Source organism: Streptomyces sp. CY-1, assembly GCF_047218265.1.
Lineage (GTDB): Bacteria > Actinomycetota > Actinomycetes > Streptomycetales > Streptomycetaceae > Streptomyces > Streptomyces niphimycinicus.
In genome coordinates this window covers 8,569,316-8,626,172 of the sequence record NZ_CP178393.1, presented here as the reverse complement: position 1 = coordinate 8,626,172, position 56,857 = coordinate 8,569,316, and the positions used below count along the sequence as shown (strand labels likewise).

General features: G+C 66.0%; 60 protein-coding genes and 2 tRNA genes (1 of these 62 only partly in view). 55 read left to right on the top strand and 7 right to left on the bottom strand.

Annotated elements, in window-relative coordinates; all coding sequences use genetic code 11:
* The 3 genes in view from ACK1X7_RS37180 to ACK1X7_RS37170 are tightly spaced (at most 37 nt apart) and all read left to right on the top strand, a layout consistent with a single transcriptional unit that may run on beyond the window.
* On the top strand, positions 1-199 hold the 3' portion of the coding sequence (locus ACK1X7_RS37180; protein ID WP_413116259.1) for a DUF2797 domain-containing protein. Its footprint begins 725 nt before the window's first position; 199 of the gene's 924 nt are visible here — the last part of the coding sequence; its start codon lies beyond the left edge, outside the window; it ends in the stop codon at positions 197-199.
* 37 nt (positions 200-236) lie between these two features.
* Positions 237-1,079 carry a class I SAM-dependent methyltransferase gene (locus ACK1X7_RS37175; protein WP_413116258.1) on the top strand — a complete coding sequence of 281 codons (843 nt, stop codon included), beginning with the start codon at positions 237-239 and terminating at the stop codon, positions 1,077-1,079.
* The gene (locus tag ACK1X7_RS37170) at positions 1,076-1,618 is read left to right on the top strand and encodes an NUDIX hydrolase (RefSeq protein ID WP_413116257.1); all 543 of its coding nucleotides are present in this window, start codon (positions 1,076-1,078) and stop codon (positions 1,616-1,618) included. The genes ACK1X7_RS37175 and ACK1X7_RS37170 overlap by 4 nt, the downstream gene beginning before the upstream one ends.
* 20 nt (positions 1,619-1,638) lie before the next feature.
* Here ACK1X7_RS37170 and ACK1X7_RS37165 read toward each other — a convergent pair whose 3' ends face one another.
* On the bottom strand, positions 1,639-2,052 hold the full coding sequence (locus ACK1X7_RS37165; RefSeq protein ID WP_413116256.1) for an NUDIX domain-containing protein: 414 nt from the start codon (positions 2,050-2,052) through the stop codon (positions 1,639-1,641).
* Between the two features lie 277 nt (positions 2,053-2,329).
* Between ACK1X7_RS37165 and ACK1X7_RS37160 the strand changes: the two genes are divergently transcribed.
* The 17 genes from ACK1X7_RS37160 (at position 2,330) to ACK1X7_RS37080 (ending at position 24,278) form a co-directional block, all read left to right on the top strand.
* Positions 2,330-3,631, top strand: a complete 1,302-nt coding sequence (locus ACK1X7_RS37160) for a hypothetical protein (RefSeq protein ID WP_413116255.1) — start codon at positions 2,330-2,332, stop codon at positions 3,629-3,631.
* 833 nt (positions 3,632-4,464) lie between these two features.
* Complete coding sequence (locus ACK1X7_RS37155; RefSeq protein WP_413116254.1) at positions 4,465-5,571, top strand: dsDNA nuclease domain-containing protein; 1,107 nt, start codon at positions 4,465-4,467, stop codon at positions 5,569-5,571.
* Positions 5,561-6,139 carry a hypothetical protein gene (locus ACK1X7_RS37150; protein WP_413116253.1) on the top strand — a complete coding sequence of 193 codons (579 nt, stop codon included), beginning with the start codon at positions 5,561-5,563 and terminating at the stop codon, positions 6,137-6,139. The genes ACK1X7_RS37155 and ACK1X7_RS37150 overlap by 11 nt, the downstream gene beginning before the upstream one ends.
* Entirely contained in the window at positions 6,136-8,070 is a 1,935-nt protein-coding gene (locus ACK1X7_RS37145) for a hypothetical protein (protein ID WP_413116252.1), read from the top strand. Before ACK1X7_RS37150 ends, ACK1X7_RS37145 begins: the two co-directional genes overlap by 4 nt.
* Positions 8,071-8,962: 892 nt before the next feature.
* A complete protein-coding gene (locus ACK1X7_RS37140; RefSeq protein WP_413116251.1) occupies positions 8,963-9,166 on the top strand; it encodes a hypothetical protein in 204 nt (67 codons plus the stop codon).
* A 554-nt stretch (positions 9,167-9,720) separates the two neighbouring features.
* The gene (locus ACK1X7_RS37135; RefSeq protein WP_413116250.1) at positions 9,721-10,206 is read left to right on the top strand and encodes a hypothetical protein; all 486 of its coding nucleotides are present in this window, start codon (positions 9,721-9,723) and stop codon (positions 10,204-10,206) included.
* A gap of 233 nt (positions 10,207-10,439) precedes the next feature.
* The gene (locus tag ACK1X7_RS37130; protein ID WP_413116249.1) at positions 10,440-11,030 is read left to right on the top strand and encodes a hypothetical protein; all 591 of its coding nucleotides are present in this window, start codon (positions 10,440-10,442) and stop codon (positions 11,028-11,030) included.
* 59 nt (positions 11,031-11,089) lie between these two features.
* Complete coding sequence (locus ACK1X7_RS37125; protein WP_413116248.1) at positions 11,090-11,881, top strand: hypothetical protein; 792 nt, start codon at positions 11,090-11,092, stop codon at positions 11,879-11,881.
* A 73-nt stretch (positions 11,882-11,954) separates the two neighbouring features.
* On the top strand, positions 11,955-13,316 hold the full coding sequence (locus ACK1X7_RS37120; protein ID WP_413116247.1) for a CpaF family protein: 1,362 nt from the start codon (positions 11,955-11,957) through the stop codon (positions 13,314-13,316).
* Entirely contained in the window at positions 13,313-14,194 is an 882-nt protein-coding gene (locus tag ACK1X7_RS37115) for a type II secretion system F family protein (protein WP_413116246.1), read from the top strand. Before ACK1X7_RS37120 ends, ACK1X7_RS37115 begins: the two co-directional genes overlap by 4 nt.
* Positions 14,195-14,400: 206 nt before the next feature.
* A complete protein-coding gene (locus ACK1X7_RS37110; protein ID WP_413116245.1) occupies positions 14,401-15,087 on the top strand; it encodes a type II secretion system F family protein in 687 nt (228 codons plus the stop codon).
* Positions 15,088-15,113: 26 nt separating this feature from the next.
* Positions 15,114-15,302: a hypothetical protein gene (locus ACK1X7_RS37105; protein WP_413116244.1), complete on the top strand. Its 189-nt coding sequence runs from the start codon at positions 15,114-15,116 to the stop codon at positions 15,300-15,302.
* Between the two features lie 9 nt (positions 15,303-15,311).
* Complete coding sequence (locus tag ACK1X7_RS37100) at positions 15,312-15,788, top strand: TadE/TadG family type IV pilus assembly protein (protein ID WP_413116243.1); 477 nt, start codon at positions 15,312-15,314, stop codon at positions 15,786-15,788.
* Positions 15,785-16,297: a TadE/TadG family type IV pilus assembly protein gene (locus tag ACK1X7_RS37095; RefSeq protein ID WP_413116242.1), complete on the top strand. Its 513-nt coding sequence runs from the start codon at positions 15,785-15,787 to the stop codon at positions 16,295-16,297. Before ACK1X7_RS37100 ends, ACK1X7_RS37095 begins: the two co-directional genes overlap by 4 nt.
* A complete protein-coding gene (locus ACK1X7_RS37090) occupies positions 16,294-16,743 on the top strand; it encodes a pilus assembly protein TadG-related protein (protein WP_413116241.1) in 450 nt (149 codons plus the stop codon). The genes ACK1X7_RS37095 and ACK1X7_RS37090 overlap by 4 nt, the downstream gene beginning before the upstream one ends.
* Positions 16,744-16,754: 11 nt before the next feature.
* Positions 16,755-19,700, top strand: coding sequence for a hypothetical protein (locus ACK1X7_RS37085; RefSeq protein WP_413116240.1), 2,946 nt, complete (start codon positions 16,755-16,757; stop codon positions 19,698-19,700).
* Positions 19,701-20,237: 537 nt separating this feature from the next.
* On the top strand, positions 20,238-24,278 hold the full coding sequence (locus ACK1X7_RS37080; protein ID WP_413116239.1) for a hypothetical protein: 4,041 nt from the start codon (positions 20,238-20,240) through the stop codon (positions 24,276-24,278).
* Between the two features lie 28 nt (positions 24,279-24,306).
* Here ACK1X7_RS37080 and ACK1X7_RS48310 read toward each other — a convergent pair.
* From ACK1X7_RS48310 to ACK1X7_RS37060, 3 genes are all read right to left on the bottom strand, one after another.
* Positions 24,307-25,373 (bottom strand): IS630 family transposase gene (locus tag ACK1X7_RS48310; RefSeq protein ID WP_423247799.1). Its coding sequence is split into 2 segments (ribosomal slippage): positions 24,307-24,927 and positions 24,930-25,373, totalling 1,065 coding nucleotides; the frame shifts between segments, so codons are not numbered across the junction.
* 270 nt (positions 25,374-25,643) lie between these two features.
* Positions 25,644-25,991, bottom strand: a complete 348-nt coding sequence (locus ACK1X7_RS37065; RefSeq protein WP_413116237.1) for a winged helix-turn-helix transcriptional regulator — start codon at positions 25,989-25,991, stop codon at positions 25,644-25,646.
* A gap of 566 nt (positions 25,992-26,557) precedes the next feature.
* Positions 26,558-27,283: a GGDEF domain-containing protein gene (locus tag ACK1X7_RS37060; protein WP_413116236.1), complete on the bottom strand. Its 726-nt coding sequence runs from the start codon at positions 27,281-27,283 to the stop codon at positions 26,558-26,560.
* 490 nt (positions 27,284-27,773) lie between these two features.
* On the opposite strand from ACK1X7_RS37060, the gene ACK1X7_RS37055 reads away from it, so the two are divergent.
* From ACK1X7_RS37055 to ACK1X7_RS36885, 35 genes are all read left to right on the top strand, one after another.
* A complete protein-coding gene (locus ACK1X7_RS37055; RefSeq protein ID WP_413116235.1) occupies positions 27,774-28,220 on the top strand; it encodes an XRE family transcriptional regulator in 447 nt (148 codons plus the stop codon).
* A gap of 32 nt (positions 28,221-28,252) precedes the next feature.
* Positions 28,253-28,858: a hypothetical protein gene (locus tag ACK1X7_RS37050; RefSeq protein WP_413116234.1), complete on the top strand. Its 606-nt coding sequence runs from the start codon at positions 28,253-28,255 to the stop codon at positions 28,856-28,858.
* A complete protein-coding gene (locus tag ACK1X7_RS37045; protein ID WP_413116233.1) occupies positions 28,855-30,081 on the top strand; it encodes an MAB_1171c family putative transporter in 1,227 nt (408 codons plus the stop codon). Before ACK1X7_RS37050 ends, ACK1X7_RS37045 begins: the two co-directional genes overlap by 4 nt.
* A gap of 34 nt (positions 30,082-30,115) precedes the next feature.
* On the top strand, positions 30,116-31,516 hold the full coding sequence (locus ACK1X7_RS37040) for an NAD(P)/FAD-dependent oxidoreductase (protein WP_413116232.1): 1,401 nt from the start codon (positions 30,116-30,118) through the stop codon (positions 31,514-31,516).
* Between the two features lie 563 nt (positions 31,517-32,079).
* On the top strand, positions 32,080-32,901 hold the full coding sequence (locus tag ACK1X7_RS37035; protein ID WP_413116231.1) for a hypothetical protein: 822 nt from the start codon (positions 32,080-32,082) through the stop codon (positions 32,899-32,901).
* 725 nt (positions 32,902-33,626) lie between these two features.
* A complete protein-coding gene (locus tag ACK1X7_RS37030; RefSeq protein ID WP_413116230.1) occupies positions 33,627-33,845 on the top strand; it encodes a hypothetical protein in 219 nt (72 codons plus the stop codon).
* A 189-nt stretch (positions 33,846-34,034) separates the two neighbouring features.
* Positions 34,035-34,442 carry a hypothetical protein gene (locus ACK1X7_RS37025; RefSeq protein ID WP_413116229.1) on the top strand — a complete coding sequence of 136 codons (408 nt, stop codon included), beginning with the start codon at positions 34,035-34,037 and terminating at the stop codon, positions 34,440-34,442.
* A 177-nt stretch (positions 34,443-34,619) separates the two neighbouring features.
* Positions 34,620-35,006, top strand: a complete 387-nt coding sequence (locus ACK1X7_RS37020; protein WP_413116228.1) for a hypothetical protein — start codon at positions 34,620-34,622, stop codon at positions 35,004-35,006.
* Between the two features lie 115 nt (positions 35,007-35,121).
* A complete protein-coding gene (locus ACK1X7_RS37015) occupies positions 35,122-35,490 on the top strand; it encodes a hypothetical protein (protein ID WP_413116227.1) in 369 nt (122 codons plus the stop codon).
* Positions 35,491-35,951: 461 nt separating this feature from the next.
* Positions 35,952-36,560: a hypothetical protein gene (locus ACK1X7_RS37010; protein WP_413116226.1), complete on the top strand. Its 609-nt coding sequence runs from the start codon at positions 35,952-35,954 to the stop codon at positions 36,558-36,560.
* A gap of 2 nt (positions 36,561-36,562) precedes the next feature.
* Complete coding sequence (locus ACK1X7_RS37005; protein ID WP_413116225.1) at positions 36,563-36,961, top strand: hypothetical protein; 399 nt, start codon at positions 36,563-36,565, stop codon at positions 36,959-36,961.
* A gap of 438 nt (positions 36,962-37,399) precedes the next feature.
* Positions 37,400-37,669 (top strand): hypothetical protein, encoded by a 270-nt coding sequence (locus ACK1X7_RS37000; protein ID WP_413116224.1) that lies wholly within the window; start codon positions 37,400-37,402, stop codon positions 37,667-37,669.
* A 276-nt stretch (positions 37,670-37,945) separates the two neighbouring features.
* Positions 37,946-38,164, top strand: a complete 219-nt coding sequence (locus ACK1X7_RS36995) for a hypothetical protein (protein ID WP_413116223.1) — start codon at positions 37,946-37,948, stop codon at positions 38,162-38,164.
* A 70-nt stretch (positions 38,165-38,234) separates the two neighbouring features.
* Positions 38,235-38,597 carry a hypothetical protein gene (locus tag ACK1X7_RS36990; RefSeq protein ID WP_413116222.1) on the top strand — a complete coding sequence of 121 codons (363 nt, stop codon included), beginning with the start codon at positions 38,235-38,237 and terminating at the stop codon, positions 38,595-38,597.
* A gap of 307 nt (positions 38,598-38,904) precedes the next feature.
* Positions 38,905-39,384 carry a hypothetical protein gene (locus ACK1X7_RS36985; RefSeq protein ID WP_413116221.1) on the top strand — a complete coding sequence of 160 codons (480 nt, stop codon included), beginning with the start codon at positions 38,905-38,907 and terminating at the stop codon, positions 39,382-39,384.
* A gap of 156 nt (positions 39,385-39,540) precedes the next feature.
* Positions 39,541-40,149, top strand: coding sequence for a DUF7178 family protein (locus tag ACK1X7_RS36980; RefSeq protein WP_413116220.1), 609 nt, complete (start codon positions 39,541-39,543; stop codon positions 40,147-40,149).
* A gap of 26 nt (positions 40,150-40,175) precedes the next feature.
* A tRNA-Leu gene (locus ACK1X7_RS36975) sits at positions 40,176-40,249 on the top strand.
* Between the two features lie 237 nt (positions 40,250-40,486).
* Positions 40,487-41,029 carry a hypothetical protein gene (locus ACK1X7_RS36970; RefSeq protein WP_413116219.1) on the top strand — a complete coding sequence of 181 codons (543 nt, stop codon included), beginning with the start codon at positions 40,487-40,489 and terminating at the stop codon, positions 41,027-41,029.
* 183 nt (positions 41,030-41,212) lie between these two features.
* A tRNA-Ile gene (locus ACK1X7_RS36965) sits at positions 41,213-41,287 on the top strand.
* A 170-nt stretch (positions 41,288-41,457) separates the two neighbouring features.
* A complete protein-coding gene (locus ACK1X7_RS36960; RefSeq protein WP_413116218.1) occupies positions 41,458-42,195 on the top strand; it encodes a hypothetical protein in 738 nt (245 codons plus the stop codon).
* A 343-nt stretch (positions 42,196-42,538) separates the two neighbouring features.
* A complete protein-coding gene (locus ACK1X7_RS36955) occupies positions 42,539-43,030 on the top strand; it encodes a hypothetical protein (RefSeq protein ID WP_413116217.1) in 492 nt (163 codons plus the stop codon).
* Entirely contained in the window at positions 43,027-44,085 is a 1,059-nt protein-coding gene (locus ACK1X7_RS36950) for a hypothetical protein (protein ID WP_413116216.1), read from the top strand. The genes ACK1X7_RS36955 and ACK1X7_RS36950 overlap by 4 nt, the downstream gene beginning before the upstream one ends.
* A 137-nt stretch (positions 44,086-44,222) precedes the next feature.
* Positions 44,223-44,999, top strand: coding sequence for a hypothetical protein (locus tag ACK1X7_RS36945; protein ID WP_413116215.1), 777 nt, complete (start codon positions 44,223-44,225; stop codon positions 44,997-44,999).
* Positions 45,000-45,018: 19 nt separating this feature from the next.
* Positions 45,019-45,234, top strand: a complete 216-nt coding sequence (locus ACK1X7_RS36940; protein WP_413116214.1) for a hypothetical protein — start codon at positions 45,019-45,021, stop codon at positions 45,232-45,234.
* A gap of 21 nt (positions 45,235-45,255) precedes the next feature.
* Complete coding sequence (locus tag ACK1X7_RS36935; RefSeq protein ID WP_413116213.1) at positions 45,256-45,552, top strand: hypothetical protein; 297 nt, start codon at positions 45,256-45,258, stop codon at positions 45,550-45,552.
* Between the two features lie 99 nt (positions 45,553-45,651).
* The gene (locus ACK1X7_RS36930; RefSeq protein WP_413116212.1) at positions 45,652-46,131 is read left to right on the top strand and encodes a hypothetical protein; all 480 of its coding nucleotides are present in this window, start codon (positions 45,652-45,654) and stop codon (positions 46,129-46,131) included.
* Positions 46,121-46,501, top strand: a complete 381-nt coding sequence (locus ACK1X7_RS36925) for a hypothetical protein (RefSeq protein WP_413116211.1) — start codon at positions 46,121-46,123, stop codon at positions 46,499-46,501. Before ACK1X7_RS36930 ends, ACK1X7_RS36925 begins: the two co-directional genes overlap by 11 nt.
* Before the next feature lie 75 nt (positions 46,502-46,576).
* Positions 46,577-46,873: a hypothetical protein gene (locus ACK1X7_RS36920; RefSeq protein WP_413116210.1), complete on the top strand. Its 297-nt coding sequence runs from the start codon at positions 46,577-46,579 to the stop codon at positions 46,871-46,873.
* 563 nt (positions 46,874-47,436) lie between these two features.
* Positions 47,437-48,621, top strand: coding sequence for a DUF932 domain-containing protein (locus tag ACK1X7_RS36915; RefSeq protein ID WP_413116209.1), 1,185 nt, complete (start codon positions 47,437-47,439; stop codon positions 48,619-48,621).
* Positions 48,622-48,649: 28 nt separating this feature from the next.
* Positions 48,650-49,096: a DUF4262 domain-containing protein gene (locus ACK1X7_RS36910; protein WP_413116208.1), complete on the top strand. Its 447-nt coding sequence runs from the start codon at positions 48,650-48,652 to the stop codon at positions 49,094-49,096.
* 95 nt (positions 49,097-49,191) lie between these two features.
* Positions 49,192-49,533 (top strand): hypothetical protein, encoded by a 342-nt coding sequence (locus ACK1X7_RS36905; protein WP_413116207.1) that lies wholly within the window; start codon positions 49,192-49,194, stop codon positions 49,531-49,533.
* 109 nt (positions 49,534-49,642) lie between these two features.
* Positions 49,643-50,272 carry a cell envelope biogenesis protein OmpA gene (locus tag ACK1X7_RS36900; protein WP_413116206.1) on the top strand — a complete coding sequence of 210 codons (630 nt, stop codon included), beginning with the start codon at positions 49,643-49,645 and terminating at the stop codon, positions 50,270-50,272.
* A 92-nt stretch (positions 50,273-50,364) separates the two neighbouring features.
* Positions 50,365-50,841 (top strand): hypothetical protein, encoded by a 477-nt coding sequence (locus tag ACK1X7_RS36895; RefSeq protein WP_413116205.1) that lies wholly within the window; start codon positions 50,365-50,367, stop codon positions 50,839-50,841.
* Between the two features lie 69 nt (positions 50,842-50,910).
* Positions 50,911-51,141, top strand: a complete 231-nt coding sequence (locus ACK1X7_RS36890; RefSeq protein ID WP_413116204.1) for a hypothetical protein — start codon at positions 50,911-50,913, stop codon at positions 51,139-51,141.
* An 8-nt stretch (positions 51,142-51,149) separates the two neighbouring features.
* A complete protein-coding gene (locus ACK1X7_RS36885) occupies positions 51,150-51,650 on the top strand; it encodes a hypothetical protein (protein WP_413116203.1) in 501 nt (166 codons plus the stop codon).
* A 168-nt stretch (positions 51,651-51,818) separates the two neighbouring features.
* Here the strand turns inward: ACK1X7_RS36885 and ACK1X7_RS36880 are convergent, their stop codons facing one another.
* The 3 genes from ACK1X7_RS36880 to ACK1X7_RS36870 form a co-directional block, all read right to left on the bottom strand.
* Positions 51,819-52,862: a replication-relaxation family protein gene (locus ACK1X7_RS36880; protein ID WP_413116202.1), complete on the bottom strand. Its 1,044-nt coding sequence runs from the start codon at positions 52,860-52,862 to the stop codon at positions 51,819-51,821.
* Positions 52,863-53,062: 200 nt separating this feature from the next.
* The gene (locus ACK1X7_RS36875; protein WP_413116201.1) at positions 53,063-54,028 is read right to left on the bottom strand and encodes an NlpC/P60 family protein; all 966 of its coding nucleotides are present in this window, start codon (positions 54,026-54,028) and stop codon (positions 53,063-53,065) included.
* A 297-nt stretch (positions 54,029-54,325) separates the two neighbouring features.
* A complete protein-coding gene (locus ACK1X7_RS36870) occupies positions 54,326-56,800 on the bottom strand; it encodes a helicase HerA domain-containing protein (protein WP_413116200.1) in 2,475 nt (824 codons plus the stop codon).
* Between the last annotated feature and the right edge of the window lie 57 nt (positions 56,801-56,857).

Sequence of the window (56,857 nt, the reverse complement as noted above, 5' to 3'; positions counted from 1 at the left end):
AGCGCTCTACCCGCACGACCCGCGCGAGGGAGAGCACGGCCTCGTCCCCCTCTCCTGCGCCGGTTCTCACGTCCTGGCCGTCCTCGACGGCGACGACGATCTGCCCTACCTGCTCGACCTCGGCACCCTCAAAGGCCGCCGCATCACCCTCGGCCCGTTTACCTCTCCGGGCACCGCCGTGCAGTCCGCGCTCTTCTGACCCTTCCCCGACGTTCCGTGAAGCGAGGCACTCCACGATGGCACCCCAGGACGCCGTCCTCGGCTGGGACGAACACACCACCGCCGAGGCATACGCCGCCTTCACCCGCGAGTTCCCCATGTACGGGGCCACCAGCCGCCACCTGGCCCACCGTGCGAGCCCGGCCGACGCCCACCTCGTGGTCGACCTGTGCGGCGGCACCGGCGTGACCGCCCGCGCGATCCTCGAACTGGTCCCTAACCAGGCCCGGGTCGTCTCCCTGGACAGCGCCGCCGCAATGCAACGTGTCGGCCGACGCACCCTTAACGACCCGCGCCTGTCCTGGATCACCGCCCCAGCAGAACGGCTAGCCGATCACGTCCCTACCGGCGGCGTCGACGCCGTGGTGTGCAACTCGGCGATATGGAAGACCGACACCACCGCGGTATTCACCACGGTCGTCCGGGTCCTGCGCCCAGGCGGGCGATTCGTCTTCAACATCGGCGGCGGCTTCGCCGGCGTCCGCCACCCCGACGAGCAGACCGCACGCACCGGGCCGTCGATGAACACCCTCATCCGCCAGATCGCCGCCCGCGAGCACGGATACACTCCGTCCCCCGTCGCTGACGCTGCCCCGAAGCTGCCGCTGCAGAAGGTCACCGAGCAACTGGCCGCCACCGGGCTGAACGTCCTCGACACCGAGGTCACCGCCCAGCACAGCACCATGGCGGAGAAGAAGGCGTGGCTGTCCATCCCGGTGTTCGCCCGGCCCGACGGGGACTTCACCCATACCCAGCGCATGAAGATCCTGGACGCGGCCTACGCTCTGACCACCCCCGATACCCCGACCGTGACAAGCTGGCTCGTCGTCGTAGCCCAGCGGCCGGGCGGCACGCCGTGACCACCCCGGCCACGTCCTCCTCCACAGAGGACTTCTGCGCCCACACCAGCGTCGGGGTGCTCATCCGCTCCCCGGACGGTCTCCTGATGTTCGAGCGGAGGACTCCGCCAGCCGGGATCGCCCCGGTCGCCGGCCACCTCGACCAGCACGGCGGCCCCGAGGCGGCGGCTCACGCGGAGGTCACCGAGGAAGTCGGCCTCACCGTTACCCACCTGCACCTACTGCTGGAGCAGTGGCGGCCGAACCAGTGCCGTCGCACACCCACCGGGCCTGTCGGCCACCACTGGTGGATCTTCGAAGCCCAGGTATCCGGCTCCCTCTGCCCCTCCGCCCGAGAGGTACGTACCCCCCGATGGATACATCCCGACCAGCTCCAGCAGTACGCGCTGCGCACCGCCGCTTACGCCGAAGGGCGCCTGAGCAGGGAGAAGTTCGAGCAGGAGCCCGGCCTGGAGCCGGTGTGGGTCCGCTTCCTGCACGACCTCCAGCTACTCACCGTGCCCGCACGCACCCTCGACCGGATCGACACCGTCCTTTGAGCGGCAGCCGGAAGCGCCTCTCAGCAGGTGCCGACCGCGTGGTCCGCCGCCAGGCGCCGTACGTATGTGCGGATACGGTCGCGGTCCTCGGGGAAGACGCTCTCCCACTCCTCGTCGAGGCCGATCCACGCCGCCGGCTGGCCCTTCTCCCCGCCGAGCGGCGCCTCGTGATCGACGATCGCGGCGTAGGACAACCCCAGGGTCGGGGACCAGCCAGCCCGATAGGAACGGACCGCCACGGCTGCGGGCTCGGGCAGCAGGTCCGCATGCAGGCCGGTCTCCTCCAGCAGTTCACGCGCTGCCGCTTCCCGCGGTGTCTCGTCCGGCTCGACCTTGCCTCCGGGCGGAACCCATCCGCGAACGCGGTGTTTGACCAGCAGGACGTATCCGAAGCCGGGGTCGGTGACCCAGACCTCGGCTGCAAAGGGCTCCATCGGATGTTGCCGGGCCTCATCCAGCCAGGCTCGGGCGCCATCGAACTCCAGCGCAGCGAGGCGGGCGTCGGAGACCGCGTCCAAGATCGTTTGCCCAAGTTCACCATGACTCACTCGGCACACCCTAGGCGGTCGCCGCGCACACGCGGCGCAGACGGCCCACAGGCCATGCGGTCCTGTTCCGCCAGTGCCCCGGGCCACACGGTGGCCGACCGAGCCGAAGCGGTCAGCGGCGAGAGCCCCTCCTTACCGGCTGCTTCAAAAAGGAACTCCGGCCATGAGCGGTGACAACGGAACGGAGCGAGGCGCTTGGGTGGTCCTTGGCGGAATCCACCTCCTCAACCAGACGGCTCCGCGCCGGCCGGACGAGCCGATCGTGCTCGTCTGGGTGCCCCCTCAAGAGGTCTGCCTGCCAAGCACCACGGTGGCCATCCGGTGGAACGCGCTCGGTGTCTGCCCGGTCGACGCCCTGAGCACGGGCGGCACCCGGCTCGGCGCGGCCCTGATCGACGGCGGCGCTCTCTTCCCCGACGCCATAGCCGGTGCCCCACTGCGCCGACTCGTCGGAGCAGACACGGCACCGAGGCTCGTGCCACTGTGCTACCTGGCCGAACACCCCGGCGGTGGCTACCACGCATACGCGCAGATCCGGTTCTACCCCGAGGACGCCTGCTTTGTACGCACTACCCGCAAACCGGTCGGCCACGGCCCGGTCGAGGCCCTGCGCTGGCTGGACCCTGTGCTATCCGCGCACGCCGAGTCGAACATGGCGCTCAACAACCACCTGCGGTACTTCCGTACCCACTTCGCCGGAACGGAGCTGGAGTACAAGTACACCCTCGATCCGGCGCCCGACATCTGGGCAGCGTCTCTGGAGCTGCTGAAGGCCCTGCGTGACGGCGAGCTGGAGGGCTGCCGGCCGGAGTACCGGGAGGAGTTCCAGATCCACCACACCGAGAATCACCTGTTCGACGTCGTCCGGCCCGAGCAGGAGATCGGCTACGCCTCGTTCATCCCGACGGTCTCCGCCGGGTACGTGCTCAAGCGGAAATGGTTCGCGGAGGACACCTTCGCCCGCCGCGAGGAGCTGACCTCCGACATCGACGTCGCCCCCGACGGCTTCGAGGAATACCTGCGCACGGAACTGGGTCTCCAGGTCCGTGCCATGCCGCCCTTCCAGCGTGTCCGCTACGACGTCCAGTGCGAGTCGATGCGCACCGGCCACGTCTACGGCATCTTCTTCGACCGCTGCTCCCTCCTGGCGGCGCCCGAGGTGGTGCTGTCCCAGTGCGAGCTGGAGTACCGGCGCTCACGCAGCATCCTGGACCACGACGAGAACGAGGTGCTGCGCGAGATGGAGCACATCGACAGATGGCTTCGGAGCTACCTCGCCGCCCACGGCTGGGCGAAGCAGCGCACCTTCTACTCCAAGCGCAGCTTCCTGCGCGACGCCCTCACGGCCAGGCCGGAACTAGCCCCGCCACACCCCGCTGCCCCCGACGGTCAGCCGCTGCAATCAACTCGACAGTGCCGACGGCTTCGCACGCCGTCGCAAGGGGCAGCGCATGGTGGTCTTTGACGACGAGAGCCTGAAGGGAGGAAGGGAACTGGCTGATGTCTGCCTGAAGCTGGCCGTCGGACTTGAAGTGGTCGAGCCGTCGCTGCTCCGCGGCCAACCTGCGGCCTACCCGCTCAAGGGTGAGGGGCGCGCAGTGGCCGACGTGGAGCTGGGGGGTCGAGGGCCAGCATGCCGGGCTCGAGCCGCGGATGAGCGATTGCACCAGTGGAACCGACCTCGGTGCTGTACGGAGCCGCGGCAGCCCCGGCAACCACACACCGTGACACGTTCAATGCCCTCGGCCGCGGGGCGCCAGGCAGCCTCAGCACGACTCCTCGCGCTCAGAGAATGCCCTGGTCGCTGCCGGGGCCAAGACGACGGTGACGATGCGGCCGGGTGAGTATCTCCAAACCCCGTTGCGGTCTAAGACGTGACCGAGAAGTACACCGCGCTCGCTAGGATCAACGCGTGGCTGGAGGCCCCCGGGCCCCGGGGACGACAGCAGCTAATAGCCGGAGGCGAACGCCATCATGTGGCCAGTCACGTGAGTTATCTGGATCCGTGCTTTGTCAATCCGAACTCCACCATGGTGATGAAGCAGATCGTCACCACGCACCCCTCCCCACCCGGCGAAGAGCGGGACTTCGTTGTCCCGCCACGCCACACACCTGATCAGGTCCGGAACGACGATCCGCACGTCGGCACGATGAGTCTGCAAGACGCGATGCCGCTCCGTTGCCATCCCCGTACTTTCGGTGATCTACTGCGCTCAGTCGATCGCTGTCGGGGGGCAGTATGCGTGCAGGTGACCAGTGTTCAGCGGGCGGGGCGCTTGAGGTTTGCGGGCTGAAGCTATGGTGACGCTCGCGCCTGCAGACGGAGGTCGGCGCAGTCGCCGCGGTTTCCTCTACCAGGACGCCGTTACTCTGCTGGACTGCCTGGACATGCTGGACGGGCGCTGGACGGAGGTCTCCTGGGAGGACCTGGAGGACATCCTCTGCCTTCAAGGGGATGCGCCAGCCTATAGGCAGGTCAAGACGGTCGAAGGACCCAGCAAGGCTCATAGCATCGCTGACGTATGCCGGGCAGACCAGGCGAAAAAGCCTGAATACCGGACTGCCGCCACCAGCTACCTCGGCAAACTCTTCCTAGGGAAGCCGCTGCCTGACGGCGCTCGCTTCACCTTGATCGTCAACGAGACACCGGCAGCCGACCTGTATCAATTTGTCTGCGGGCGAGGAGCACAACCGCAGCCCGTGACGGGCGCCAGCCGTCACAAGGTCATCGAGAAGCTCGCAGACCTCGAACTACCAGACGGTCGGGATATCGCATGGTGCGTTGACCGCCTAGACGTCCTCCTCACAGCGCGTACCGCCGACCAGGTGGAGCAGGAAGCCTTCCAGCGTCTGTATCCACATGTACGGGACTACCTCGGCCAGGAACCGATGATCCCGGAGGTGGACAACGTCCTCAAGCAACTCGTCTCCGTGCACATCGCGCGTAGCGCAGCAGAACAGGCCCCGAGACGGCACACTGCGGACGACTTCCGTCGGATACTTGAGGACTGCATCCGACAGGCCACTGGTCAGCGTCAGGACGGCACCACAGAACGTCTCATGACACTCACCCAGAAGCTCCGACCAGCAGGGATCCCCGATGCAGAGGCTGAGCGTCAGCATGAATCACTGCTGGCGTTTCGTCAGGCGCGCCGTCAAAGCGTCGGGTTGGGCCGTCGGCGCCTCGACGCCTTGTCGGACAAGGTGTTCGCGATCTGCCAGGTCACTTCCGCACGCTGGCGAGGCGGGGTGATCCAGGCAGGACAAGCCGCCTACATGGCTACGGTGCAAGCCATCCTCGACATACCCGAAGTACAGTCCGGGGAGGTCGCACTCAGCGACGCACTAGCGGTCTTGAGTGACATCACCGCACGCTGCCAGAACAGGTACGAAGATGCCTCATAAGATCGGCAGTCAAGTCACGCCGCCTCTCCATCGAGTCTGGGATCCGGACGACGCCGTCGACTTCCATGCCTCCCGGCTGCTGCTGCTCCTCAATCTCTGTGGCACGAATCCCGGACCCGGCATCGAAGGGCGAACGAAATTCGCAAAGCTAGACTTCTTCCTGCGCTACCCCGGCTTCCTAGAGCGGGCACACGCAGCTCTGGACGGCGTCGTTGAACGCACCGACGCCTTCACTACCGCAGACACCTCTGAGATCGAAGCGCCGATGATCCGGTACCGCTACGGGCCTTGGGATCATCGCTACCGGCAGTTCCTATCCTTTCTCACGGCGCGAAACCTGGTCACGATCACTCGCGGCACCCCCGAGCGCGTCAAGCTGAGGCCGGCAGGCAAAACGGCTGCCCGACGCTTAGCCGAACTGGAGCACTTCCAGCCGCTGGTCCAGCGCTGCCAGGCCATGCAAGGCAACCTGGCGCAGATGTCAGGCACCGACCTCAAGAACCTGATCTACGACCTGTTCCCGGATGAAGTCGGCAACGCTCCCTTCCAGCAGGAGATCCGGCCATGACCCAAGCGCCCCACACGACCAAGCGCGGAATCCGCATAGCCAGCGTCAGGCTCATCCACTACAGCGGCGAGATCGACGAATACACCTTCGAGCCCAGCAAGCTCAACATCCTGATGGGCGTGCGCAATAGTTCGAAGACAACAACGCTGCGCGTCATCGACTACTGCCTGGGAGACCGAGGCAGCGCCACCAACGCGCTGAAAGCTGCCGTCGTTGACGAGTACCGCGAAGTGTCCACAGAGATCAGAATCGACGGCCGGTCGTTCACCATCACCAGGCTGCTTGTACGCGGCCTCCTCAACAAAGTCTACGTCAACGATATCGAGCTGACAGCGGACAGCTTCAGCGACTGGATCCTGACCGAGTTGGGCTGGCCCACGCTCGCCATCCCTCTCGGACTCAACCCGTCCACCGCACCTCAACTTACACCCTTGTCGTTTCGGAACACCCTGCGGCACTTCTACCGTGACGAAGGCTCGTGGATCACCTTCGCAAGCAAGGAACATGAGTACATGCGCCAGGCTGTCGTGAGCCAATTACTGGGCTATGCACCCACACGCTATGACGGCAAGAGGCGGGAGTACGACCTCGCCCACGCCCATCGCCGACTGGACGAAGCAAACTCGGCCGACAGGCAAGCCAACATGAGCACCCTACAAGCCATCACAGCAATCTCCGAGAGCCTCGAACTACCGATGGCCCGCTCAATCGAACAGGTCGCATCAGCCCGAAGCCAGGTCGAGGCAGAGCTGGCGGACGTTCGCCGCCGCCGCGAGCAACTGACCGCCGAAATTGCCAGCATCGAAGCAGGGAACGCGACCAGCGACAGCGCGCCAGTTGGATTGGACACGTCCCTGACGGCCGCTTACCAAGACGTCAGCAGCCGACTCAAGCGCGCCAGCGACGATGTCGCCTCCCTCCGAGATGTCAGCGCCGAACACCAGCGGTCAGCGCGTATGGTCGAAGCAGAGATCGGCCGTATGGAACGGCTCAGCACCTCCATCGAGGTCTTCGACGCACTGCCCGTCCGGATGTGTCCCGCTTGCGAACAAGATGTCGACCCCCATCGCGAGCACCCAGAAGGCTCGTGTCATCTGTGCTTTCAACCTGTCGACGATGACAAACGCCTACGGCGAGCACAGATCGAGGTTCGATCTCTCAAGTCTGAACTGGAAGACCTGAACGAGGTTATCCAACGCAACACCAACGATCTCACCGCAGCCGAGACCTACCAACGCGAGCTGCAGGCGCAACAAGCCCACCTTGCTCAGCGCTTGAACGCCGAGCGCGTCGCTCAGCTGGCCCCGTTCATGGCCGAGCTGGAGGAAATCGCAGCCGCCGTGGCACGACTGGAACAAAAGCTGTCCGCGTTCCCAGCTATCGGGGAGATCCTCCAGAGACGCGACGCAGCGCGCCAGGTGCTGCAGACGGCCGAACAGCGCGTACAAGAGATCAGGAACCGACCTAATGCAGTCCAGCCGCCAAGCCTCGCATCCACTGAACGATGTGCGCGCTTCGCTAAGCGAATGAACGAATTTCTCGCCCCATACCGATCTAGCTTGTGGGTCAGCGGCGATGTGTCCATCCGCGACACCGACCTGACCTTCTACGTCGGCAGCCGCCCATGGCACGACGCGCTGGGGGCCGCAGCAAAGGTCCTGTTCTTTCTGGCATACAGCTACGCCACTCTCTATCTTGCCAGGGACCTCGACGAGGAATGTGCCTTTCCTGGCCTACTGCTCTTGGACAACCCGTATCAACAGGGAATCGACGAGCACATCGTCATGGACGTCCTCACAAAGGTGGCGCAAGCAGCGGAGGACACAGGCACCCAGGTCATCAGTACACAACAGCTCGTGCAGCCGAGACCACCGCGCGGCATCAACACCATCCGCGAACTGTTGATGCCTAACGTCTATGCTACCCCGTAGGCGACAGCAGCCGCCTCGGCGCAGCACCGTCCAGGCACCTGCCTGTAGCCCTGCGCTCCGGGGAGTCGTCGGGCACACCAGCTCAGAGTTGGGTTGAACGCCTCGCAGGCGGGATTAAATTCGGGTGAGGCCGCAAGGACGCCTTCGAGTCGTTCCTGGGGTGAACGGTGCTCTCGTGTCATTTGATCGAGGCGGCGCCTGAGTGATGTGTTCTCTGTTCGGCGGGCTGAGACAGAGTCCGCAGGACTCGACCAGTTCCCGGCCACTTGAACCGTCGTGCAGCCGACGAGAATCGGAAGATCCCGACCTGCCCCGGCGTCCGCTCTCATTGGTTGGAGTGCTGGCCAATTCGGGCAAATCACCTGTATCGCCGTTCAGACTTTGAAGTCAGGTTACAAGGCGGCTCGTGTGCACCTTGCAGTTGGAACGAGAACGCGCGATAGACGTGGATCTGTTCGTCTGCCGTGGCGAGATCTGTTCCTGAGGTGGTGTGGCTATGCGAATACAAGGACCCTGGTCGCGCGGACATCGGGCCATATGGGTGGTTCTTGGGGCTTCGGCAGTGTTGAGCGTGGCGGCCTGCAACGCAGATGAACCAGCTGACCGTGGGGGCTCCGCTACGGATGCGGGTGGCGGGTCGAGCTCAAGGACGGCAGCTTCGCCGTCCTCCCTGTCTGCGGCAGGGGCGGCGCGTCGGCAAGCAATAGCCGTGTATGTAGGCATGTGGCAGGACATGGCTGAGGCGGGAGAGACGTCGGACTGGCGGTCTCCGAGGCTGTCAAGGTATGCCACCGGTGATGCATTGTCGACGATATCGCGGGGCATGTATGCGGATCACCTCAATGGATTCGTGTACAAGGGAAGGCCGAAGAACTACCCGAAGGTGACATCGATGGATCCGCCTGCGGATCCGAATACGGTGCTGATCTCCGACTGCGGAGACTCCACACACTGGCTGAAGTATCGGGCTGATAGCGGCAAGCTAGCTGACGATGAGCCCGGTGGCCGCCGGTCGATTACGGCCGAGGTCAAGCAGCAGTCCGACGGTAAGTGGAAGGTCACGCGCTTCGCCGTCGAGGAGATCGGCTCATGTTAAGGCGAGCGTCGGCTGCGATGTGTCTGTCGCTGGCGGTAGTTATGACGGGCGCGGTTCCCGCTTTGTCGGATGATTCGTGGGGTTCCGTCGACTGCACGCAAACCCCTTATCCAGGATGCGACTTGGGTGCGGGAAGGAGCCCGCAAAAGGGAAACCCGGGCAACGGAGAAGGCGGTGAGTCGCCTGGGCGGGGAGGCGGCGGCGATGGTGGCAGTGGCCGTGACCGGGAGGATCCGGATGCCTCCAATCCCGACTTCAAGCGGTCTGATTGCTCCTATCGACGCAGTGACTACAAGCCGCCCTCGGACGCCCAATCGGTCTCCCACCACGGTCCCCTTGTTGGCAGCATCCCTACGGCTGAGCCAGCGGTGTTCCACGCTCAGGCCCAGTCAGCGATAGCCAGACCCATTGCCGAACCGAAGCCTGGCGAAGACGGGGCCTGGTACGTGTACAAGTGCGATGCGGGCGGTACACGGGATGCGCTCTACCGGCCTCCGGTGTGGATTCGCGACGGGCCAGAGGGTGATGGCGGCCCCCCGATTTCTCCCGCCGCGTTGGCAGAGCAGGCCCGCAGCCAGCTCCGGCTGCCCTCGCCGAAGATCAAAGCGAGCCCGGCGGACGAGCAGTTGGTGACCCTGCCGACGTGGCTGTGGCTGGAGCGCGGCGCGTGGCAGAGGGCGTCGGCTACGGCGTCGTTGCCAGGGGTGTCGGTGACCGCGGTGGCGCGGCCGATATCGGTGGACTGGTCGATGGGCGATGGCGGGTCGAAAGTCTGCCATGGCCCTGGTACGCCCTACCGCCCGAGCCAGGCGTCCCGACGGAGTTCTAATTCGAGGAAGTCGTCGCCGGATTGCGGCTACACCTACCGCTCGTCGTCGGCTGGGCAGCCAGGTGATGCCTATCCGGTGTCGGCGACAGTGCACTGGTCAGTGGCCTGGTCCGGAGCCGGTCAGTCGGGCACCTTCCCTGGTTTGACGACGACTTCGGCCGCCTCGTTCCGCGTTGCGGAGAGCCAGGCAGTCAACACCGACAACGAATGAGCCCGCCCCCCTGTGGCGGGGGCAGGCGACAACACCCACATCGATTTGCGATCGCCGGGCTGTGCGGCCCGGTGCCGGATAGTCCATGCCCATGCCAGGAGGCGGTTGTGATGAGTACACGAACGTATCTTCCTCCCCAAGCCCCGTTCCCAGAGGGCAGCGACTCTGGACGGCGGCGCCCCGGAGCGGACGAGGAGCCGTCTCGGCTGGTCGGTGGTCGGTGGCGACGCCGGGTGTCGTATCTGCCGCTGGGAGCGCTCTTGGTGCTCGGCTGCTCTGCGGGCGGCGTAGTGGTGGCATTGAACCTGGGGCACCGGCAAGCGGTGCTGGCTTTGGCGCACCCGGTCACGGTGGGGCAGACGCTGATGGAGCGAGACCTGCGGGAAGTGAGCTTGGCCCGTGGCAGTGGGCTCGCAGCGATCTCCGCCGGGTCGACCGACCGGATCGTCGGGCGTCCGGCGGCCTACACCATGCCCAAGGGGACGTTGCTGACGGAGTCGGTGCTGGGCGAGCCGCAGATCCCACCGCGGGGAAAGGCTGTGGTTGCCGTGGGATTGAAGGAAGGACGATTCCCTGCGGGGTTGGAGCGCGGGAGCCGGGTTGCCGTGGTGAAGGTGCCTGAGCCCGAGGGAGGCGCTGCGGAGCCTCAGCTTCCGGACCCGTCGTCCCCCGTGTGGTACGCGACGGTGGTCGCGGTGTGGGGCAAGGAGCGTGGGGAGACGGCGGTGGTGTCCTTGCAACTGGGCGAGGACGAGGCGCGCGAGGTGGCGGCTTCCCCCACGGACAGCATCAGCGTGCTGCTGGTGCGCAAGGAAGTGCTGTGACCCTGGTGGCCCTGTGCAGTGTGAAGGGTTCACCGGGCGTGACGACTACGTGCGTAGCGATGGGGGCCCGATGGCCGGCCGGGGAGCGGCCGGTGGTGGTGGAGTGCGATCCGGCCGGAGGCGATCTGCTGGCCCGATTCCGTCTGGAGCTCTTGCCGGGGCTGGTGAGTCTGGCCGTCGCGGCCCGCCGCTCTGCGCAGCCGGGTCTGGTGTGGCAGCACACCCAATGGCTCCCCGGTGGGCTCTCGGTGGTGGCCGGGCCCGCGGGCGCCGCACAGGCACGGGCGGCGATGGGCGAGATCAGTGATGCCCAGGCATCGGTACTGCGGCTGTCAGCCGACCAGTCTGACACCGTGGTGATCGCCGACTGTGGACGCCTTGATCCAGGCTCCCCGGCCATGGCCGTCGTGCAGGCGGCGGACGTGATGCTGCTCCTGACTCGTGCACATGACGACGCTCTGTCTCATGTCGCGGTGAGACTTGAGGAGGCCGCGCACTGGTCCCGGCGCCCGTGTCTGGTGCTCGTCGGCGACGGCTGCTCGACGGGGGAAGTCTCCAGAGCGCTAGGGATCGAGGTCCTGGCGCGTATCCCGGAGGACCCGAAGGGCGCTGCGGCCTGCGAGGGGCTGCCCGGCCGGCGGGCGACGCCGACCCGTTCTGCTCTGGGCCAGGCGATCGTCGACATCGCCGCGTTGGTCTCCTCCCACGCCCGTTCCGAGCCCACCGCCTGGGGCGGACGCCGCCTGCCCCGGTTCGCCGCAGTAGCACGATTCGCTCCGCCCACGCGGCGGGTGAGGGCACCAGTGCCCTCTCCGGAGGAGGTGCGCCCCGATGATGCGGCCGGGCGATGAGCAGCCTGCCTGGCCCACCCCCACAGAGGCAGGCCAGCAGGATCAGAGGAGAGAATGGCGGCGAGAGCCGGGGGTGAGGCTTCCAGGGCCGGCTGATCTGGTCGGTGCCGGAGTGCCGGTCGACTCTCCTGCGGAGCAGCTGCGGCGCAAGCTGCGCCGAGAGCTGTCCGCGCGCCTGTCCGAGCGCATCCGAGCTGACGAGGAAGCGGGCCGTCGGGAGGTTCCGGCGAGCGAGCGTCGCAGGCAGGCGGAGGCGATCCTGGCCGCGGCCGCCGAGGAGCACACGCGCATCCAGTTGAGCCGCGGTGGCAGCGTCGTACCGCCGGAGACCGAACAGCGGATCCTGATGCAAGTACTGGACGAGGTCTTCGGCCTGGCCGGGCTGGAGCCGCTGCTGCGCAACCCGGAGATCGAGAACATCAACGTCACCGGCGACCGGGTCTTCGTCCGCTACGCCGACGGCCGCCGCGAGCAACTGCCTGCCGTGACGAGGTCGGACACCGAGCTGATTGAGCTCATCCGCGATCTGGCCGCACGATCCGGAGTGGAAGAACGACGCTTCGACCGGGGGACGCCTGGGGTCAGTTTCCATTTGCCCGGTGGGGAGCGTGCCTTCGCCGTGATGGCGGTCACCGCTCGCCCGTCCCTGTCGATTCGGCGACACCGCTTTGAGAAGGTCACGCTCGCGGAGCTGCGTGAGCTGGGGACGGTCCACCATGCCTTGGTGTCGTTCCTCCGTGCCATGGTCCGCGCGCGGAAGAACGTGCTGATCACCGGTGGGACGGTGATGGGGAAGACCACCATGCTGCGCGCCCTGGCCGGGGAAATCCCTCCGTGGGAGCGGCTGATCACGATCGAGGACACCTTCGAGCTCGGGCTGGACGCCGACAGCGAGCGGCATCCGGATGTGGTGGCGATGCAGGCGCGCGAGGCCAACGTCGAGGGCCAAGGAGCGGTCACCCAGGCGGAACTGGTGCGATGGGCGCTGCGGATGTCCCCCGACCGCGTCATCGTCGGAGAGGTTCGCGGACCTGAGGTCATCCCGATGTGCAACGCCATGAGCCAGGGAAACGACGGCTCCATGGGCACCCTTCATGCTTCCACCAGTCGCGGAGCCTTCACCAAACTGGCCGCCTACGCGGTCCAGGGTCCGGAGAAACTCCCGCTGGAGGCCACGAACCTCCTGCTCGCCTCGGCCCTGCACTTCGTGGTCCACCTGAATACCGGGCGAGGCGGAGGCCGGGTGGTCGCCTCGATCCGGGAAGTGGTCGATGCCGACGACAAGCAGGTGGTGTCCAACGAAGTCTTCCGGCCCGGCTCGGACGGTCGAGCGGTGCCCGGGGCCCCGCTGCGCGCCGAGACGGAAGAAGACCTTGCCGCCGCCGGTTTCGACGCAGGGCTGCTCAAGCGCCCGGAATGGGTGTGGCGATCATGAACGGCTACGCAGCCCTGCTCGGCCTGTGCGGACTTGGGGCGGCCACCGGCCTCATCGTGCTCATCAGTGCCTGGCGCGGCAGTCTTCCGACGGGTGCCCGTACGTGGCGTCGGCGCCTGCGCCACTCGGCGCGTCAGCCATCGCGTCCGCGGTGGTGGATGGCCGCGGCCGGCGTGGCTGGCGTACTGATGGGGAGCGTCACCGGCTGGGTGGCCGGTGCGCTGCTGGCGGCGATGGCCACCTGGAGCGTCCCGTACATCCTCGAGGCGACGAGGGCTGATCAGCAGCAGACAGCTCGGCTCGAGGGCATCGCCGGGTGGACCGAAATGCTCCGCGACACCCTCGCCGCTGCTGCAGGTCTGGAGCAGACCATCATGGCCACCGCACACACCGCGCCCAAGGCCATCCGCCCCCACGTGCTGGGCCTGTCAGCCCGACTAGCTGGCGGAGAACGCCTGACCGCGGGGCTGCGGCGGTTGCAGGCCGACCTGGACGACCCCACTGCCGATTTGGTGATCGCCGCCCTCATACTGGCCTCACAGCACCAGGCACGGCAGCTCACGCCCCTGCTGGGCGAGCTGGCCTCCACCGCCCGCGCGCAGGTCCAGATGCGCCAGCGAGTCGACGCCAGCCGCACCCGGATGCGTACCACCGTCCGCGTGGTGGTGGCCACCACTTTGGCCTTCGCCGGGGGACTGATCCTGCTCAACCCGGAATTCCTGAGCCCGTACGACTCCGCCACTGGGCAGATGATGCTGCTGCTGATCGGGGCGATCTTCACCGTCGGGTTCGCCTGGCTGCGCCGGATGGCCCGGATTGAAGAGCCTGAACGATTCCTCACCGATGACGCCATCGAGCACCAGGGGGCGAGCCGATGACTGTGCTGATCTTGTTGTCGGCCGGTGTGGGCGCGGGGCTATGGGCGCTTTGGGTGTGGCTCATCCCGCCCCGCCCGCCTCTGGACGCACTTCTCACTCGCCTGCGCGCCGACCCCGCCCCGCCGCCGATTGTCGTCCGTACGGGTGCCGGAGGGTGGGCACAGCACCTGGGACGGCCCTTCGTTGAGGTCATACGACACCTGGGATTGCCCCATAGCTCCCTCAACAAGGACCTGGCGATCACCGAGCGCTCGGTCGAGGTCCACCTGGCCGAAAAGGCGGCGCTGGCCCTGACCGGTCTGCTGCTCCCCGCGGCGGTTGAGCTCCTGTTGACCCTCGGCGGCCGTCCCCTCCCGTGGGCCATGCCCCTGGCCGGGTCGCTGGCGTTGGCGGTGGGTGGTTTTCTCCTGCCGGACATCATGGTGCGCTCCGAAGCAGCCAAGCGCAGGGCTGCCTTCCGCCACGCGCTTGGCGCCTTCCTGAACCTCGTCCACCTCCTGCTGGCCGGAGGCGCCGGGGTCGAGGGAGCGCTCGCGGACGCGGCCAGGGTCGGGCACGGCTGGGCCTTTCAACAACTGGACCGTGCACTGGATATCGCCCGGCTCACCCGCACCTCTCCCTGGCGGACTCTGGGACAGCTCGGCGATGAGCTGGAGATCAATGAGCTGTCCGAGCTCGCCGCCGCACTCTCCCTGGCGGGAACCGAAGGCGCAAAAGTCCGCGCCTCGCTGGCCGCCAAGGCCGCCGCGCTGCGCCATCAAGGAGGCAGCGAGGCCGAGGCCGAGGCAAACGCGGCGACCGAATGGATGACCCTTCCGGCGGCGCTCATGGCGGTCGGCTTCATCGTCTTCGTCTTCTACCCCGCCCTGGCCCACGTCACCACCTCGCTGTAAACCCCACGCTGAGAAGGAGTTCCGCTGTGCCCTCGCTGCCAAACTCGATCATGACGCGCACCGCCGCCCTGCTACGCAGGCTGGCTCACGATGACCGGGGATACACCTCGGAGGCCGTGATCTGGATCGCGATCCTCTCCACGCTCGCCGTGTCCGTCGGCGCGCTGATCGGCCCGGACATCATCGACGCGGCCCGCAACATACGGTTCAAGTAGGCCACCCGCATGGCAGCCATCACGGACCTCCACCGGCCCCATCCCGGCGACTTCGTGCCGAGCCGCCGTCTCTCGGACAGACGGCGGCTGTTGGAACGAGCTCGGGATGACCGCGGGGCGGTCACCACCGAGATCGTGCTCGTCCTGCCGCTGCTGTTCACCCTGGTCCTGGTGATCGCGCAGGTCACCGTGTGGGCGCACGCCACCCACATGGCGCAGGCCACCGCCTCACACGCCCTGTCCGCCACCCGCGTGGAAGACGGCACCACCCAGTCCGGCAGATCCGACGCCCAGCAGGTCCTGGACCAACTCGGCCACGGACCATTGCGCGGCGTGCACATCAGCGTGACCCGCGACGCGGAGAGTGCCTCGGTGCGCGTGGAGGGAACCGCCACCAGCGTCGTGCCGTTCCTGCATCTGCCGGTCCACGCAGAAGCGGCCGGCCCGGTGGAGAAGTTCCACCCTGCCGACCAGGCCGCGCGATGAGCCACCCCACTGCACGTGCCTCCTCGTCAAACCACCGGAGCGGGCTGCTGCGTGCTCTCCGTGGTGACCAGGGATCAGCGACAGCCGAGCTCGTCCTGCTCATCCCGGTCCTGCTCCTGGCGGTGTGGTTCCTCGTCTACTGTTCGCGACTGCCCGATGCGCGATTGCGCCTTGAGGACGCCGCGCACCAAGCCACCCGCGCCGCAAGCCAGGCGCGCAGCCCATCCACCGCCGCCCGCCAGGCCCGCTCCACAGCCACCGCAGCACTGGACCAGGCGGGGATCGCCTGCCAGTCCCTCACCGTGGACACCCGCGGCAGCCTGCAACCCGGCTCGACGGTCACCGTCGCCGTCTCTTGCACGGTCGGCTTGCACGATCTCGCGCTGCTCCAACTCCCCGGCACCACGGTGCTCCAAGCCCGTTTCGCCGCGCCGGTTGATGTCTACCGCGGCAGAGCTCCCGGCGGCACCACGGCGACGTCCATCGACTCCCCGCAGGAGGGGCCGTGAGTGAAGAGGGCGGGTTCATTCCCCTTGGGCGTGGCCTGACCGATGACCAGGGGCAGATCACTGTGTTCGTCGTCGTCACCACGGCGCTGGTCGTGCTGTTCGCCGGGCTAGCTGTCGACGGCGGCTTGGCCCTCGCCGCGAAGATCCGCGCTCTCGGTGAGGCGCAGGAAGCCGCCCGCGCGGGTGCCCAGGCAATTGACCTGGATGCCTACCGGGCCGACGGCACGGTACGCCTCGAACCTGATCAGGCCCGTGCTTTGGCCTACCGCTACCTCGCTACCACCGGCGACACCGGCACAGTGACGGCTACAGAACGGACAGTGACAGTCGCCGTCACCGTGCAACAGTCCACCCAGCTACTGCAAGTGGCACGCCTCGACACGCTGACCGTGACCGGGTCCGGCACCGCCCGCCCCCGCCACGGGGTCAGCGCACCCGAACGGTGAGAGGTGCGGATATGGCCCAACGGGTTCACCACCAGCAGTTGCGCCAGTTCTGTCGAGCGGCCCGTGCGCTGCTGGCCGCCTTCCTTCTCCTGACCTTGGCGGTCGGTATCCCTTGGGGACTGGTGCGCTTCGTCGGCTGGCCGCTGCCAGACCACCTGACGAGCTGGACCGAGATCCAGGATCTCCTGCTCGCCCCGGTGAGCACCTCCTTCCTGCTCAACGCCCTGGCCTGCCTGCTGTGGCCGACATGGGTAGTCTTCGTCCTCGATGTCGTCCGTACCGCGCTCGATATGGTGCGCACAACCGCGTGGCCCGAGATCCGTCCGGCAGGTCTGGTGCATGCCCTGGCCACGGCGCTCGTAGGAACCGTCGTCCTGGCCCTGACCACGAGCCGATCCGCCCCTCAGAGCGTTCCCACCCAGGCCATCACCGTGGTCGACCGCACCGCGACCCCCGCCAGCTCATCCGTCCTCGCGCAACCGGTGTTGAGTCACGCAGAGAAGACGTCGCGGACAGCGCCGTTGAGGGTCGTGGTACGCCCACCGCACGATGGTGTTTACGACAGCCTGTGGCGCATCGCGGAACGGGAACTGGGCGATGGGCACCTGTGGCCCAAGATCTATGCCCGCAACGAGGGCCGCCCCCAGCCAGACGGTCGAACCCTGACCACCCCAGGTCTCATCCGACCCGGCTGGATTCTCCATCTCCCCGCCACACCCCGGCACCCTCGCCCCGGTCATGGCGATCGCCCCATCCCTGGCAGCCCGAAATCTCCTCCAGCCCCTCACTCCACCGCGCCGGGGTCACCGAGCACCCAGCCTGCTCCGTCCACGCCGCAGACTTCCTCACACGCCCCCGACCCCGCGCACCCCACCGGTCGCGGCACACGCATTTCCTTGCCCACGGGGGCGTTCGTGAGCCTGGGCCTGGCTGCCGTGATCTCCGCCGCCTGGTTGTCAGTTCGGTGGCGCCGCCGTGTGTGCTACCGCCCCGGCAGCGGCGAGCGCGAGGACCTCACCGTCGCGCCCGTCGTTCGCGCACTCCGCCTCGCCAACGACCAGGCCCACCTCTCCTCCGGCACCGATACCGACACCTCTGACGTCACGTCGGGGGCGCTCACTGGCCAAAGCTATGGGACGGCCCCGGCTGGAAGTTCTGCCGTGGCGGCGCTGCCGAGGCCGGAACGGCTCATCGCTGTGAAAGAGGGCCGAGCGCTCGTCCTGGACCTGGCCCGTACTCAAGGCCTCGGCCTGGTTGGCCCCGGCGCACTCGACGCCCTCCGCGCGCTAGTCGTCACGCTGCTCGCTGAACGACGCGATCCTCAGCCGGCCCCGGACATCCTCATCCCCTTCCACGACGTCCACCTCCTGGTCGGCGAGAATGGCAACAACCCGCCGCGACTCAGCCGACTGCACATCGTCGACGACCTGGACACGGCCCTCGACAAACTGGAATCCGAACTTCTCACCCGCGCCCGCCAAGAGGCCGACACAGCGACGAGCACTCCAAACGCGAAGGAACTCATACTGGTCGCCACACCCGCCTCACATGCCCACAGGCGGATGCAAGCCATCCTCGACAACGGCTCAAGCCTCGGCCTGTCCGGCGTGCTCATCGGACAGTGGCGCCCCGGAGCAACCGCTCACGTACGGCCGGACGGCACGGTCAGTGCCACAAGCGCATCTCTGGCCAACACCCTCGCAGAAGCCAAGCTGTTCACCCTCCCACCTCCCGACAGCCAAGCCCTCCTGAACCTGCTCAGCGAAGCCGACCCTTCGCCCCGCGAACCGCCTTCCATAGCCGCACCGCCTACCCGCGACTCACCCCCCGACGGGACAAGCAGTGCCTCGCCAGCGGAACACGGCCCGTCGAGTCCGGAGTCAACTGACAGCCGTACTTCATCGTCGGCAAGCGACCCGCCGAGCATCGGCAGCGTCGAGCCCCTCGATACCCCGCCATCGGCACCGTCAACGTCCGCGCCTGCATCCAGCAGCGACGCGTGCTCGACACCCGACACACATGCTCGACAGCCACCGGCCGCCACGCCCGCACCGCCAGAGAGCGCTGCGGGCACGAGCGATCCTTCAGGTAGCGGACCGCCGCCGGTGAACTCGCGAAGCACTGCTAAGGGGGAACTACGCCGCACCCAGCCTGCCCGTGGCATCACACCGGCCCACAGCGCACTGACGATCAACCTCCTCGGCAACCTCCAAGTGGTCCATCACCTTGGCGACGAGCACCAAGACATCACCAGCGCTCTTGCACCCCGCCAGCGCGAAGTCCTGGCCTTCCTCGCCCTGCACCCCAACGGAGCACGCCGCGAGACACTCACAGCGGCCCTGTGGCCGAACGCCCCCGCCGACCGCCCCTACAACGCTCTCCACGCCACCCTGAGCCAACTACGCCGGGCGCTCCGCACCGCGACCCATCAGGCACTGGCCGAGGTGATACTCCGCCAGGACGGTCCCTACACCCTGGATCGTGACCAAGTCAGCGTCGACCTGTGGGAGCTGCATGACGTTCTCGACGCCACCCGCCCTGGCCACAGCAACGAGCACCGCCTGGCCGCGGTGGAGCGCCTCGGCGATCTCTACCGAGGCGACCTCGCCGAAGACCTGACCGATGAATGGGTCGAGACCCCTCGTGAAGCTCTGCGCCGCGACGTGCTCGACGCCTTCGGCGCCATGGCCCACGCCCTCGACGACACCGACCCGCAGCAGGCACTCATCCTGCTGGAGCGTGCTCGCACGCTCGACCGCTACAACGAGGCCCTCTACGAGGGCATCGCCCGCCTCCAGGCCTGCCTCGGTCAGCATGACGCTGTGGCACGGACGCTTGCTCTGCTCACCAAGACACTCGGTGAACTGGACGAAGCTCCCAGTCAAGAGACAGTGTCCCTGTGCGAGTTCCTCCGACGTTCTGATTCTGCCGATAGCTCCCGGGGAAGGGCTGGCTGAGGTCCACCGTTCCGAAGACCAGCAGCGAGAAGCGCGCAAGTTCGTAGATTCATCGAGGCGACGGTTGCTGCACCCACTGCCCAGGGCTGGCTCGCATCACAGATCAGGTGGAGTCAGCAGCCGGTAACTCTGCGGCATTGGCCTTGGAACACGACTGGTTTGGGCGGCGTCGGTGGTCATGTACATCGACCTGGACCGGACGTCGATGAGGCATGGGAACGGTGCGGGCCAGCCGCTGAAATCCACCGAGCCGGGGCCGGAACCAGCTCCCGCCGCAAGACGCATGTGGCGGCCTTCGGCCAGGCAGAGCAACTGCCCCCACCGCACCCCATCCGCGCTCCGACCACCCCACACGAGCTGAAAGCCCGCATCGGTCCGCCACCTGGCGCCCAGGTCGAGCGGCCCGACACCTGGGCTGCGGGGACCCGCACGGCACCCTGAGGCGAGCACCACCCCCCAAGGGTCGGTGGAGCACGCGAGGCTGAATGTGTCCGAATATCCCGGCGCGGATCGGTGGCCGATGGAATTATCCGGCGTATGGGGGACGACGGTCTCACGGTGAACATCGTGTCAGGCGAGGTGCACGGATCCGTGGTGCAGGCGGGTTCGATCACCGGCGGCATCCACTTCCACGGCGCGCGCACCCGGCCAGTGACAATCGTGAACAGGCTGGCGGAGCGGCCACCCTGGCTTGCCGCCTTCGGGGACACCGCGGGCGTGCTGATCGACGCCGAGCACGTTCTGACGTGCGGGGCGGCGCCCGAAGGTGAGGTGCTGATCACCTTCCCGTACGCCGATCAACCTGATGTGGTGGCCAGCCCCGTGCACCGGCTGCCGGAAGCGACAGTGTTGCGGCTGGCGGAGCCGGTTGAGTGTGTACCGGCGCCGCTGGCCGCGCCCGATGCGGTGCTCGACCACACGCTGCGGGCGGAGGCGACAGTGCCGGGGACACCGGTGTTCGACCTCGATGCCGACGCCGTGGTGGGCGTGGTGGCCCCTGGCACGGGCCTGCCGATGCTGCCCATCGCCGCACTCATCGAGCACTGGCCGTGGCTGCGTGAGCGGATGGGCTGGCGGCTGGACCTGGACCCGAGCCTGAGGACGCACTGGCTGCCGCGGGCGCGCGGGTCGGAGGTCGAATCCGACTCGGGCGCCTGGTACTTCACCGGCCGCGTCGCGGCCCGGCGGGCGGTGTGCGACTGGCTCACCGGGGCGGAGCCGTTGCTGGTGGTGACCGGTGGCCCGGGCACGGGCAAGTCCGCGGTGCTGGCCCACCTGCTGGTCGCGGCCGATCCGGGTTGGGAGGCCCGGATGCGGCCGTCTCAGGCAGGGCCCCGTCCTCCTGTGGGAGCGTTCGACGCCGCATTGCATGTCAAGGGCAGGACACGAGGTGAGGTGGTCGAACGGCTCGCGATGCTGGCCGGTGTGACCGCGGCCGACCAGGAGGAGCTCGTGGTCGCGCTGCGGGAGCGCTGGCAGGTCACGGGGCATGCGTTCGTGGTGCTGGCCGACGCCGTCGAGGAGGCCGCCGGGCTGGAGGAAGCCCATCGGATCGCGCGCCTGTTGTGGGAGCTCGCGTGCACTGGCAGCACACGCGTGGTGGCCGGTGTGCGGACCGCGCCGCCGGGCACGGCCCGTGCTCGCGTGCTCGCCGCTTTTGGACGCTCGGTGCGGACCGTCGACCTTGACGCCGAGCCCTACCGGCAGGCTGACGACGTCACCGCATACGTTCTGCGCCGCCTCGAAGGCGAGGACGCCGACGGCCGCTACCGCGGCCTGCCCCAGGAGCGGCTGCGTGCGCTCGCCGCCGCGATCGCCACCAAGGCGCGCGGCAACTTCCTGATCGCCCAGGTCACCAGCCGATGGTTGCTGCTGCCCACCACCCCGCCGGTCACCGACCCCGCTCTGGACGGGGTGTTGCCGGAGACCATCGGCGAAGCGATGGAGAAGTACCTCGACGCGTTCGGCCAGGAGAAGCCGCTCGTCCAACGGCTTCTGACCGCGTTGGCGTTCGCGCGCGGCGACGGCCTGCCGCGCGACGACACCTGGCTCGCGGTCGCGGACGCGCTGCAACCCGGGTACGCCCCGACCAGTGCAGAGCTCACGCGGGTGTTCCACAGCGCCGCCAACTACTTGGTCGAACGCGCCACCGGTCCCGACGGCGAACCCGCCTACCGGCTCTACCACGAGGCATTGGACGAGCATTTGCGCTCCCGGTGCGACGAGCGCCACCCGGACCGCGCCATCGCCGACGCCCTCTACGATTGGGTCCCTGTTGCCGGGGGCCGACGCCGATGGGAACAGGCTGCTCCCTACACTCGCGCCCACCTCGCCGAGCACGCCGCGGTCGCGGGAGGGCTGGACCGGCTGGTGACCGATGCCGGCTTCCTCCTCCACGCCGACCCCAGCCCGCTGCTCGCCGTGCTCTCAACGGCACGCACCGAACCGGGCCGGTTGGCGGCGGTCTGCTACCGCGCGTCCAGCAGCCGGCACCGCCACGCCGATCACCAGGCCCGCTGCCGCATCCTCGCGCTCGACGCGGCCCGCTTCGGCGCCCACGACCTGCACGAGCAGTTCAACGCCCGCACCACCGGGTGGCCGGTCAGGTTCGCCACGGGGACACAGGTCCACCCGGCGAATATCGCCACCCTCGACGCGCACAAAGGCACCATCGTCGAGGTGGCGACGGGGACTATGGACGGTCGTGCCATTGCAGTGAGCAGCAGCTACCGGGGCACGATCCAGGTGTGGGACCTGGCCAAACAGTGCCCGATCGGCCCCACGATAGAGACCGTACCGCGCGGGGAGCACGACGGTATCAGCGCGCTCGCGCTCGGCACGCTGGATGGGTGCCCCATTGCGGTCACCGGTGACTTCGTCGGTCGGCTGCGCCTTTGGGACCTGAGGGAGCTCCGGCAGATCGGCTGGCCGTTCACCGGACATACCAACCCGGTGGAGGCGGTGACCGTGGCCGACATCGGCGGCAGGCCGATCGCCGTGTCCGCGGGTTTCGATGGCGTGCGGGTCTGGGATCTGCGAAGCCGCCGCCAGGACGGTGCGCCACTGCCCGTCCGGACTGCCATCGCGGTCGCCGTCGCCGAGCTCGATGGCCGCGCGGTGATCGTGACCGGCGCGATGGAGAACACCGTCGACGTCTGGGACCTGACGGAACGCCGCCGGATCCGCCCCACGATCACTACGCCGGAGCCAGTCCACCGTATGACGGTGACGACGCTGGGAGGCGTGCCGATAGCGCTGATAGGCAGTCACGCCGTTGAGGGCACGGTGCGAGGCTGGAATCTCCACACAGGTTCCGAGATCGGTCCACCGCTCGTCACACAAAGCCGGTATGTCTCCAGCATGTCCGTCATCGAGCGCGCGCGCCGCCCGGTCATGGTGACCTGCGGGAGCAACGACCGCGACGACCGCGGCAGCGCCAACAACAGCCTTGCTATGTGGGACCTGCTGGACTGGCGTCCGACCGGCAATACCCTGACCGGGCACATCCGGGAGACATCGGGCATCGCCACCGCCACAGTCGACGGCAGACCACTCGCGGTGACCGCTGGTGGCAAGGACGGAACGGTGCGCTTGTGGGACCTTACCGAGTCCACGCACCGCCGCATCGGTGACCCGCTCACCGGGCACAGCAGTGCCGTGACCAAGGTCGCAATCTTGGAACGGGCCGGGCATCGGATCGCGGTCACTGGCGGCGTGGACGGCACCGTCCATGCGTGGGATCTGCTGACCAAGCAGCCGCTCCTCCAGCCTTTTCGAACCGGGTGGAGGACCTCCTCACCACTCGCCCTTGCACTGGCCGATGTGCAAGGGCAACCGCTCGCGGTGGTCTGCGACATCAGCACACCAGTGGCCTGGTCGCCCGGCAGCGGACGGACCACGCGACTGCCGATCCCGTTCGCAGATCGACGCGAATCTGGGTATGCGGTAGCCGTCGCCCACCGCGCCAATCGGCCGACCCTGGTCGTCGCAGGCCACGACCATCGGATCTACCTTTGGGACCTGGTCACCGGGGAGTTGGCGGGTGAACCGATAGAGCTAGCGGCATCGATGAGCCAGCTGGCCCTGTTCAGACTGCAAGGACGCATGCACACCGCAGTGACCAGCCAGTCGGACGTCTGGGGGCCAGCCACCGTGTGGATCGTCGACCTGGATCGGCAGCAGGTGACCGCCAAGCTCGAATTTGCACCCACCGCCGCGGTCGCGGCCTGCGATCTCGCAGGCCGTCCTGTAGTGATCACGACATGCCGGGGGGCGCTGCACGTCTGGGACCCGGCCCACGGTGACCTCGTGCGCACCCTGGACGCGGGTACCTGCCTCACGCGCAGCATCGTCACCGGAATGCAGGACAGACGGCGCATGCTCATCGCCGCCGGCGATGACCAGCGTCTGCGCACCTGGGACCTCGCCACCGGCCATCTAGTCGACGAACTTCCGCTGCCTGGCCACTGCTGGCAACTCGCGCTCGGCGAGGAAGGCACACTGGTGGCCGCAGCAGAGGACGACGTCATGGCGTTCGACACCGGAATCTGCGCTACTGCCGTCGAATTCGACTACTGAGGTTGAACTTGTGATGTCGTGCGGTTGCTCAGGCGGGTCTGATGGTCAGGCCGGTCTCGGTGAGGCATCCGTCTATGAGGTGGCTGCGGTACTGGAGGTGCCGCAGGCCGCGTCGGATGCGCTGCATGAGGTGTTCCGGTGTGCTGAAGGCGACGTTGGAGAGCCAGCCGCGTCGCAGCAGGGACCAGATGCCCTCGACGGGGTTGAGGTCAGGTGCGTACGGCGGCAGGTAGTAGATGGTCAGCCAGTCCTGCGTCGCGGCGAACTCGCGCAGGTCAGCGGCCTTGTGGACGTTGAGGTTGTCCCAGACGAGGACGATCGGGCCGCCGAGTTGCTGGTGGGCTGCGATCAGCAGGTCGCGGTAGTCGCGCCATGAGAAGCTCTTGCGTCCGTCACGGTTGCCGTCGTCGCGGCGGGGGCGGTATATCAGCCGTGACCGGTGGCCGGGCTTGTAGCAGGTCAGCGCGGCGATCGATATCCGTCTGCGGGAGCGGCCGCGTACCCGCACCACCGGGGTGCGGCCTCGCTGTGACCAGGTCCTCGCCTGCGGCGGCGTCATGGAGAATCCGGCTTCGTCCTCGAAGACCAGCCATGCCCCACGGGCCGCCGCGAGCCTTCCGCGCAGGGCCACACCTCCTTGACCCACCCGGCCACGGCGTCGTCGTCCCGTTCCATGGCCCGGCGGGCGGGCACCTGGCAGGTCCAGCCATTGCGTACCAGCAGCTTCCGCACGCCCTGGATCGTGTAGGTCAGGTGAAAACGTCGGCCGATCACCGTCTTGACTCGTTCCAGCGTCCACCGCTGGTCCTCCCAGCCGTGCGCGGCCGGCCCCTTGGCCAGCAACGCCTCCAGCTGGACGAACTGTTCCTCGTTCAGCCGCGGCAACGAGGCCGGGCCGCTGGAGCACAGGGCCCGTGGACCGCCCTCGGCCCAGGCCCGCCGCCACCGCTGCACCGACCGGACACTGACACGCAGGTCCTTGGCGATCACGGCGTTCGTCTCACCCCGGGCGAACCGCTCGGCCGCCTGAAGTCGTAACTCCTCGCGGCGCTGCTGCCGTTCGGAGGTCAGGCCCCCGCCTTGTGGATACCGCATCCTTCGGTGATACCGCACAGACCAGCAGCCGTCAGCCCTCACGACACCACGAGTTCAACCTCAGTAACTGAGCGTCGCTGGACACAGCGAGTGGACGAGTTAGGCGTCAGCGGCTACGGTCCGGGCATCGGTGCCAGTTACAGCATCGTCGCCACAATGAGGGTGGTCGGCGAATACTTCGCGCCCACCCCAATTCGTTTCGCTGATAACAAAGGTGTCATCGGTGAAGCCACCATCGCGAGGGCCAGGGTGAGGTAGATAGCGCCCCGGCTATTGTCCCTTGAGCCCTGCCTGCTGAGCGCGGTGCACAAGGTCCGCGTGCTGTTTGGGCCACTCCGCCAGTGGTGTGAGAGCTGTCAGCAGCTCGTCGGCAGCTGACGTCAGTTTGTAGCGGGCACGGTAGGGAAATGTGGGCTCGCGGTGACGCTCGATGAGCTCCTCACGCTCCAGGCGCCTCAGGGTCCGGTTCAATACACTTTCTTGAAGATAGAGGTGCCGAGTTTCCGACCAGCCATCTTCATGGGTCTTTGCTCGGATTGTGCCCAGTAATCCGGTGTACTGTTTGGGGCCTTCTGCCAGTGCGACCAGGATGTCGGGTATCCATTCTCCGTTGATCATGTGGAGGGCATGACGCAGGTTCAAGGTGAAGACGTGGTCTCTGGGCGCCTCGCCGGCGCCTGAGGTGTCCTCTGCGCTATTCGTTGCTGGGAGTCGGTGATGCTCGCTGCGGGGCATTTGTGCCTTCCACGCTAATGGTTGCTGTCGGGGTGTCCTGGACGACTGCCTCTCCATGTCCACCAGGTGGAAGGCGAGGCAGAGGAACTTGGGACTGATGAGAAGCGGTTCATCAGGACAGGGCGGGACAGCCCAGTACGGACCCGGAGGGGCAGTGTGGGATGGGCTGGGCACGACGAGGAACCAGCCCTTGCCGAGTGCGCGACTGCCTGGTGCGCTCCAATGGTCGGCTGTGGAACGCCGGACCAGAAAGTAGAGGTGTGGTTCCCTGCCTTCCAGGTCTGCGATAACTGCGCCCGGTGTACATCGGATCTGGTGACGGAGGATGCCAAGCACTTGGTACCCGATTTCCGCCGGCGTGCGGATCGCGTCCCACCACAGGCCTGTCGCAATGGCCTCGCGTTTTCCTCGCGTCGGAATCCATGCGGGCAACCACTGGCGGAGCCCGTTCATCGTTCTGCGCGGGCGAGTTGGCTGAGCACGTCGGTGAGGTCGGCGTGAAGCCGCTGGGCCGACTCGGGCGACAGCACGAGTGATCGGGAAGTGCGGGGGGTGGCCCGCAGGTAGCGGGCGAGCGGAATGCACACTTCACCGTCGGCCAGCTGGTGCACCTCTTCGACCGCCGGATTGCGCCCGCCGCGGGACCTCGGGGCTTGCGAGCCTGCGATGCAGATCTGATTGCCTCCGCTGCGCTTGGCATCGCGCAATGCCACGTCACACTCCAGCAACAGCTCGGACAGGTCGCCGGGGATCAAGTCCGTGCAGGCGGCCACACCCATCGAAACGGTCCATCCAGCGATGGTCACGGCCGAATCACAGCTGGCCATGGCGTGTACGGACAGGCTGCCTATGTGGACCTGGATGTTCTGAGCGACCGCGAGGGCGCCTTCCAGGTTGGTGTCGGGCAGCAGGATGAGGAACTCGTCCCCGGTGTGTCCGCCGTAGCGGCCGACGATGCCTCGTTCGCCGCTGTGTTGGCGTAGCGCCGTTGCCGCGGCGCGGAGTACGGCGTCTCCTGCGGGGTGACCGTACAGGTCGTTGATGTCCTTGAAGCGGTCCAGATCGACCAGGATCAAGGCCAGGGGCCAGGGCCTGCGGCGGGCTTGGAGTAGTGCTTGCGAGGCGTCGTGGTTCCATCTGCGCCGGTCCAGGACGCCGGTGAGCTCGTCGGTCAAAGGGGTCTGGCATGCCGGGCAGCGGGAACCGCTTCCGTGCGGAGGTTCTTCCTGCTGCATGTCCCCTCTGGGTAAGCCGTCAGTCGGCGGAGGGGGTTGTGGCAGCGGGCGGGGGGTGGCAGTCATCGGTTTCTCCCTGCGCTGGAGCGCTAGGACACACGGACGGCCGCTCACTCTGGATTTCAGCGGCAACGCCCTGGGCGGGTCGGCCGTCTGGCATTGCGCGCTGGCTGGTCCCCCGTGCTCAGGCAGAGCGCAAGCGGCTGACTCGGTCATCGACTGGTGACCGATTGCCCCACTGTGGTCCTCGGCGCTCCTGCGCATGACGTAGATCAATTGCAGGTTGACTGGTCGAATGCTTCGTTCAACCAGTAGTTGATGAATGGCGGTGCGTGAGTCTAGACTTGGATCCGCCAGGGCTGTCAACCGGTGGTTGAAAACTGGGAGTTCATGACAGCGCCTGGGCCAAACGGGGTGGAGGTGAGGGCCCATGTCCGATGCCGAGCCGAGTGCGACTCTGGCCGAACGACTGAACCGCCTGTTCGACAACATCCGCCCGGATGGTCCGAAGGGGCGCGCATACACCAATGGCGAGGTAGCCGAAGCCGTCAAGCAGGCGAACCCCAGCATCCGGGTCGGAGGCGCGTACCTCTCGGCGTTGAGGACCGGAGCGAAGAAGAAGCCTTCCACCGAACTGCTCACGGCCCTGGCGCGGTTCTTCGGGGTCCCGACGGCTTACCTGCTCGAGGAAGCCACCGCCGCACAAACCGACGCCGAGATCGAACTCGCCAAGGTCGCCCACAACCTGGGAGTCCGCCAACTCGCCCTTCGGGCCTTGGAGCTGACCCCCGAAGGCCTTGCGGCGGTGACGAAGATCGTCGAGCACGTGCTGGAGACCGACAGGACACCACCAAAGCCACCTGAAACGAAGGACTGAGCATGTGAACCAGGCGGGGCCGGGGGGCGTGGATGCTCGTCATGGTCTGGAACACGACCAACCAACAGCGGCACGGTGATCCGATGGACCTGAAGGCAATGCGCCGTAGTTGCAAGGCGCTCGTCCGGGACCTCGACCTCCCTGTCCCCGCCGAGCCTGATCAAGTGGTGGCCGCTTTGTGTGAGCGCATGAGGCAGCGGCTCAACCGAGACGTACAGCACCGCCTCGTCTCTTTTCCTCCCGACACGGTCAGCGGCTTATGGGTGGCCACGGACAGCACGCACTACATACTGTGCGAGAAAGACACCAGCCCCTGGCACCAACTCCTCATCACATGCCACGAGTTCTGGCATATGGAAGCGGATCACGAGGCCACGCTGGCTGCGGGTGAAGCCTCTACTCGCTTGGTGTTCCCTTCGCTGGACCCCGACACAGTGGCCCGCATCGTTGCCTCCCGGACTCATTGCAGCAGCGAGGCAGAGCAGGAGGCGGACTTCTTCGCATCGTTGCTGATGGCCAAGGTGAGCCGCTGGTTGCCGAACGAGATCTGGACTACGCCAGAATCGCCCGCAACCGCAGCGGTGGTCCGTCGGCTTGAGACTTCCCTGGGACACGCCCCGGACGAGGGAGAAAAATGAGCAATCCGAACGCCGTTTTATGGACCTGCTCGTTAGTCGGCTGGCTCGGGCTGTGCTTCAAGCTCCGCGATCTAAGGCAGGCACCGCATAACCCGTTGCGCAGGGCCGTGTGCGTCATGCTTGCCCTCGCGTCCGTGTCCATGTTCTGCGCGGCTCCAGCCTCGATCGCTTTCATCAACAAGACCACCGGCACACCTAATCTGGCCGCCCTCTTCGTATACGCGGTCATCGTCGCGTTCAGCGCCTCGGCCCGCGTCACACTCGCCTATTGGCTTCACCCCCTGGATCGTGCACGGAGCGCCGCACGTCGGTGGACCGCGACGTACGCCATCCTGATCGCGACGCTGATCGCTCTCTTCTCAGCCGGAGAGGCCCCCATCGAGCGCCGCGTAGACTTCGACACCTACTACTCCAGCACTGCCTTCATCCGTGAATTCATTCTCCTATACCTCATCGCCCTGGCCATCGCTGACATTGCCTTGATGGGACTCTGCTGGAAGTGGGCCGCACTGGCCGGCCGACCCTGGCTGCGCCGCGGACTCAAAATAAACGCCATTGGCGCAAGCTGTGGCCTTACCTTCAGCCTTGCCAAACTCCTAGCGGTGATCGCCCGATGGTATGGCGCGGACTGGGACGGGCTGAGCACACATGTGGCTCCCCTGTTTGCGGCACCAGCAACCGTATGCATGGCTATCGGCCTCGTACTGCCTTCACGAGGCCAGCATCTGACGCACATGCGCACCCGAGTCAGCCGACGTGGCGCCTACCGAGAGCTGTATCCGCTATGGAGCGCCCTGCGCCAGGCCACCCCAGCCATCGTGCCAACAGGCCGCATCCCGCGCGGCGATTTCGAGCTGCGCCTCGTCCGGCGCTTGGCAGAGATCAACGATGGCCGTCTCGCCCTGCGCTCCTCCGTTGACCCACAGGTCACGGACCTCGCCTTGCGCCTTGGAAGAGAAGCTGGCCTTCCTGACTCCGAGCTCCGCGCGGTTGTAGAAGCAGCTCGTCTTAAGGCAGCCGTTGACGACAAGGCGCAGCACATCAAGTTTTCACCGGACACGGCCACGGACGACCCCCAAGGCGGGGCCGATGGGATCGGTGAACTGGCTTGGCTAGTGGAGGTCTCGCGCGCCTTTGCGAACTCTCCAGTCGTCCGCGACGTACTCATTCAACTCCGAAAGATGAGAGAGGAAGGTTCGCTCAACCCGACCCGGAAGGAATAGCGAGTCTGCTGCTATGGATGGAGACACCAGCCTCATGCGCACACCCGCACACGCTGTCGTCCTCGGCGGAGGGCTGGCCGGGACACTGGCCGCCGCGGCGCTGTCCAGCCACATGGACAGGGTCACCATTGTCGAGCGCTATCACCTGCCCGACGGCCCAGGAACCCGCAGAGGAGTTCCGCAGGCCCGTCATGCCCACCTGATGTGGTCAGGAGGTGCCCGCGCCATCGAATCACTCCTGCCCGGCACCATCCGACGATGGACCGCTGCCGGCGCCCGACAGATCGGAGTGCCCAGCGGGCTGGTCTCCCTGACCGCTCAAGGGTGGCTGCGACGCGGGCCGCGGATGCAATTCATCATCATCTGCAGCCGCGACCTCCTCGACTGGGTGGTACGCAAAGAGGTACTCGCCAACGACCGGATCACCTTGGCTCCTCCCGGCCGGGCCATAGCGCTCCTCGGCAACCCCGCTCGCGTCACCGGCGTACGAGTACGCGACGAGGCGAGCGGCCGGGAGACGGAGCTCCAGGCCGACCTCGTCGTCGACGCCACCGGCCGCACCTCACAGGCCAGCTCGTGGCTGGCCAATCTCGGACTCACCGCACCAGCCGAAGAGACCGTCGACTCCGGCCTCACCTACGCAACCAGGATCTTTCACGCCCCTAAGGGGGCGCCGGCCGACTTCCCCCTCATCAACGTCCAGGCCGACCACCTAGCGGCGCGCCCCGGGCAATCCGCCACCCTCATCCCAATCGAAAACCGCCGATGGCTGGTCACTCTCTCCGGTACCCGGGGCGGTGAGCCTCCCACCGACGCATCCCGCTTCATCGACTTCGCGCGCGGCGTGCGCCACCCCATCGTCGGCGACCTGATCGCCCGTGCACACCCTGACAGCCCCGTTTACGGCTCCCATAGCACCGCAAACCGTCGACGGTACTTCGAGCGACTGCCCCACTGGCCGGACGGATTCATTGTTCTCGGCGATGCCGTCGCCACTTACAACCCAATCTATGGCCACGGCATGTCCGTCGCCGCCCGCAGCGCAGCCGCACTCCACCATGGACTGGCACAGCACAGCATGCGTCCCGGAGCCGCCCGCCGCATCCAACGAACCATCGCAGGCACAACCGAAGGCGCGTGGACGACGGCAACCAGCCAGGACGTGCTCTATCCCCAAGCCATCGGCACACCCCCCACCATGGCGGCGCGCCTCATGCAGCGCTACGTGGACCGGCTCGTCAAGACTGCCAGCGACCGTCCCGCGGCCGCAGCAGCCTTCTACGGCGCCTTCGCCCTCTCCAAACCAATGGCCAAGATGCTGTCCCCGAAAGCAGCCCTGGCCACCCTCCTCGGCCCTACCCGGCCCGCGCTTTCCGCCCCTCCCTTGAGCGACGAATTGCTATTCTTCGCGAGGCCCTGTTCCTCGAGTGAATAGCGCAGTCGGCCGGCGGCGATAGATATAGCGCATGGACGCCGAGGTCACTTGCTCAGCGGCTTCCAGTCAGTTGGCGAGCTTCTGCCCGCCTTGCTATGCATCACACGCCAATCCGGCTTCCAATCTCCCTGCCAACTGGGCTTCCAATTCCCCTTCCTGTTAGATCGGAAGCCCCCTTGGCCGGTCTTGTCGCAGGTAGGGGCGCGGCAGCCCCTACCTGCGCTGCCCGCAACTCGATACCCAGGGGCACCTGGGGAGACAGGGGGGAGTGATTGAGGGGTGGTGCAAGAATAGACATTTCATTGAATTGAGTGATTGCATTGACTGTTTGTTTTTGCGGTATGTAACTGGGATGGTCCTTTTGTTCATTGATTCACTTTCATTGACTGCCTCAATCTGCCGTCGGAATTGCGGCGATTGGTCGCGGCAGCTTGACGTCGGGGAATTTTGTAAAGAATTCGAAAAAGGCGGCTCCGGCTCTTGCGTGGAGCGTGAATCGCGGGAGAATTGAATTACCGAGACGCAGTACACCATGTACGTGTCGCGAACGATCGGAGACGGTCGTGTTCAATCAACCATCAGACAAGGGGACCCCGGGCGATCGGCGGCGCGGAGAGGTCACGGCGGAAGACATGAAACGCGTGACACCAGCCGATTTCGCGGAGCTGCAAAAGACGTCACGCGGATACTGCCGGACCGTCGACTCTACGCGTTCACGGAAGCGTATGGACGGAAGTGCGACGGCGGCCCGTAGCGGTTATGCGCTGTACGGGACGGATGACGTGAGTGACGACGTCACGCAGGATGCCGTTTTGATCTTCGCGAAGAGGCTGGGCGAGATCATCGCGACATGTGAAGTTTCCGCCGTGTGGATCGATTCCCGCGAACCGTGTGCGTGGCAGTACATCCGGCGAGACGGCGAAACGATCATCGTCACCCGTAAAACGCTCCAATACTGGGCAGTGCGCGACGCTGCGGCGCGGAACGGGTACCGGCTGGACGTCAAACCCGATGAAATAGACGTCATGCCGGGACAACAGATCACACGCGGGATCCCGCACGCGGACAAGCTCAGCACCCTCGCGGTGACCCCCTACCTGTCGGGCAACAGCGAAATGATCTTTCGTTCGGCTTGGGGTGACGGAAGTGAGTACCCGACCCTGCGCCGGATGCTGCGCTACGCGAGCACAGCGGATGATCTCGGGCGTGCCGGAGTCATAGGCAAGACAGCGCAAGAAATGTACGGTGGCCCGCTGAATTCGTCGTCCAAAGTTCAGCGTGCGCGGGATACTGGTGCCAAGGAGTGGCGCTCGCTTTCCGCGTCTCTCGATACTGCGCGGGATGAGCTGATTTATCGCAGCACACGACCGCAGATGGACGACTAGGAGCGGTTGGCACGCTCCTGGGCCCCGAACCGTAGAGTTCGGGGCCCGCGTGCATGCGAGATCGGTATTTGGAGGGTTCTGTTATCCGTATGTAGGTGAGAACGCATTTCGGCGGTAGCCGAGTGCGTCACGCTTGCGCGACGCTCGCGTTGGTGAGCGAGTTAGGCGCTGCGTCAGATATTTACGCATGACCAGCCTTCTTGACGTGCCCTTGCAGGGCGTGGATCCTGTGAGCGGTTTTAGAAAGACCTTCACGGATGCCCCATGATCGGTATTCGGGGGATTCGGTGCCCCGTATTTGAGTGAGAGAGTATCGGCGCCCAAACGGCGCGGTACGTGGTCTTCACCTATGAGGTGCGCGCGGGATCATCTCTGCCGTAACCAAGCGCGCTTAAGAAGATCTTCGAAGAATCCCTGCAAGATCGGTATTTGAGGGTTTTCGAGATCCGTATTTAAGTGAGACGCTAATTTGGCGATGCGACGAGATGGCGAATCCTTATTAGATGCCGCTGTGGGCGTGAAAGGCTTCGCGAAATTCTCTCGCGTGATCGGTAATCGGGCGGTTTTAGGTGACGTATTTATGTGAGAGCACATCATGCCTCACCGGATCGCGCCCGTCCGGCTCGCCACGGTGCGGGGTATCCGACAAGGGTGGCCGCCCGCGATCACAAGGCTCTCAGGGATGCCGTTCTGGAGCCGCTTGCCTGATCGATTGGAGAGGGATCATGGCACCTTCCATGTGGAATGCGATCAACCCGAACAGCTCCACAGCGCGCCAGCTGATCACGGCTGCACGCAACCGTGAGCTGTACGACGTCGACTGGGACTCGGACGAGGGTTCCTGGGGCGTGATCAACAGCCGTGGTGTGTTTATTCAGCACACCCACAGCCGTGAGGCGGCCCGTGTAGCGGCCCGTCATCGTGATGCACGGGAGGGGCTGTGACGTCCGCGTTGCCAGCAGTTGTCACCGGCCTTGCCGCGACGGCCTTCGTCGGAATCAGGTCTCTGATCGCCCGATGGAAGAACCGAAGTGACGACACGTCCGGCTGAACCCCACTTCAGCGCACGTCCCGTACGTGCGCTGACTGGGGGTGCTCATGCCGGAGCACCCATGACCCGCTGGAGAGGGATCATGGAAACTGCGAGCGCGATCGAGTTAGTGCATAACGTGATCTACAAGCCGGGCTGGACGTTCACTGCCCGCGATCACACAAAGCGGTTTGAAAGCACGATCGTTGTCCGCGTGGATTACCCGGCCCGCAACAGCAACCGGGATCAGGCGGCGGTCGGGTATCCGCAGGAGATCACCACCTACGCGGAATTCCCGCTGGTGGTCAAGGACCGCACCGACGAAGATCTGTACGCCGCGCTCCTTGACATCATCATGTCCATCGAGGAGCACGAGGCCAGGGAATTCCTGCGGGTGCGGCCGACCGACTGGGCGCCGTTCCATCCGCATCGGGCGACGGGTATGCGCCGCTGGGCGGCCCGTAAGGGCAATACCGACCTGCTGGCCGATCTTCAATTCGGGATCGCGTGATGTCCGACCGAGCCTTGCACCTGATCGCCTGGTGCGCTCTGGCGGTATCGGCCGCGCGCCAGATCATCTTCTGGACGCGTAAGTGAGCGCGACTGCCGCGTGGCATGGGTGCGGCACCCCGTTCGAACGGGGTGCCGCCGCCCGTCCGTTGCAGGCACATGATCAAGGAGAGGGATCGTGCAGCTCATCAACGACGCCACCACCTCCGTGGTCGAGCCGGGTTCCATGATTCACATGGTGTCGGGCCCCACCGCTGGCCAGGTGTGGCGCTTCGAGAGGGTCATCGACCACGCGACCGACGGGCACCGCGTGCACGTTACGCGGCCTCACCCAAAGCTCGGACGGATCCACCGGGAGTACCACCCCCGCCTGTTCGGCTGCTCGGTGGCGATCGACGTCCACTGGTACGCCGATAAGCAGCGTCTCCTGCGGGGTCTGTACGTCGTGGCCTCCCAGACTGTGCTGCTAACGCTGGGCGGAATCATCGCCTGGCTGGTGGCCGAGTACGGCAACGCCGAGTGGGCCGGACTCCTGGCGATGCTCGGCGTACACGCCGACCGCTGACTGCTGGACCACAGGGGCGCGCGTCCATGCCGGGACGCGCGCCCTCGTGGTCTTGCAGCCCGCGAGACTCCCGCCATGCCGGGCGGGACCGTGATCAGCATGGAGAGGACTGATCATGGACACCCTGACCACGCCTGCCGTGGAATCTCTGTACGACGATCTGTTCATGAACGGCGGGTTCACGATCACGGCGCGCCCGGACGGGAGCGCCTACGTGCCCAACGACGGGTACGCGGTGAGCCTCACTCCGACGCAGCACACCATCTCCGCCGCCGCGCCGTTCGACGCATTCGAGGACCTGGTCCGCAGCGTCACGGCACGATACGGGGCCGCGAACGGTCTGGGCGGCTGGCTGTCCAACGGAGTGATCTATGTCGACCCCGTCGAGATCCTCCCCGATCAGCAGGCCGCGATCTTAGCCGGAAAGGGGCGAGAGCAACTGGCGATCTTCGACCTGGCCGCAGGCACAGAGATAACGCTGTGACGGCCGGGCCCCAGAAAGGCGCACCCCGCCGGGGTGCGCCTTTCTGGTCCTGCACTCCGCAAGCCTCCCGCCCCGACTGGTGGGACGGTCAACAGCAAGGAGAAAGCTGATCATGCACAGGACGGATCACAGGGCTGGAGATCCCGGCGCTGCTCGGCGAAACCGTCGACGTGCCTGGGCACGACCGATAGGGCCGCGCGCCGCTACAGCGGGCGTGAATGCCGCGCGGTTACCAGCGAGTGATCACCACCCGCTAGCGCACGCACCGCGTACCCGTGAGGCCAACACATAGACGATCCAGCCAGGCCAGGGAGGCCGCCGGCTCTGACCACCCGCCCGACAGATGAGGGCCGCCAAGCGTTGCCTGCGGGGATGCCGCCCCGTGGCGCCCGCGTACACGACGCGGCGCCGGGCGTCTTGGTGGCCCTCACGGTCCCGCATCGTTGGAGAGGACAGGACCTGTGAAGAAGTTTGCCACGCACTCATGGGCAGCGCGAGAGGCGCTGGCCCGCCGCGAACCGTTCGACACCTACGGCGCCTTCCACGCCGTGGAGGGATACCACCTCCCCTTCGGCGACCGGCTTCCGCACCTCTGGCGCGAGCAGTACATCGAAGACGGTGACGAGATCATCTACACCGTCCTCAGCTATCGGACCCCGATCGCGTGGGTTCTGCGCTGCGGGCCAGTTGTCATCCCGGACGTGAAGTATTCGCGGACCACCTCGGGACACCAAGGTCTGCTGTATGCCCTGAGTGAGCCTGCGGAGGGCGCGCTGGCCATCGCGGCGCAGGAGGAGCGGCAGGAGGCCCGAGAGCGAGCCACACGTCGCCGTCAGGCGCCTGCCATCGGCACCCCGCGTGATCCGGCAGTGGCCATCTCCACCGAGGAACTGGCGTGGTCCGTCGTGCGTGAGCGTGCCGGGGCGCTGGAGGGGACCCCGGACATCGTGGCGCGCATTGACGACGTGCTGTCGCGCCGGGTGCCGGTCAACTCCGGTGAGGCCGCGATCTACAGCGCGGAGTACCTGGAGCGCAAGCACCGCAACCGCGACCGGCAGGAAGCGGCGTAATCATGAGCTACACGATTGAGATCACCCGTAGCGTCGTGAGCTACCGCACTCCGACGGGCGTCACCCCGACCGGCGGGCGGTACGGCGGTGAGTGGATGGAGGGGGAGAACAGGCTCATCGAGCCGACGCTCACGGTGCGCGAGGCGTGCGACGAGGACGACGCCGAATGGTGGGAGGGCGACGTGATCGCCTGGGCCGTCGACAGAATTGAACGGGCTGGCGTGACCGAGCCGTCCATCTACCCGATCGGCGACGCCGTACCCGAGCATGCCTGGCTCCACGGCCGGTACGAGGACCCGTACGAAGGCGACAGCAAGATCGCCGAGACATCCGTACGGCTCGCGGGCGACTGGTCCCCGCAACAGCGGGCCGAGATCTTCCACAAGGTGAGTTGCCTGTGACGACGGCACTCAGATCTCGGAGAGCCATGCGCCTGCCGACTTGTTGCCGGAAGGGACGAAGCGATAGCCGCATGCGGCAGGGGCTTCGCGACCGAAGCCAGCCTGAACGCCTTGTTCCGGCCACCAGGCCCGGATGACACGACCAGTCTCCCGTCGAGCCAAGTCGGCGGGGGGCCAGGTCTTCGTCTGCGTCGTTCCCACAACGCTCCATTACGGGTGTCCGTTCACCATGATGAAACCGCCTCCGAGCTGCTGACCGAGAAAGGGACGGTCGCTGTGCAGATCAAGGTCGGGGACGACGACGTGTTCGTCGCGCACTTAGCCACCCAGCCCCCCACCCCCTCAACTCCCCCCCCCAGAGGGGGTGGGGGCCATGCCAGGGGCGCCGCCGTGCCGGGCGGCGCCCCTGGCGTTCACGAGAGAGGAGAGGACAAGTCTGTGAACATCAAGGAGATACCGGAGTCGGAAGAACTGACCAAGATCCGTGTCATGCTGACGGTAACCGAGGCGGTGACCTACGACTTCCCGTTCAGCCTTGACGTCCCGCCCGATGTCGCCGATGACATCGAGGCCCTGGCAAGCCATCTGGCCGACCACGAAGATCTGTGGCTGGACGACCTGCCGATCGACGGAAGCAACGGTTACTTGACCGTGAACGAGCGCGACGTGGATGACGTCAAGCTCCTTCCGCTGGACAAGGCAGCGTGATCGCCGTAACCCCAAGCGCAACGCTGGCGCCGGAGCGCTTTGACGCTCCGTTGTATGAACTGCGCCAAGGGCAGTGGTCGGACGAGCCTCGGGACTTCACCGCGTAGCCGGACCCGAGTGCTACGACGGAGAGCAGCCTCACACCTACGTGGCGAGCGACCACACCACCGATGGCGCCTGCGCTGATAAGCGCATACGCGCGAGAACGACACCCTGGCTGCCCATGTGGTCACCGCTGGCCCACACCCCGGAATCCCGCCTATGGATGCTGTACCGGTGGAACGACTGGCACCGGGAGCGCGGATTGCAGCGCGGGGGATGACCATCGGACAGGCCCCGGACCTGATCAAACGGTACGAGACGTCCACGGCCCGGCTCCGCGCTCAAGACATAAAAGACATCGGCGCGAAGCAACACGGCCCATACGGCGAAATCGGCGCCCGCGTCGGCAAAGAAGCCATCGGCCTGGTCAACCATCTCACCAGTGCAGCGTAAGCCGCTCTGACCAGCTTCCTGGCGATGAACCTCCTTCCCGCGATGGCGAGCCTAGAAAGAGAGTTCCGCTATGAGACACACCGGACCGCTTCTGAAGTCACCCTTCATTACCCCGGACAATGTCCTCAAGTCGACCTCCGTGGAACGGGGCCTGTCTCACCTCCTCACCGTGCTCGAATGGCTGGGCGAGTGTGACTACTCCGCGAGCGAGGACGGCTGGGCACGCTTCGACGCTGACCTGGCCCCCCTCCTCGTCGGGGACATTGTCTCCGATCTTGTCGCCTACGTACACGAGGCCGGAGGACTCCCCGCGATGCGCCGCGCCGTCAAGGAAGCGATCGAGCAGATCACGACCGATCTTGAACTCGAAGCGAACAACGATGCAGGGCTGGAGCTCCAGGAACTGGCCCTGAGCACCACCGGCGTGCAATGAGCCAGATCGTCGGCACCTTGTCACCAGACCGGAGGATCAGCGGTGCCGGCCGGACCTTATGGAACAGCGACGGGCACGCGGACGCGGCTCCATCCAGGTACACGAACGAGAGCGCCGCACGTCCACGCCCCTGCGAGGCCGTAGGGCCCAGACGCAGAGCCTGGATTCCCCGTGCGTCGGCCATCCCGCTGGAGCCAGTCCACCGCCGTGTCGTCCGTCATCTCGCAGGCCGTTGGCTGAGCCTCCGGTAGCGGTCCGTTGCTGTTCGCCCCTTGCCACACCAATTCAGTATTCGAGGTCTTTCGCCATGAGCATCGCTAGCCGTGCCGCATCCGCCTACGAGCTGTTGCAGCGGCACTCGACTCATCCACTGATACCTGACAGCAAGGCAGCTGACGTCGCCCGGGCCGCCGTGCGCCTCGCGGCGTTGCTTGGCATCGATCCGGCGCACGTGCAGCCGAACCGCAACTGGAACTCCCTTGTACTGCCTCTTGCTCCGCTCACTCTCCATGCGAGCGACCCGGAGGACGAACAGCAGGTCTACACGTTCTCCTACCTCAACCCGATCTACGACGACGAGCCGTTTTTCCTGCTCGGCCCATGCCCGGTCTGCGGCGCCATGGTTCCGCTCGCCGAAGTTCGTAGCTTGGCGGACCTTGGGGCCTTCCTGCACCAAGGTCCCGCACTCCTGCCGGACAACGGGATGCTGCCCGACAGTTACCCAGATGAGTTCGACCGGGATCCCGCCCATTCCTCAACTTGCCCGTTCAGAGAAGGGGAGAGCTGATTTTCCATCCGGCCGAAGAGTACCTGTTCAAGATCGGTAATCGGGCATCCTTAGACGCCGTATTTGAGTGAGCGACAAGCGTCCGGCGGTTCTGGATCTGCTGGTCGCCAACAAGGAAATCTGAACTCAGTCCGTATATCTGGAGGGAGGCACGTCGTGATCCCCGTCAGGGTATCCAGCGAGACGCGTGAGCGATACGTTCGCAACATCATCTCCGTATGGCGGGCCGCCACTCCAGAACAGATGCAGCGTGGCCGAATGTGGTACCGCGCCGCGAACGAACTGGCCTCGCTGATCACAGACGGCGATGCACGTACCGGCGCTGGTGTGATCGCCGCACTGTCCGCGAACAAAAGCTGGTCAGAGAACTGCCGCTTAGCCCGTCGGGCATACGAGACCGGTGCACTTTCCGGCCACCTCCAAGATGCCCTAACCAAGGTTGCCGAGATTATGGCTGGAACGGACCCCGTCGAGGTGCTGCCCATGGAGCGCAAGACAGGAATGTTCTTCCGATGCATCGCCGACCCTTCTGATCACGATGCTGTCGTAATCGACCGGCATGCCCACGATGTCGCTGTGGGGGAAACATGCGGAAATCGCGACCGCGGCCTGGGTAGCGTTAACCGTTATGCACTGTTGGCGGACTGCTACCGCGAAGCTGCACTCTGGCTCGGCGAGCTGCCCAGCACAGTCCAGTCTGTCACCTGGGTCGTCCATACCGAACGCATCGCAGGTACCGGTACGCGCGGTCCGCGAAGGCCGTGAGACTAAAACTCTTCCTGCGCCCCCTTGGGCCCGTAGCTCAGAGGTAGAGCGCGCGTCTTAAAAACGCGAAATGTCGCCGGTTCGAATCCGGTCGGGTCCACGCCCAGTATCCGAAGGGAGATCGGTAATTGGCCGCACCTGAGCGCCGTATGTATGTAAACGTCGCTTTCTGGGCGGGGTAGGCCGGAACGGAACTGTTCAGGCATGTCTGAATGGTTAAAGCTCCAGGTGCCCTCCACCTCTCTGCCCCACCTCAACAGATACCCGCATGCCATCACGACATCCTTGGAAAGCGCAGGGTCGCTTCTTCACCCTTTCCCGACACTGGAGGTTGTTCATGAGCAACCGTGGTTTCCTCGGCTTTGTAGCCGATGGACAGGAGAAGATCGCCTACAACCAGCACGACAGCGCTCCCGCTGGCCTCGGAGCTGCCGTAATGGCATGGGCAGAGCTCGCTGACCTCGAGGCAGCCCGAAGGGCGGCACGCAACTTGAGTGTTGTCACCGATGAGGACGTACCAACCGCAGAGGCGATCGAGCGGCTGAAGCCGTACACCGACGACCTTGAGCACATCGGCCGCGAGGGGCCGTCATGGGACGAACTGTTGTGGAAGACACAGGGTGATCCTCAGGCCATCCTCACCTGCGGATACATCGCGGATGCCTCCGCTTTCGCGGCGTACTTCGCCGCGTGGGGATACTTGGTGAATTTCGATTCCGGTGAACTGGAGGTCTACCGGGGCCAGCAGGATGCGCCGCATCACGATGGCCGGTTCGCCGACCGCGCCCCAGCTCAAGAAGCCTCATGGCCTGTCCGGCTCGTGGCGACGTTCCTCCTCGGCCGGGCCGACTATGACGCACTTCAGGGGCTGAGCGCCTGATAGCCGCCTCCCTCCGTTAGGACCCCTGCGGTCGAGGATTCGGCGCCGGTCCGTGAGCCAGCCGCTTGACTTTCGTCTCTTCGAATATCGGACCAGCGGCCGGGTTTCCCTCCCCACCCCCTGGGCCCGGCCGCTTCCCGGGCCGCGCTTCGCCACCGCCAGCGGAGCGCGGCCCACTCACTTGGTTGCGTAGCTCAGTTGGTAGAGCGCCGGTCTTATAAGCCGATGCGGTCGCGGGTTCGAGTCCCGCCGCAACCACTCCTGAGCAGGCAAACCAGATTGGAGACCAATTGTCCGCTGACTTCGCTGACGAGAACATATCGGCCCGTCCCGGCGGTCAGCCTCCGGCCACGGACCTCGAACCTGCCGTTACTCGAACCAAGGGCCTGTCCTCCTGCCTACCTGGGCCTCACGGTGGTGTGAGGAGGGTGATCCGCCGCGTGGTCCAATTCTCCGGTGGGATCGGCAGTTGGGCGGCCACTCAGCGTGTCCTCACTGAACATGGCACAGAGGACCTGGTCCTGCTGTTCGCTGACACCCTTGTCGAAGACCCGGACTTGTATCGCTTTGTGCGCGATGCCGCAGACCAGATCGGGGTGCCAGTCACGCGTGTCGCCGACGGGCACACCCCGTTCGAGGTCTTCTGGCAGAAGCGGTTCCTCGGAAACAGCCGCTTGGCGTCGTGCTCAGAGATCTTGAAGCAGCGTCCATGCCGCCGTTGGCTGGAGGAGCACGCCGATCCCGGTGAAACTGTGTTGTACGTCGGTATTGACTGGTCGGAGCAGCGCCGCACGCCCGCGATCGAACGCGGCTGGTCGCCCTGGACCGTTACCTTCCCGATGTGCGACCCGCCGTACCTGACCAAGGACGAGATGCTCAACCAGGCCCGTGCGGCCGGCCTTGAGCCGCCTCATCTGTATGCCCTCGGTTTCGGACACAACAACTGCGGCTCCCTGTGCGTCCGCGGTGGCCACCGCCACTGGGCTCGTGTACTGGAGGTCTTCCCGGAGCGGTATGCCGAGGCTGAAAGCCAGGAGCGACAGCTTCGTGCTGAGCTGGGCGACGTGGCGATCCTGCGCGATCGTTCCGGAGGCCGGTCCCGGCCGTTGACACTGACCGAATTCCGCGAACGTCAGGAAGCAACTCATGGCTCTTCGGCGGCATGAGACGTCCGGGCCTTCGTGGAGCAGTGCAGCGGCATTGGAATCGCGACTGCGTCGGCGCACAGCGGTCGTCGCGTGGCGACCCCGCCTGATGACCGAGCGCTCGGGTGCCGAGACGTGGCGCTGCACGACCTCTTGTGGTTCGAGTAACACCACTGGGGCCGCAGCCGAACGCGACACAAAAGAAAGGAGAAGAAAACCAGCATGACCGTAGACCAAGTTGGCAAGGACGGCTGGTTTTTCCTGACGTGCGACTGCGTTGTCTTTGTCGTGAGGGTGAGTCGATGGGACGTGACCAGGACATGTGACGAACAGGGAACGTCGCCCTATCGAAAGGAGGATATAGATGGCACTTCCCAAGATCCGAATCGCCCGCCAGGAGACCGGAAAGCCACTGGCCACCGCGGAAGCCTTTTACTCGATCACCGATTTCGAACCCGAGGATGCAACAGAACTGAGGGCGGGAACGAAAGCGGCCTACACGATCCATATCGTTGCCCCCGGGGCCCTTACTGCCATCCTGGACAGCAGCCACAACCACATCGGACAGCCCGGCTGCGAGGGCCTGTACGACACGCCGTGGCGCATCGGAGACGAAGCCTTGCACTACTACGCGGCCGATATCTGGACGACAGCATGTGGCATCAGCGTGGGCGACCTGGTGTGGATACCGGAGACCGGCCGTGACTTCAAGGTCACAGCGATCGAACAGCACGACCTCGGACACGGCTCTGAGAGCTATGCCTCCGGCTTCCTTCTGGTCGCGCCGGTGGAGTGCCCCGACAGTAACTCTCTGCGGGTCCGCATCGACTCCGTCGAGAAGCGAGCACGGCGATGAGCCGGGCATCGAAGCAGCCGGAGCTGATGTCCGGTGCCGCGCTTGCGGAGGCGCTTGCGGACGAAATCGAAACTCCACGCCTGAAGTTCCTGAGGCACGCCGACGCCGTGCCACTGGTGCAGTTGGTCCAGGGCAGGGAAGCGGATCTCGACCGGGTCCCAACACCGCGCGGTGACAGCAGCGATGACCACCTGCTCGCCGCGGCCGGAATGGTCGCGGCCACCCGTATGTGGCGGGCGACGCGGGTGGTGTACGACTTCGACCCATCGCTGTCCGAGAGCTTGGTGGACATGGAACTCGACTCCGAGTTCCCCGGAGACGTGCTCCGACGCCTACCCCACCCGAACCCGCTGTTCCTTTTCCGGAAGCCGATCATGTCCCAAGACCAGTTCGGCCGGCCGACTGCGATGCGCGGATTCGTGCTCATGCTCCGCCCTTCCCTGGCTCAGGTAGCGAGCACCGTCGACGTCGACAAACACGAAGGGGTCCCGTACACCGTCGTCGCCGTGGTGGATGTCCTCGACGGGCACGGCGCAGTGGTGGAGCGCCAGACGATGGAGCTCTCCGCCCCCACCACGGCGGAGAACACGACGCCACGGAAGGTGATGGACGAGGCGCCCGTGATCCACGTCATCGGCGGGGAAATGGGTCCTCAGGACAGCGCGCTGCGCGAGTACATGGCACGCCTCACCCTGATCGTGGTCTCGCACCTGCTCTATGTCTGCTGCGATAAGCCCGACATGGAGAAGGTGTCAGCGCCACCGCAGCGTGCGCGGCGGCGTGGAGTACGTCTGGGCAGGGCGGTCCAGGTACACCGCGTCGGCTGGCGACTGGGCCCGGCTATCCAGCAGTTCCATGAGCAGGTCGACAGGCTGCGGCGGACAGCCATCCAAAGTGAATGGAAGGTGATTCCCCACGTGCGGCGGGGCCACCCTCACACCTTTCTATTCGGGCCCGGGAAGACCCTCAAGAAAGTCAAGTGGGTCCCACCGCTACTGGTGAACGCCGCCGCTTTCGGTAAAGACGGCGAAGGCATCATCGTTCCGGTCCACTAGGCCATCCCTGAGGCCACCCGGATCCGCGAGAGTTCTTTCCGGGTAACGAAGCCCGACCCCTGGAATTCCCCAACATTCTCTTCAGCGGCTCACCGATCTGCGAGCCGCTTTTTTCGTGCCCAGAAACGGAGGAGGACATGCCGGTCAGACTTGCCGAGTTCAAGCGCCGTGCCCAAAACTGCACGACATTCCAATGCGTCAACCATAAGAACCCCCACCTGTCAGGCCCGCGGACCATCAGGTCTATCGGACCGGCAGCTATCCACTACGTGATCGAGGGATTTCCGAACACCGGGCGTACCGAGTGGCCCAAGGCGGGCCTCTATCGCATCGAGGGCAACAAGATCACGTGGCTTGACGACGGTGACGGGAGTGACTGCTTCACCTATGTCTTCCCCTTCGATAACGACGCCGAGCCCCGTCACCTGTCGCCGGAGCAGATCAACGCACTGCTGGCTGGGGCGACCGCAGTAGGGGAGCACCAGCCGAACGGGGTCACGGTGTGGCACCAAGACGGCTGGCGGTATCCCGTGACCTGGGGAGGTACGCCTCGGGCCAGCCTCCCGGGCACGCTCACCGACGCGCACGTCCTGGCTGCGGGTTCGGGCACCTACCACGTGGATCTCTCCATCGGCGGGACCATGTGGTACCGGATCCCCGAACCGGCCGTTCCCCGCATGCTGCTGACCGACGTCGCTGACGCCGAATGTGGTGGCGTCCGCTTCACCCGGGATGGCTGGACCTTGTACCTCGCCTACGCCTCCGGACTGTGTGTACGGCTGATGCCCAACGGCCTTGATGGCCAGCTCGTGGAGTTGGCCCTGCTGGTGAGCACGCAAGGGCCCGGATGGGACGACCCAGGCGTTGCCCTGGACATGGCGGAGCGGGTCCTCAAAACCGCCGGGCTGCATTGATGGGGTGCCGGGAGTATTCGTGACTACGAACGTCACCTACCTCGAATGCCCGGATGCGCTGGACCTGCTGCCCTTCATGGGGATGCACCTGGTCGTGCTTTTCGACGGCCAGCCGGTATGGGGTGGTCAGCTCATCGCCATCAGCGACAAGGCCCACGTCCGCAAGTACACAGGCGAGATCGCCGAATTTCCCCTCGGCAAGACCGTCTTCAAAGCCGTCTGGGAGACGCGATGAGTAAGAGAGGAAGGAGGTGAAATGGCAAATAAGCCCTGGGTGCACCCCGACATCCTCCCGGCAGAGATCGTCAAGGTGACCGATCAGGCGGGCAAAGTCCAAGTCGGCTATCACGTCCGCGAGATCGAGCACCGGGACGGCCGCATCGCGGCTGTGTGTCTCGGCAACCCCCTCCGCAGTACAGCGGAATGGTACGTCGCGAGCGACCGCTGCCACATTGAGCCGCTCTCCGAAGAAGAGATGCGGCAGGTGTTGGAGGAGCGCCGAAGCGCAGCCCGGCCCCACGAGCCCACTCAGATCGAGGGGACGGAGCGCTGAATCCCCGATCGAGCCCCGCCGTCGTACGACGGCTTGCCCCGACAAATGCCCGGCCGACGACGGGGCTGTACCGACTACCACGCCAACCAGGAGCAGGGTATGAAACCCACCAAAAAGATCGCCAACCGTGTCGAGACCTACGAGCGGGCTCGCGGCGCAATGTTGGCAGCCGATTGTTCGGTTGAGGCCGGGTATAACGAGGACCAGGTCAACCGGCTCCGTGACGGGCTGGCGGCCGACCCAGCCGACCTGGTGCAGGAGCTGGCCAGGGAGCAGCGCGAGTATTTCACCATCGTCGCGGGCTGGGACACGACGATTGGCTCCGACGGCGAGACCATGTCGCCTGATCTGCTGCCCGTCGTGATCACCGTGCAGGCGAACGATCAGGAAGTGGCCTACCTGGCAGCAGCTCATAAGCTGTTCGACTACTTCGGCCCGGTCATCGAAGCCGTGGAACGCACGGATGTGGTGGCCGAGGAGTTCTTCGGCCACCAGGGCACGACTGCACTGCTGTGCGTCGGGGCCATCTTCCGGGGCCTGCCCCAGCCCGCTGACGCAGAGCTATGCCATGTCATCTGAGAAGAAACGCACGATGCGCGGCGACGATGACGAGGGAGGCGAGTACTTCCAGTTCCTGGCCTTTCGGTGGGACGTCACCAAGGCTCATCAGATCGCACGAACGCTTCCCATTCGCCGCTTGGACGCCGAGCCGTGGTTCGGCCTACTCGGCGCCATCCGGCTGAACGAACGTCACGTCCTGTACGCCGATCTGGAACGCCCTCTGATCCTGGTCAGGATCCGGGAAGCCGACGGCGCCGCACTGATCATCGACGGATGGCACCGGCTGGCCCGTGCGCAGCGCGAGGGCGTGAAGGACCTGCCGGCCGTCCTGCTCGATGAGAACCAGGAGCTCGAAGTCCGGATCTTCGGTGGCGTCAAACCGCTTTAGACCGCGTCATCACCATCCCGCAGGGTCCTCATTCGGTGCCTGCTGTCACTGTCCTGCCCTCGGGAGGAGGAAATCATGATCGAACGGCATGAGATCGAGAACGATCTCCTCGGTGAGATCGCCGAGCACTTCACCGTCTGCGGCGACGAGCAGAGTACGTACGCGGGCCTGGTGATCGAGTATGCCGAACAGCAGCACGGGTCGGTCATGATCCAGGGTCACGACCGCACATCCGGCGCCCCGTTCACCGCGACCGCCGGCGTGCACGTGCTGCTGAGGCCGACAGCGCTGCGCCCGTCAGCCGACGAACAGGACCACTCCGGCGGCTGTCGTGGTGGCGGGCCGGGCCCGCAGAATACGGGGAACCAGTGAGACCAGCGTCTGGAGGCGGGCGACGGTTCTGTTCGCTTGCGCACCTGTTGCCTGGCACACCCGACATCACCATCACAAGATCGGTATTCGGGGCTTGCTCAACCCCGTATCAATACGGTGGGACCTGTCGCCCGTCGCCTCCGGCGCCCGAATGCTTAACCCTTTCGGAACAGGGTGCGGATCACGGTGTGTGTGGGGGCCGGGGAACTGGCCTGGTGCGCCCCTTAGGGAATCCGTTGCGCTCTCCCTCAGCGGCTTCTCCATGAAGACCGCCGGGGGGACCACAGCCCGATCCCCGCGGACGCCGCGGATTCGGCGTTGCGCATAGTACGGGATCTCTTCCTCGTTTGATCAAGACTCCGGCGGCGGCTTTGTCTGCATTCCCCGTCGCCGGTCCCGCCCCGCATACGCCATGGGGCGGGCTCGGGCCCTCTCCTGATCTCCCTCTCCCAGGAGAGGGCCCTCTCTGCCAGCAGTGCCCCCTGTCTGCACCTGGGCGCCGGTGCCGCTCCTGGCCGCACCGGTGGCCATCCGATGCACCACATGTCAGAAGAGGAGTAAGCATGTCCATTGACGTCAATGAAGCGTTCGCTGCCGAACGCGCAGGGCAGTTGGAGGACGCCCGCAACTGGGAACGCGCTCTCCAGGACCGCCTCGCCGCCGGGACGGTGGAACGCCTGCCCGACGGCCGCTACCGAGTCCTGACCGGGTGGGACGCCGGGGAGATCCTCAGCGCCCGTGGCGTCCCGCAGCATGGCCTTGACCTCTCCCGCGGCACGGCGGCCCTGTACTCATCCGTCCCGGCATGGCACAACGTGGGCACCGTGATCCCCGGGGGCACCAGTGACATCGGCAAGGTCCTGGAGCTCGGGGGCATCGACTATCAGGTCGATATGGCCCCGGCCATGTATCCGTGGAACGGCGAGACCCGCGTGGACAAGCGGGCCTTCCACACGGTACGCACCGACACCGGCGCCTCACTGGGAGTCGTCGGTACAGGCTACGAGGTCATCCAGAACCGACGAGCCTTCGAGTTCCTCCAAGAACTCGTCAACGACTCCGGAGTGATCTGGGAATCGGCCGGGGCGCTGCGCGGCGGGAAGAAGGTCTTCGTCGCCATGCGCTTGCCCCAGCACGTGGTCGTCGACGCCGAAGGCATCAACGACCACATCGTCCCCTTCATCGTGGCAATCAACAGCCACGACGGACGCTCCCCCTACCAGGTCGTGGTCACTCCCTGGCGACCAGTCTGCGGGAACACAGAACGCCTCGCCGTGGCGGACGCGCTCACCCGCTGGACCGTACGACACACCCGCAACGCGACCGACCAGATCCAGGAAGCCCGTCGCACCCTCGGCCTGTCGATCAAGTACTACGACCGGTGGGCAGACGAAGAGACCGCGCTGGCCCGTACCGATCTCGCCATCGACGAGTTCAACGAACTCATCGACACGCTGTGGCCGTTGGACGACGACAACACCGCTCGCTCGGCACGGACCCACCAGGCCCGTCGCGAACGGCTCCACAGTCTGTTCGCGGACGAGGCCGAGCGCGCTGGCCGCACCGCCTACGCGGGCGAAAGGGCCGTCACCGACTACGTCGACCACTACGCCCCGATCCGGCCCAGCGCCGCCTCCGGACTGAAAGACAACAAGCCCGCCGCCCGAGGCTTGCGTCTGCTCGAAGGCACCGACGACGACCTGAAGACCAAGGCACACCGGCGACTGACGCTCCCGCGCCAGCGCTGAGCCTCTGCGCTGCAAGGGAAGAGACAACATGACCATCCGCAGTCCGTATCTCCGCCGCGTGACGGAGATCATCATGCAACACGGTCATGCCGTGCAATATGTGCACGGCGACCTCGACGCCGGAACGCGTCCGTTCGCCTACACGGTCGGATTGCATGCCCAGGACAACCGCGGCTACGAACTGGCCGTCTCAGGGCTGGACGCCGAGACATTGCACGGTCTGCTCAACACCCTCCCCCACACGCTCGCTGATCACAGCCTTGAACCCGTTGACGGGCTGGAACTCGACGGAGTCCTCAAAGACGGACTCCTACTCCGTCTGCGCCCGGTCAGCCGTCCAGAACGCCTCGCAATCATCGCCGCCCTCTACGACGTAACCCCGCCGGTCTGGCAAGCGCTTTGGCCCGACCAGCACGGACGGTTTCCCAACGACGATCAGATGGCCCAGCTCTGGAGGGCACAGCCGCTCCTGTAACGCGGACCCGGGTCGATTGCCCGACGTGTCGACGGTTGCCGCAGCAAGCGGGCTCCCACGTTTCAACACACCGAGTGAGAGGAGTACATCCATCCATGCATGAGAGCCGAGACGGTGAGCTCTGCCACGTCGAGATCTTCAGACGCTGGCGCGGCCCGGTCATCGCCGACGGTGGCGACGACCAAGAAATTCTGGCAGAGCCAGTGCAGGAACTACTGATACGGCACGGCTTTGTAGAGCAGCAAATACCACCGCTGTACCGCTGGTACGAACTGCCCCCTGATCTCGATGCAAAGGAGGAGAACGCCCGTGCCACTCGCGCCTTCGTCGCTCTCACGGAGGCTGGCTTCCAGGTCGCCTTCGACCCCGAGCTATACGACATGGCCAGCGACAGCCGAACAGACCCCAAAGCCACAAACCCTGCCACCGATGGCTGATATCCCTCACACCCAGCGCGACGGCGCCGTCCCAAGGGTCGGCGCCGTCGCATTTTCCGGCCACTCAGCCACTCGACGAACAATCAGCGACCAGTATCGGGGAATCTGAATGACCACCATCCCACCTGTTCCCGTTCGGTGCATCCACCGTCCATTGAGCGGCGGCTTGGTCGTGCCCTGGATCGCCTTCACACACGATGGCCACGTCGCATTCGGTGGCGTCGACCAGCACAAGCGGCATCTGGCCCTCACCCGGTGCCTGTGCCAGATCTGCGGTCAACGGCTCGGCGAGCGCATCTACCTGCTCGTCCGACCGCAGGACGTAAGCACCCGGTGGGCCAGCGAACCCGGCGTGCACCCCGAGTGCCTGGGCTACGCCAAACAGCACTGCCCGATGCTCAACGGCCAGGCATCCCATTACCGGCGTTCACCACTGCTCGCCACACATCCAGCCGGACGTCCATGCCCCGACCCGGACTGTCCCTGCCCCGACACCACCACACCCAAAGACCACAACGCACGCTCTGGACAACCTGCTGAAGACTGGGACGCCTGGCTGATCAATCCGGCCAATTACCGGCTCAAGGCCGACCCTCAACACGACCTCCTCGGCCTGGACCTCGACATCAACGTCTTGAAGATCAGGCCCATCCGGAGAAGCCGTCACGCGGGCCTTGACGAAAAGCTCGACCTGATCCGGCAGCTCCTCGACCTTCCACCAAGCAGCGATGAGGTGTGACAGCGGCGAGCGATAGACCGCTGTCCCCTGTTGTCTGGTGTGGTCTCTGCACGTTGCTCAAACACGCGAATCTGAGAGGAGGAGTAGACCTCGTGGAACCGTTCGTCTTGCATGAGAAGGTCGCCCGTGACTGGCTGACCGAACTCGTAGTCGCCCACGAGGTGGGCATTGGATTCGGCGAGGCGAATCAGATACGAGACACGGGCTATCCGCGGATTGGGATCGCCTGGAGACCCACAGATCCTGGTGAGGAGGATGGCGTGTTCCTCCTGGTCCGGGCGGCCCAGATGGCTCACGTACTCACTTCTCCGGACGAGATGATCCTCGACTGCGAATTCGTCGACGACGGAGACGAAGGTCTTTCCCGATGGCTACTTGACATTGCGCTACCGGCGCCGCTGAAACTCGCCACGCCGTCCGAGGCGCTGCCCGCACTAGGGGAACCCGACGTCTTCGGAGTGGAAGCGGCCCTGGCGATCCTGCGCGAAGCCGCCCAGGCGGCTAGCCTCCTCCTTCAGCAGCTGTCGGACTACCTCGAGGCCAGCGAAAAGCCAGGCCACGGCAGCTGACCCGCAGGAACGAATACCCTCAGGCGTTCCAGATGCGGGAGACTGCCGGAGAGCCTGGAGGTTGGACCTGTGGAGATCGACTTGAGCGCGGCACGGGAGACCGTGAGGAAACTGGCCGAACGGCTGGAGGCGCTCGACGGTACGACGGTGGACCAGGCGCCGACCCGCGAAGGATCGCGGCAGCGCACTGAAGTCAGCCGCACCCTGCAGCACCTCGCCCACCTCGGTGACAAGGCTTCTGTAGAGATCATGGAGGTCTTCTATAATTTCCGGGGTTGGGATCGTCCTGCCGAGAAGTGAGCAGCCGGATGAACCACGAAACCGAGATCCTGCTGCACAACGTGGCCAGGCGCCTGGAGCGGGCCGTCCGCGAACGGGACTGCCCCGCCATGGTGGTGCTCCAAGGAGACCGAACCCTGGTGCTCTCCGACTACGACTACCTGCGCGATGACCCGACGGCCGTAGCGTTCGAACACCGTGCTGCCGAGAAGGCACAGCAGATTCACGCGGTTCGCTTCGTCTTCGCCGTCCCACAGGTGTGGCTCTTCGACCAGGACGGCGTGTACGGCCGCGCGGTCGCCAACCTGCCGCTGAGGCAAGGCGAGCAAGAGCTCATCGCCTGGATGAGCTTCGACGCGGACGACGGGGTGGACTACGGCTACTTTCCGTACGCACGCCGTCCCCGCGGCGAGCCGGTCTTCGACGATCACACGGTGATCACTGTCCCCGTCCAGCCTTACGAGGGGTTCCCGGGCCGCCACCTCCTACGCGCCCTGACGCAAGATTCCGGTGGCCCAACCGGTACGTAATGCTCTGGCCAGTACCCTGCGCCCCGTCTCGCCTGAACGTCTCCGAACACATCTGGTGTCGGCGGCCCCTGTATCGGTTACGGACGTCATGCCGAAGTTTCGAGACGCTCTTGACGAGCCTGCTGCACCACGTTCGGCCCCGACTCGACCGTTATCTCGCCATGCCCTTCACCACGTCCTACGGCGAGGAGTCGGGCCAGGGGCACACGGTGACGGCGGAGGCAGCTCCTTCCACGAGTCGCTGCTGCCGGTCGTGACGGAGGAGGACGCGGAAAGCGGCAATGGTGGTAGGTGCGGCCAGGCACGCCCGAGCTCAGCAAGCGACAGACGCCGTGAAGCGCGCTGCCGACCATCCAGAGGCTGCCACCGGGCGGCGGCCGGGTGGACGTCATGGTCATTGATGACGAAGTCAGCACTGGACGTCGCCACCGGCACCAGGGTGGGATCGTCCAATGTGCTCAAGGCCGTGCCGAGGGCGCCGCGGACACGGGTCTCGCGGCGCGTGGTGGGCATCCAGAGCAGGATGGGGGTTGTGATGCCAGTGGTGGCGGCGAGTTTGGCGTAGCCGGGGAGTTTCGCCGCGACGCGATCGGGGCGCTCAGTGCCGAAGTCGAACTCCAGGAACCACTCGAACGCGGATTGGTCTGCGCGCCACCGGCCGTACCCGTCGGGGCGTACGATGTCGCCGAAGTTCCGCTCGCAGCGGGCCTCGGACCACCAAGCGGTCAGTTGTCCGGAGGGGTTCGAGCTGCGGGAGTGAGCGGTGAGGGCAGTGAAGAAGGCGTTGGTGCCCACAGTGTGGGCCAACCGCAGGGAGTGGGCGATACCGATGGCCCGTTCATGCCGGTAGTCCAGGTCGCGGGGGTCGAGGCCGTCTTCGCGCGCGACGATGGCGGCGCCGGCGACGTCGAGGACGTAGTGCATGGGCGCGGTGCCCGAGGCGATGAAGGGCTGGAATCGGTCCAGTACGCGCCACTTGTAAAGCTGGAGCAGCCGCAGGTTGGCTGCCCGGACGGACGGATAGGCGATCTCGGCGATCTGGTGCGTGGTGAGGACTTTGTGCTCGTAGAGCATGCGGGCCAGCCAGCGGTCCCGGTCGGTGAGGCGTGTGGCGAGCCGGGCGATGTATTCGCCGGTGATGGCGGCACGTTGACTGAGACGCTTTGGCCGGTGGGCGCGCAGAGAGCGTTGAGGTGTGGGGTTGGTGATCACAGGTGGACCTACTTCCGGGTGAGGGGCGGGGCGAACCGTAGAAGTGGGTAACAGGACATGCTGAGCCGGTTGGGTGTTGTCTCTGGCCGGGTCCTTGACGTGGCGACGAGTTGTGCCTCGGCCTGTGCGAGCCGTGAGTGACGAACAAGGTGCTGTGAGGGCAGCAAGACGGCCAGGCGGAGTTGTGCCGCAGCGGTGCCTCAGGCGGATCCGATAGAGGCGGAGTCTGCTGGGCGGGTCGCACCGGCGTAGTCGTCACCGTGGTAGCGATAGGGTGCGATTTTGATTTTTTCTCCGAAGTTCGGTGCGTTGATCATTTGGCCGCTGCCGATGTAGAGACCGACGTGGTGAATGCCCCTAATGGGGGCACCGTAGAAAACGAGATCGCCGGGCATCAGCGGCTGCCCCTGGGGGACCCGGGGGCCGATCTGGAACTGTTCTTCGGCTGTACGCGGTAGGGAGATGCCTGCGGTGGCATAGGCGGCCTTGGTCAGCCCCGAGCAGTCGAATCCCCCATCGCCGCTTGCCGGGCCGTTGCCTCCCCATACGTACGGGAGCCCAAGCTGGCCTTGGGCGTAGTTGATCGCTTCTCGGGCGGCGTGGCTTGCTTTCGCGGTAGCGCCGAAGCTGGGGGTGCTCTGGTAGTCCTGGGCCTGAGTGAGGACTTTCGCGACATACCATTCAGCGGGGTTGTAGGCGAGGATCGCCTGATGGAGGTTGTGTCCATTGCGGGCGCCGGAGTCGCATAGGTAGGCAACCGCCGCGTATATCGCGTCTCGTGGGTTGTATGGCGACGGAGCCCGTGTTCTCCCGTGCGGCATCGGGTGCTTGGCGGTGACCGTGTCGAAGGTCGGCCGCAGGAATTGCATCGGGCCTTCGGCGCCCTTGTCGTTGGAACCGCTACGTACTCCTGGCAGGGTGGATCGGCCGTGGTCGGTTTCGATCTTGCCAATGGCGGCCGGTACTGACCAGTCCAAACCGGGGCAGGTCGTCGCCGCTTGCTGGTAGAGCATGAGGTAGCGGGGCGGTATGTCAGTGAGGGCGGTGCGATTGGGCTGGCCGCCGCCAGCACCGACGAGAACCGACAGTGCGCTGCTTGCTCCGGCTGCGGCCAAAGCAATGACGAGCAGTATCGCTCCCAAGAGGGTAATACCGACTTTCGCCATGCCTCACCTCTGTGCTGCGGTAGACGACGAAGCTGGAGTACTCGGCTCGGTATCCGCAGGGAGCCAGCGGACCGCAGTGGGGTCGGTGCGCTCATTTGGGTCAGTCAGGCTGCCGAGCGTCGTAATGGAGTGCTTGGCCGGGTATTGAGTTGCAGGGCTCTGTACAGCGTGCTGCGGAGCTGTAGTGGTGATCACGGGATGGTCACCTCCAGCTATCTGTAGCGGGTAGTGAGCGAGGGAGGTCAGGAGGTCAGGCCAAGCTGACCTGGGTTGGGTGCGAGCTCGGATCGCTGGGCGTCAGGTGGTGCGCCGAGGGTCGACCTGGGGCGTAGTGCCGAGGCGCTTATGGGGTGCGGCGGCCCCAGGCTGCGGCCGGGCGTTGCGGGAGGCTGCGCTTCGGATCTGCTTGGCTCGTCCCCGTATAGGGGACTGGAGCTTTTCCGTGACGGCTGTGAAAGCGGGGGCTTCGACTCCGTGGAGCACGGGGCGGACCGCGGCGTGGAAGACATCGAGATTGGCCAGATCGTGTGCGGTCAGGCGCGGTTCGGTGTGGCGCGCCAGGTGCCGGGCGTCCTCTGGACTGGCGTTGAAGATGATCTTTGTGCGGGCGTTGGTGCTGATGCCCTCCTCCAGCTCTTTGGGGAGCTGGCGCAGGTACTGGTGGGCGAGTGTCATCGACAGCCGGTAGGCGCGGGCCTCGGCAAGCATGTCGCCCAGTGAGTAGGGCAGGTGGAGGAAGTTGTGCGCCTCGTCGATGTAGAGCGAGGCGTCGTGTCGCTGGGCTTGGGGGATACGCGCGCGGGCCGTGGCGGCCTGCCAGGTGCGGGCGACCACGATGGAACCGACCAGGTGCGCGGTCTCTGTGCCGAGCGCGTCCTGGGCGATGCGTACGAGGCAGATACCGCCGTTGAGCGTGTCGTTCATGTCGACGGTGGAGGCGCCGCCGGCGAGGGCTTGGCGGACGAACGGGCGGAGGAGGAAGCCTCGGAGTTTGTTCATCAGTGGGGCGGTGACCTGGGCACGGGCTGGGTCGGACAGGTCCTGGTACCAGGTCCAGAAGCCTTTGAGGATCTCGTCGTCGAGTTGACCGGTGGCGCGCTGCCGGAAGGCGGGGTTCGACAGCAGTTTGGGCAGGTCGGTCAGCGTGGGGGTGCCGGGCTGGGCGCGCAGGGTCAGGAGTGAGGCACGCAGGATGTCGTCGGTGCGCGGGCCCCAGGAGGCGGCGTAGACGCGGGAGAAGATGGATACCAGGTTGTCGACGGTGCGCGGTCCGTCTGCTCCTTCGAGTGGGTTGAGTACGGGCGGACGGGTCTTGCTGTCGGCGTCGAAGAGCACCACTTTCTCCCCGAGTTCGAGAGGCAGACGCCTGAGCAGGTCGCTGACCAGGTCACCCTTCGGATCGATGACGACCACGCCGCGGCCGGCTTCGGCGTCGGAGAGGATCATCTGTGCCATCAGCTCGCTCTTGCCCGAGCCGGTAGCGCCCAGAATGTGCAGGTGGTGCCGTGCATCGGGGACGCGCAGCCCGACGGGGCGCGGATGGCCGCTGTCAGTCAGGCCGATCGGCCGCACCGCCGTTCCCGTGGTCGCGACGCCGGGCGGGGGCGGCACGGCCCTTGCCCCGGCACGTTGCAGACCGGCGACCGTCTCGTCCCACGGCAGGTGCGCCAGCGCGGCGAGTTCCGGGATCGACAGCAGATCGCCGTTGTCCATGCGCCGTTCGGCCAGGCGGGGTAGAGCGCGACGGGCGTGCAGTCGGGTGCGGTGGTAGTAGTTGTGCTCGGTGAAGGTGGCGAATGCGGAGGCGATGGCGTGGCTCCGGCCGCGTGCCTGGTCGCGCTCCTTCGCCTGGTGGTCAGCCGAGGCATGTTCGGGGACGGTGGTGGTGACCGCGTAGCGGATGCGGGTTTCATAGGGCGCGCCGCGTTGCTTGGCCACGATCACGCGGTCCTCGGCGGCCATCTCCAGAGCGGCCTGGGGGTCGATGAGCGTGGCGCTCTGCCGGGCGCGGGGGCGGGGGCGATGACCGGGGGTGAGGGAGTCCAGCAGGCGGCTGATCAGCCGGGTCGACCGTCCGGCGCCCGCATGACGGGCCGCCCTGCGGGCCTTCTTCACCCTGTGTCCGGTTACCGGTCGGGCGAGCACCTGCACCACCGCCCGCTCCTTCGGCCCCATCCCGACCGGTGCGCCGAGCAGGGGGCGCACGGGGTCGAGGGGGAAGTCGGTACGGATCGGAAGGGCCTCGCTGCGGGCTAGTCGCAGTTCACCGGCGGCGGTGATGATGTGCCGTCCCGGAGGCGGTGTGGCGGGCAGAGGGGCAGTGGCGGCGGTGGCGCGGGTGTGGGCGCCGGGCCAGGCGGACTCGATGGCCCGCTCGATCATGCCCGGCGGGATCTGGCCGGGTACCCACACCTGTAGGCGTACGGTTTCGCGGTCGAAGAGATATTCAAAGGCCAGGTGCGGCTGGCCGGTCAGCCACCGGCGCCAGGCCGGCCGCAACAGACCCACCAGGTTCGCCCACAGCACGGCCGCCCCCGCGGCGTCCACCGTCGGCGGAGGCAGAATCTGAACGATACGGGCGTCAGCGGCGAGACGGCGACGGCAACGACGGTGCCACCACCAGCGCCCCCAGGCCAGCGTCGCGGCCGTGGCGATCACGGCAGGACCGGCGATCCATCCCCAGACCACCACCCACGTGTGGACGTGGGCCAGTACGGCGTGCACTGCGCCGGAAGGGTCGCGCAGATAGTCCCCGATCGGGGAATCCGGCACCTCTGAACCGGGAGAATCAGCGAGGTGCAACGGGGAAAGGGCAACGAGATGAGCGCT

Coding starts and splice junctions, on each gene's coding strand:
- ACK1X7_RS37175 (WP_413116258.1), top strand. CDS start 237: ATGGCACCCCAGGACGCCGTCCTCGGCTGGGACGAACACACCACCGCC.
- ACK1X7_RS37165 (WP_413116256.1), bottom strand. CDS start 2,052: ATGGAGCCCTTTGCAGCCGAGGTCTGGGTCACCGACCCCGGCTTCGGA.
- ACK1X7_RS37160 (WP_413116255.1), top strand. CDS start 2,330: ATGAGCGGTGACAACGGAACGGAGCGAGGCGCTTGGGTGGTCCTTGGC.
- ACK1X7_RS37155 (WP_413116254.1), top strand. CDS start 4,465: ATGGTGACGCTCGCGCCTGCAGACGGAGGTCGGCGCAGTCGCCGCGGT.
- ACK1X7_RS37150 (WP_413116253.1), top strand. CDS start 5,561: ATGCCTCATAAGATCGGCAGTCAAGTCACGCCGCCTCTCCATCGAGTC.
- ACK1X7_RS37145 (WP_413116252.1), top strand. CDS start 6,136: ATGACCCAAGCGCCCCACACGACCAAGCGCGGAATCCGCATAGCCAGC.
- ACK1X7_RS37140 (WP_413116251.1), top strand. CDS start 8,963: ATGGATCCGCCTGCGGATCCGAATACGGTGCTGATCTCCGACTGCGGA.
- ACK1X7_RS37125 (WP_413116248.1), top strand. CDS start 11,090: ATGGGGGCCCGATGGCCGGCCGGGGAGCGGCCGGTGGTGGTGGAGTGC.
- ACK1X7_RS37115 (WP_413116246.1), top strand. CDS start 13,313: ATGAACGGCTACGCAGCCCTGCTCGGCCTGTGCGGACTTGGGGCGGCC.
- ACK1X7_RS37100 (WP_413116243.1), top strand. CDS start 15,312: ATGGCAGCCATCACGGACCTCCACCGGCCCCATCCCGGCGACTTCGTG.
- ACK1X7_RS37095 (WP_413116242.1), top strand. CDS start 15,785: ATGAGCCACCCCACTGCACGTGCCTCCTCGTCAAACCACCGGAGCGGG.
- ACK1X7_RS37085 (WP_413116240.1), top strand. CDS start 16,755: ATGGCCCAACGGGTTCACCACCAGCAGTTGCGCCAGTTCTGTCGAGCG.
- ACK1X7_RS37080 (WP_413116239.1), top strand. CDS start 20,238: ATGGGGGACGACGGTCTCACGGTGAACATCGTGTCAGGCGAGGTGCAC.
- ACK1X7_RS37065 (WP_413116237.1), bottom strand. CDS start 25,991: ATGATCAACGGAGAATGGATACCCGACATCCTGGTCGCACTGGCAGAA.
- ACK1X7_RS37055 (WP_413116235.1), top strand. CDS start 27,774: ATGTCCGATGCCGAGCCGAGTGCGACTCTGGCCGAACGACTGAACCGC.
- ACK1X7_RS37050 (WP_413116234.1), top strand. CDS start 28,253: ATGCTCGTCATGGTCTGGAACACGACCAACCAACAGCGGCACGGTGAT.
- ACK1X7_RS37045 (WP_413116233.1), top strand. CDS start 28,855: ATGAGCAATCCGAACGCCGTTTTATGGACCTGCTCGTTAGTCGGCTGG.
- ACK1X7_RS37040 (WP_413116232.1), top strand. CDS start 30,116: ATGCGCACACCCGCACACGCTGTCGTCCTCGGCGGAGGGCTGGCCGGG.
- ACK1X7_RS37030 (WP_413116230.1), top strand. CDS start 33,627: ATGGCACCTTCCATGTGGAATGCGATCAACCCGAACAGCTCCACAGCG.
- ACK1X7_RS37025 (WP_413116229.1), top strand. CDS start 34,035: ATGGAAACTGCGAGCGCGATCGAGTTAGTGCATAACGTGATCTACAAG.
- ACK1X7_RS37015 (WP_413116227.1), top strand. CDS start 35,122: ATGGACACCCTGACCACGCCTGCCGTGGAATCTCTGTACGACGATCTG.
- ACK1X7_RS37005 (WP_413116225.1), top strand. CDS start 36,563: ATGAGCTACACGATTGAGATCACCCGTAGCGTCGTGAGCTACCGCACT.
- ACK1X7_RS36990 (WP_413116222.1), top strand. CDS start 38,235: ATGAGACACACCGGACCGCTTCTGAAGTCACCCTTCATTACCCCGGAC.
- ACK1X7_RS36985 (WP_413116221.1), top strand. CDS start 38,905: ATGAGCATCGCTAGCCGTGCCGCATCCGCCTACGAGCTGTTGCAGCGG.
- ACK1X7_RS36970 (WP_413116219.1), top strand. CDS start 40,487: ATGAGCAACCGTGGTTTCCTCGGCTTTGTAGCCGATGGACAGGAGAAG.
- ACK1X7_RS36955 (WP_413116217.1), top strand. CDS start 42,539: ATGGCACTTCCCAAGATCCGAATCGCCCGCCAGGAGACCGGAAAGCCA.
- ACK1X7_RS36950 (WP_413116216.1), top strand. CDS start 43,027: ATGAGCCGGGCATCGAAGCAGCCGGAGCTGATGTCCGGTGCCGCGCTT.
- ACK1X7_RS36945 (WP_413116215.1), top strand. CDS start 44,223: ATGCCGGTCAGACTTGCCGAGTTCAAGCGCCGTGCCCAAAACTGCACG.
- ACK1X7_RS36935 (WP_413116213.1), top strand. CDS start 45,256: ATGGCAAATAAGCCCTGGGTGCACCCCGACATCCTCCCGGCAGAGATC.
- ACK1X7_RS36930 (WP_413116212.1), top strand. CDS start 45,652: ATGAAACCCACCAAAAAGATCGCCAACCGTGTCGAGACCTACGAGCGG.
- ACK1X7_RS36925 (WP_413116211.1), top strand. CDS start 46,121: ATGTCATCTGAGAAGAAACGCACGATGCGCGGCGACGATGACGAGGGA.
- ACK1X7_RS36920 (WP_413116210.1), top strand. CDS start 46,577: ATGATCGAACGGCATGAGATCGAGAACGATCTCCTCGGTGAGATCGCC.
- ACK1X7_RS36915 (WP_413116209.1), top strand. CDS start 47,437: ATGTCCATTGACGTCAATGAAGCGTTCGCTGCCGAACGCGCAGGGCAG.
- ACK1X7_RS36910 (WP_413116208.1), top strand. CDS start 48,650: ATGACCATCCGCAGTCCGTATCTCCGCCGCGTGACGGAGATCATCATG.
- ACK1X7_RS36905 (WP_413116207.1), top strand. CDS start 49,192: ATGCATGAGAGCCGAGACGGTGAGCTCTGCCACGTCGAGATCTTCAGA.
- ACK1X7_RS36900 (WP_413116206.1), top strand. CDS start 49,643: ATGACCACCATCCCACCTGTTCCCGTTCGGTGCATCCACCGTCCATTG.
- ACK1X7_RS36885 (WP_413116203.1), top strand. CDS start 51,150: ATGAACCACGAAACCGAGATCCTGCTGCACAACGTGGCCAGGCGCCTG.
- ACK1X7_RS36875 (WP_413116201.1), bottom strand. CDS start 54,028: ATGGCGAAAGTCGGTATTACCCTCTTGGGAGCGATACTGCTCGTCATT.